Annotated in this window: 37 protein-coding genes and 8 pseudogenes; 13 read left to right on the top strand and 32 right to left on the bottom strand. The window is 59.3% G+C overall.

Annotated elements, in window-relative coordinates; genetic code table 11:
• Positions 1–8: 8 nt before the first annotated feature.
• From P0R31_RS36380 to P0R31_RS36355, 6 genes and pseudogenes are all read right to left on the bottom strand, one after another.
• Positions 9–545 (bottom strand): hypothetical protein, encoded by a 537-nt coding sequence (locus P0R31_RS36380; RefSeq protein WP_275519692.1) that lies wholly within the window; start codon positions 543–545, stop codon positions 9–11.
• Between the two features lie 156 nt (positions 546–701).
• Positions 702–2,015, bottom strand: a pseudogene (locus tag P0R31_RS36375) (DUF2130 domain-containing protein).
• Between the two features lie 183 nt (positions 2,016–2,198).
• On the bottom strand, positions 2,199–2,594 hold the full coding sequence (locus P0R31_RS36370) for a DUF3320 domain-containing protein (protein WP_275519690.1): 396 nt from the start codon (positions 2,592–2,594) through the stop codon (positions 2,199–2,201).
• The gene (locus P0R31_RS36365) at positions 2,579–3,208 is read right to left on the bottom strand and encodes a hypothetical protein (RefSeq protein ID WP_275519688.1); all 630 of its coding nucleotides are present in this window, start codon (positions 3,206–3,208) and stop codon (positions 2,579–2,581) included. Before P0R31_RS36365 ends, P0R31_RS36370 begins: the two co-directional genes overlap by 16 nt.
• A 242-nt stretch (positions 3,209–3,450) precedes the next feature.
• Positions 3,451–3,717: pseudogene (locus P0R31_RS36360) on the bottom strand (AAA domain-containing protein); the annotation flags it as partial.
• 126 nt (positions 3,718–3,843) lie between these two features.
• Positions 3,844–5,406 (bottom strand): ISL3 family transposase, encoded by a 1,563-nt coding sequence (locus tag P0R31_RS36355; RefSeq protein WP_275519700.1) that lies wholly within the window; start codon positions 5,404–5,406, stop codon positions 3,844–3,846.
• Between the two features lie 171 nt (positions 5,407–5,577).
• On the opposite strand from P0R31_RS36355, the gene P0R31_RS36350 reads away from it, so the two are divergent.
• From P0R31_RS36350 to rpmD, 4 genes and pseudogenes are all read left to right on the top strand, one after another.
• Positions 5,578–6,420 (top strand): Wadjet anti-phage system protein JetD domain-containing protein, encoded by an 843-nt coding sequence (locus tag P0R31_RS36350; protein WP_275519698.1) that lies wholly within the window; start codon positions 5,578–5,580, stop codon positions 6,418–6,420.
• Between the two features lie 814 nt (positions 6,421–7,234).
• On the top strand, positions 7,235–7,951 hold the full coding sequence (locus P0R31_RS36345) for a hypothetical protein (RefSeq protein WP_275519686.1): 717 nt from the start codon (positions 7,235–7,237) through the stop codon (positions 7,949–7,951).
• A 79-nt stretch (positions 7,952–8,030) separates the two neighbouring features.
• Entirely contained in the window at positions 8,031–8,294 is a 264-nt protein-coding gene (locus P0R31_RS36340) for a hypothetical protein (protein ID WP_275519684.1), read from the top strand.
• A gap of 402 nt (positions 8,295–8,696) precedes the next feature.
• Positions 8,697–8,873: pseudogene (gene rpmD / locus P0R31_RS36335) on the top strand (50S ribosomal protein L30); the annotation flags it as partial.
• A 628-nt stretch (positions 8,874–9,501) separates the two neighbouring features.
• Here the strand turns inward: rpmD and P0R31_RS36330 are convergent.
• From P0R31_RS36330 to P0R31_RS41180, 3 genes and pseudogenes are all read right to left on the bottom strand, one after another.
• Positions 9,502–11,409, bottom strand: a complete 1,908-nt coding sequence (locus P0R31_RS36330) for a hypothetical protein (protein WP_275519682.1) — start codon at positions 11,407–11,409, stop codon at positions 9,502–9,504.
• The gene (locus P0R31_RS36325; protein ID WP_275519680.1) at positions 11,366–12,163 is read right to left on the bottom strand and encodes a DEAD/DEAH box helicase; all 798 of its coding nucleotides are present in this window, start codon (positions 12,161–12,163) and stop codon (positions 11,366–11,368) included. Before P0R31_RS36325 ends, P0R31_RS36330 begins: the two co-directional genes overlap by 44 nt.
• An 89-nt stretch (positions 12,164–12,252) precedes the next feature.
• Positions 12,253–12,489, bottom strand: a pseudogene (locus P0R31_RS41180) (DEAD/DEAH box helicase family protein); the annotation flags it as partial.
• 1,056 nt (positions 12,490–13,545) lie between these two features.
• Between P0R31_RS41180 and P0R31_RS36320 the strand changes: the two are divergent.
• On the top strand, positions 13,546–15,024 hold the full coding sequence (locus tag P0R31_RS36320; protein WP_275519678.1) for a serine/threonine-protein kinase: 1,479 nt from the start codon (positions 13,546–13,548) through the stop codon (positions 15,022–15,024).
• A 60-nt stretch (positions 15,025–15,084) separates the two neighbouring features.
• On the opposite strand, the gene P0R31_RS36315 is transcribed toward P0R31_RS36320, so the two are convergent.
• The 10 genes from P0R31_RS36315 to P0R31_RS36270 form a co-directional block, all read right to left on the bottom strand.
• A complete protein-coding gene (locus P0R31_RS36315; RefSeq protein WP_275519676.1) occupies positions 15,085–15,984 on the bottom strand; it encodes a DUF4238 domain-containing protein in 900 nt (299 codons plus the stop codon).
• A 130-nt stretch (positions 15,985–16,114) separates the two neighbouring features.
• Positions 16,115–16,507 (bottom strand): hypothetical protein, encoded by a 393-nt coding sequence (locus P0R31_RS36310; protein WP_275519674.1) that lies wholly within the window; start codon positions 16,505–16,507, stop codon positions 16,115–16,117.
• A gap of 369 nt (positions 16,508–16,876) precedes the next feature.
• Positions 16,877–17,794, bottom strand: coding sequence for an AfsR/SARP family transcriptional regulator (locus P0R31_RS36305; protein WP_275519672.1), 918 nt, complete (start codon positions 17,792–17,794; stop codon positions 16,877–16,879).
• 4 nt (positions 17,795–17,798) lie between these two features.
• The gene (locus P0R31_RS36300) at positions 17,799–18,869 is read right to left on the bottom strand and encodes a TauD/TfdA family dioxygenase (protein ID WP_275519670.1); all 1,071 of its coding nucleotides are present in this window, start codon (positions 18,867–18,869) and stop codon (positions 17,799–17,801) included.
• Positions 18,850–20,043: a PLP-dependent aminotransferase family protein gene (locus tag P0R31_RS36295; protein ID WP_275519668.1), complete on the bottom strand. Its 1,194-nt coding sequence runs from the start codon at positions 20,041–20,043 to the stop codon at positions 18,850–18,852. Before P0R31_RS36295 ends, P0R31_RS36300 begins: the two co-directional genes overlap by 20 nt.
• A complete protein-coding gene (locus tag P0R31_RS36290) occupies positions 20,036–21,154 on the bottom strand; it encodes an alpha-hydroxy acid oxidase (protein ID WP_275519666.1) in 1,119 nt (372 codons plus the stop codon). The genes P0R31_RS36295 and P0R31_RS36290 overlap by 8 nt, the downstream gene beginning before the upstream one ends.
• Before the next feature lie 5 nt (positions 21,155–21,159).
• On the bottom strand, positions 21,160–22,170 hold the full coding sequence (locus P0R31_RS36285) for an amino acid--tRNA ligase-related protein (RefSeq protein WP_275519664.1): 1,011 nt from the start codon (positions 22,168–22,170) through the stop codon (positions 21,160–21,162).
• Between the two features lie 3 nt (positions 22,171–22,173).
• Positions 22,174–23,250 carry a hypothetical protein gene (locus tag P0R31_RS36280; protein ID WP_275519662.1) on the bottom strand — a complete coding sequence of 359 codons (1,077 nt, stop codon included), beginning with the start codon at positions 23,248–23,250 and terminating at the stop codon, positions 22,174–22,176.
• The gene (gene aspS / locus P0R31_RS36275; protein WP_275519660.1) at positions 23,247–24,578 is read right to left on the bottom strand and encodes an aspartate--tRNA(Asn) ligase; all 1,332 of its coding nucleotides are present in this window, start codon (positions 24,576–24,578) and stop codon (positions 23,247–23,249) included. The genes P0R31_RS36280 and aspS overlap by 4 nt, the downstream gene beginning before the upstream one ends.
• 483 nt (positions 24,579–25,061) lie before the next feature.
• On the bottom strand, positions 25,062–25,481 hold the full coding sequence (locus P0R31_RS36270) for a hypothetical protein (RefSeq protein ID WP_275519658.1): 420 nt from the start codon (positions 25,479–25,481) through the stop codon (positions 25,062–25,064).
• Between the two features lie 49 nt (positions 25,482–25,530).
• Here P0R31_RS36270 and P0R31_RS36265 point away from each other — a divergent pair, with 49 nt between their 5' ends.
• From P0R31_RS36265 to P0R31_RS36255, 3 genes are all read left to right on the top strand, one after another.
• Positions 25,531–25,899, top strand: coding sequence for a hypothetical protein (locus P0R31_RS36265; RefSeq protein WP_275519656.1), 369 nt, complete (start codon positions 25,531–25,533; stop codon positions 25,897–25,899).
• Positions 25,900–25,928: 29 nt separating this feature from the next.
• Complete coding sequence (locus P0R31_RS36260; protein WP_275519654.1) at positions 25,929–26,216, top strand: hypothetical protein; 288 nt, start codon at positions 25,929–25,931, stop codon at positions 26,214–26,216.
• Positions 26,217–26,327: 111 nt separating this feature from the next.
• Complete coding sequence (locus tag P0R31_RS36255; protein WP_275519652.1) at positions 26,328–26,717, top strand: hypothetical protein; 390 nt, start codon at positions 26,328–26,330, stop codon at positions 26,715–26,717.
• 555 nt (positions 26,718–27,272) lie between these two features.
• On the opposite strand, the gene P0R31_RS36250 is transcribed toward P0R31_RS36255, so the two are convergent.
• Complete coding sequence (locus P0R31_RS36250) at positions 27,273–27,443, bottom strand: hypothetical protein (protein WP_275519650.1); 171 nt, start codon at positions 27,441–27,443, stop codon at positions 27,273–27,275.
• Between the two features lie 1,001 nt (positions 27,444–28,444).
• Between P0R31_RS36250 and P0R31_RS36245 the strand changes: the two genes are divergently transcribed.
• Together P0R31_RS36245 and P0R31_RS36240 are read left to right on the top strand one after the other, a co-directional pair.
• The gene (locus tag P0R31_RS36245) at positions 28,445–29,380 is read left to right on the top strand and encodes a cyclase family protein (protein WP_275519648.1); all 936 of its coding nucleotides are present in this window, start codon (positions 28,445–28,447) and stop codon (positions 29,378–29,380) included.
• A 451-nt stretch (positions 29,381–29,831) separates the two neighbouring features.
• Positions 29,832–31,124: an MFS transporter gene (locus P0R31_RS36240; protein WP_275519646.1), complete on the top strand. Its 1,293-nt coding sequence runs from the start codon at positions 29,832–29,834 to the stop codon at positions 31,122–31,124.
• Positions 31,125–31,200: 76 nt separating this feature from the next.
• Here P0R31_RS36240 and P0R31_RS36235 read toward each other — a convergent pair.
• From P0R31_RS36235 to P0R31_RS36200, 7 genes and pseudogenes are all read right to left on the bottom strand, one after another.
• A pseudogene (locus P0R31_RS36235) lies at positions 31,201–31,425 on the bottom strand (IS3 family transposase); the annotation flags it as partial.
• Positions 31,426–32,790: pseudogene (locus P0R31_RS41175) on the bottom strand (IS110 family transposase).
• 234 nt (positions 32,791–33,024) lie between these two features.
• Positions 33,025–33,278: pseudogene (locus P0R31_RS36220) on the bottom strand (transposase); the annotation flags it as partial.
• A 102-nt stretch (positions 33,279–33,380) separates the two neighbouring features.
• On the bottom strand, positions 33,381–34,724 hold the full coding sequence (locus tag P0R31_RS36215; protein ID WP_275519641.1) for an LLM class flavin-dependent oxidoreductase: 1,344 nt from the start codon (positions 34,722–34,724) through the stop codon (positions 33,381–33,383).
• A gap of 707 nt (positions 34,725–35,431) precedes the next feature.
• Positions 35,432–37,897: a CaiB/BaiF CoA transferase family protein gene (locus P0R31_RS36210; RefSeq protein WP_275519639.1), complete on the bottom strand. Its 2,466-nt coding sequence runs from the start codon at positions 37,895–37,897 to the stop codon at positions 35,432–35,434.
• A 998-nt stretch (positions 37,898–38,895) separates the two neighbouring features.
• Positions 38,896–39,678: an SDR family oxidoreductase gene (locus P0R31_RS36205; protein ID WP_275519637.1), complete on the bottom strand. Its 783-nt coding sequence runs from the start codon at positions 39,676–39,678 to the stop codon at positions 38,896–38,898.
• A gap of 160 nt (positions 39,679–39,838) precedes the next feature.
• Complete coding sequence (locus tag P0R31_RS36200) at positions 39,839–41,125, bottom strand: aminotransferase class I/II-fold pyridoxal phosphate-dependent enzyme (protein WP_275519635.1); 1,287 nt, start codon at positions 41,123–41,125, stop codon at positions 39,839–39,841.
• A 771-nt stretch (positions 41,126–41,896) separates the two neighbouring features.
• Here P0R31_RS36200 and P0R31_RS36195 point away from each other — a divergent pair.
• The 3 genes and pseudogenes from P0R31_RS36195 to P0R31_RS36185 form a co-directional block, all read left to right on the top strand.
• Positions 41,897–42,424: an ATP-binding protein gene (locus tag P0R31_RS36195; protein ID WP_275519696.1), complete on the top strand. Its 528-nt coding sequence runs from the start codon at positions 41,897–41,899 to the stop codon at positions 42,422–42,424.
• 26 nt (positions 42,425–42,450) lie between these two features.
• A protein-coding gene (locus P0R31_RS36190; RefSeq protein ID WP_275519633.1) for an IS3 family transposase occupies positions 42,451–43,637 on the top strand; the annotation gives its coding sequence in 2 pieces (ribosomal slippage) (positions 42,451–42,703 and positions 42,703–43,637; 1,188 coding nt in all).
• Between the two features lie 27 nt (positions 43,638–43,664).
• Positions 43,665–43,760, top strand: a pseudogene (locus P0R31_RS36185) (ATP-binding protein); the annotation flags it as partial.
• A gap of 624 nt (positions 43,761–44,384) precedes the next feature.
• On the opposite strand, the gene P0R31_RS36180 reads toward P0R31_RS36185, so the two are convergent.
• The 5 genes from P0R31_RS36180 to P0R31_RS36160 all read right to left on the bottom strand — a co-directional run bounded on the left by P0R31_RS36180 (position 44,385) and on the right by P0R31_RS36160 (position 51,362).
• On the bottom strand, positions 44,385–44,633 hold the full coding sequence (locus P0R31_RS36180; protein ID WP_275519631.1) for an aminotransferase class III-fold pyridoxal phosphate-dependent enzyme: 249 nt from the start codon (positions 44,631–44,633) through the stop codon (positions 44,385–44,387).
• A 27-nt stretch (positions 44,634–44,660) separates the two neighbouring features.
• Positions 44,661–45,392 carry a hypothetical protein gene (locus tag P0R31_RS36175; RefSeq protein WP_275519629.1) on the bottom strand — a complete coding sequence of 244 codons (732 nt, stop codon included), beginning with the start codon at positions 45,390–45,392 and terminating at the stop codon, positions 44,661–44,663.
• A gap of 547 nt (positions 45,393–45,939) precedes the next feature.
• Positions 45,940–46,830 (bottom strand): crotonase/enoyl-CoA hydratase family protein, encoded by an 891-nt coding sequence (locus P0R31_RS36170; protein WP_275519628.1) that lies wholly within the window; start codon positions 46,828–46,830, stop codon positions 45,940–45,942.
• A gap of 41 nt (positions 46,831–46,871) precedes the next feature.
• Positions 46,872–48,134 carry a diaminobutyrate--2-oxoglutarate transaminase gene (gene ectB / locus P0R31_RS36165; RefSeq protein ID WP_275519694.1) on the bottom strand — a complete coding sequence of 421 codons (1,263 nt, stop codon included), beginning with the start codon at positions 48,132–48,134 and terminating at the stop codon, positions 46,872–46,874.
• 798 nt (positions 48,135–48,932) lie between these two features.
• Positions 48,933–51,362, bottom strand: a complete 2,430-nt coding sequence (locus tag P0R31_RS36160) for a CaiB/BaiF CoA-transferase family protein (protein WP_275519626.1) — start codon at positions 51,360–51,362, stop codon at positions 48,933–48,935.
• Positions 51,363–52,201 lie beyond the last annotated feature (839 nt).

Raw genomic sequence — 52,201 nt, 5'->3', positions numbered from 1 at the left:
CCCCGGCCTCATGCTCCTTCAACAGCGCGATAATCTGCTCTTCCGTGAACCTTGCTCGCTTCATCTGTCCGTCCTTCTTCGGGCCGGACTCTAACTCCTTCTGGAGGAAATACGCAGTGGCAGGTCACCTTGCCCAAAGCGGTCAATTGGGCATGCTGGCAGGAGTAAATGCGGTTGTTAAACTCAATTGAGAGTCGACCGAGCGCATTTTCAATCTCCTCCTCATGATTTGGATCGTCGGGCGAGACCAAGAGATGAATATTGATCGCGCGGCCATCGCGGGTCTTTGGGGTGATCCGAAACTCGATGTTCGGAAACATCAGCGCGATGTTGGAGATTCGGCCCTCAGCTCTGAACTTCCGCATCGCACGATAATTTGCGATGCTCATGTAGTCGGTGATGCCGATTGCCTGAACCTCGCTCTGGCCCTCAATCGCAGCCAAATATGGTTCCCACCCACCGACGAAGTTATCAGAGAGAATGCTGCCCGGAGTATGGATGTGTGGATCCCACCTTCTCCAGATCGAACCGGTCTCAAAGCCCAATTGGTCCCCCTATGCAATGTTGGGGGCGCAATAAACAAACGCCGGCAAAAATAGGACTCTTGATCCCCCGAGGACAACTTATCACTCAGCAGCGCAACTGCAAGTGGAGCCGGTCCGCGCCCTCGTGTTTGGTCCTCGGCAATTCGTATGACCAGCTCAACCGGCGCGGCGGTCCTCATCGATCGCGGTCTCTAGCAACGGCAAATCGAGACTCGGAATTTCGGGCATCGCCTTGCCGGCAATCGCCTGCAGATCGCCAACCATACCGACCGTGGATTCGATCACCGACAGGATCTGAGTTTCGCGCTTAGCCCATTGCCGCCCCATGAACTTGCGCTCCTTATCGAGGTCCTCGCGCATGTCATTGAACTTCTCTACGACAGCCTCGACACGCTGCCGAAATTTGATACCAGTCAAGTATTGATACACTTGCTCCATCTTCGACTGTTGCCCCTGCTGAGCCAAGCGCGACCAGCTGACCTCAATGAGCGTCTGACGAAGAGCAGCAGCAACCGGAAGAGCGTAGCGGGGATGGGCGACCCAAACGACCGTCGACCAAGTCAAAATGTTCGATGTGCTTCGGGAGCGCTTGCGAGATTATCAGCGCTACGTCGGCGCCACATCGCCGTTGATCGTCACGCAGCTTGGCTAGCCAGCCGTCGCTCCATGCTTTCGTCCTTTTGGACTCCCAAAGTATGATCCCTGCAGCGTGGCCGATTGAACCGTTGACCTGCTGGATAACGTCGGCACCGAGCTCGCCCTTGCCAACGGGCTCAACTTGGTCAGTCGGAAAACGCCCGCGCAATAGGACCTCAAGTTCAAGCTCGAGCACTTCTCCCCGGGACTGTTGGGAACCCTGTTCTGCTTTGCGTTTCAATTCCTCGATCGTGCGGGCCATCGACTCGATGGTCTGATCTTTCTCCGCGACGCGAAGCCGCGCGGCTTCATCGACATCTTGCCGGGCTTTGATCTGAATTTGGTCCACGGATGCTTGAACACGCTTCTCAATCGTTAGATCAAGTTCGCGCTTTTCTTCATCCAGCGCGCGCTGCTTGCGCATAAGTTCAGCTTGCTGTTGCTGGGCCCTCGCAAGCTTAGCGTTGTTCGCCGCGAGGCACTCCCGGAGCTCGTTCGCTTCCGTCTCCTTGGCTTGTAGCTCTGCCACCGAAGCCTCGCGAGCCTTCTTGGCTTCGCGGCGATCAGCAGCTGTTTTGCGGCTGATAAGCGCTTGGCGACTTGATCCTCGACTTCCCCGCGCGCCTTCGCCAGCTGTTCGCGCTCTTCGCGCAAAGCTTCGGTCTTGCGAGCCACCTCAGCATCCTTGCTGGCGAGCTGCTCCTGGAACCGCTTCCGCGTCTCTTCCAGCAGCGGCGCGGCAAGAGATTCGGTGAGCTTAATCTCGTTCCTGCAATGCGGACATTGAAGGGTTGGCTCATGCGTCGCGCCGGCCGCAGTTGCTGCGAAATTCATGGCCCCTCCAATATGGGATGCCCGCGCAAAGCTGACGCGCGACAGTTACAAGGCAGCTTTACCGCAACTTGCATATACGTCGAACAGGAGGCGAGCTCGCGCGACAGTTTTCCACGGAAACCACCGCTCTCGGCAGCGGACACTGTCGGTTAGAGGGCACGTCGAAATCGATAGATGATCCGCCTAACCCGCCGCCGCTACGGCCGATTCGAATCGTTCGCGCGTTGATGCCGCGAGGCGCCCTAGGCCGAAATGTTCCTGCATCCCCCGGATGATCTCCTCGGTTTCCTCGAGGCCTGCAGACCGCAACAATCCTACGAGACCTGCCAATTCGGGAATAGGTATGTCGCCGTGATCGCGGCCGCCAGCTCCCCGGTAGGGAGAAAGATTGGTTTCTGCCGCATCTTGCGGCCAGACGACTTCCCGCTCTCCTTCCTTTGTCGTCGGAAAACGGTTGCGTCCGAGCGACGAGGCGACAAACTTTTGTACTGTCTCGCCGGATCGCATAAAGCCGTGCGCGCGGGCAATACGATCAACCAGGACATCAAGGTAGATCGGACCTTCTATTCTCGACGACATGATCCCACCATGCTGCGGAGGTTACCGCGATAGCCAACATCATAGAAGCGCTCTCGGTCGGGTTGCGCCACGCTCGCGGGGTCAGCCTTCATATACGTCGTGGCCGGCGCGCTCTCTACTTCCGGTGTTTCTGTCGTTGGTCCGCGAGCGTAAACCTTTGCTTCTTGTATAGTTTCTCCATCGTCATTTGCCGGCTCCGGTGCAGGCTCGGTTTGCTCGCGTTCCGCTTGCGCCTCGGCAGCTTCGGACGTGATGTCGGCCGATCGGTCGAGCTGATCCGAACGGAGAGTGCCATCAACCGAAGGCGGGGCATCTTGACCCGTCGGGCGGGACGCCCGGTCCGCATCGAGGTCTGATACTAATCGGGTGTGAAGCTTATCCGTGGCAGTGGCGGCGTCCATCCACCATTCGGTGCTCCAGATTCGCCGGATCCGCCAGCCAAGGTCGGTAAGCACCATTTCACGCAAGCGATCGCGGTCGCGGGCAGTCGCGGATCGATGATAAGCAGCGCCGTCGCATTCGACGCCTGCGAGATAGCGTCCCGGGAAGTCTGGATGAACGACGCCGAGGTCGATCCGGAAGAATGAGACGCCGACCTGAGGATGGATGTCCAACCCTTCTGCTGCAAGGCTCGCATCACGACATCCTCGAAGGGCGATTCGGTCTCGCGTCCGGTTGGTGAAAATGCCTCCGCTATGGCACGCGCGCCGTGTTCAGCGAACTCAAGGAAATGCTTGAAATCAATCACTCCCTTTGCGCTGGTTCGTCCTAAATCGATTTTCTCATGTCGCAATGTTGCAAAGACCAAGAGTTCTCGGCGCGCACGTGTAACTGCGACATTCAGTCGACGGTGACCGCCTTCGCTATTCAGAGAAGAAATCTGAGCCGTGACGCGTCCGGTCTTATCCGGGCCGACTGCTACGGAGAAAATTATAATATCGCGCTCGTCGCCCTGCACATTCTCGATGTTCTTGACGAGGATTGGCTCTCTCGTCTGCGTTCGGTCAAAGTGGGGCTCAAGCGACGGATCTGCGCGACGGGCCTGATCCAGCAAGTTTTCGATCAACCGTTGTTGTTCGCCGTTGAATGTGACCACTCCGATCGAATGGGCAGAGGTTTTCATGCGCCGAACAACTTCGGCAACGACTGCCTCGGCCTCCTTGCGATTTACCTTAGCGCCGCCACGCTCGTAGATACCTGTCAATCGGCCTGCAAATTTGGCTCTGACGCAATCTTGGTGCAGCTCCGATTATTCTGCGCCGATTAGTCTCGCTTGAAGCAGATCGAGTTTGCCGCGGCCGTACATCTGACGTCTGACGAGCTTGAGGCGCGTGATCTGACCTTCGGTCTGGCCATTAGACCAGGGCAAAGTGATTGCTGCCCGGACCGCTGCTTCGTCCCTTGCGACGCCACTGGCGAACGAGGCGACGAGACTAGCGCGGGCGCGCTCTATCCACGTCATGAGACCCGCCTCCGTCTCGCGCCGGATCATCAGATGAAATTCGGCAATGATCTCGCCTGCCTCGACCAAGGTTGGCACGCCAGCTTCGATCGCCGCGACCGTCACGGTCTCTGCTTTCGTGAGCAAGTCCCGCCCGATTATCATGAGGCGCGCGATCGTTCTGGCCGACGGAATCCTCTGAAGGTTTTGTGTGTCGGCTCTTTCCGCCCGTCGTCTGCGGGTTGCCCGCTCGCTGATGACTCGGAGCGAGCCTCGGAAGCCCCTCCCTTTTAAACGACGCCAAAGTTCAGCCCCGTTACGGCAGCCGGAGGCCCACTGCTCGTCCAGCCATGGTAAGTGTAGATCCAACGAACTTTGTCGGGTTCGGAAGACGTCGTGACGTTCGCCGCGGACCACCTGTCGCACCAGCTTCCTGCTGTGGCCGGTCTGACGCACGATCTGCTTGATAGGTATGCCGTTCTTCGACAGAGCCAGGATGGCCGCGTTGGTCTCCTCGCGGCGCAGATAGCCCTCATACTGAAGGCGCTCGGCGGCGAGCAGCTTGGGGTCGATCGTGGTCGCACCGACCACGGTGCGGATCTGGCGCATCGACTTGCGCACGGCCTCGAGGAAAGCCCGACTGGCGTTCTCCATCAGATGCCAACGATCGGCGACCTGTACTGCATGCGGCAGGGCCTTGGCCGCGGCTTCGCCGTATCCGCCACCACGATCACGGGCGACGATTGCGATCGTGGGATGAGCAGCGAGCCACGCTTGTGCAGTTGCTGGTTCACGATCCGGCAGCAGGGTGACCACCCGACGCCTCTCGAGGTTGCAGACAATGCTGGCGTATCGGTGATTGCGCCGCCAGGCCCAGTCATCAATGCCGATAACCCTGAGCGGGTCAGTTGGGGGACGGCTTTGGCGCCGGACCACCCGAAGAAGCGTATCTTTGCTTACCGGCAGCATCAGCCGCTTTGCAAAGCCTGCTGCCGGTCGACCGCCAAGCGCCAGGCCGAGGTGATGGACGATGGAGTCCAGCCTTGCCGTCCGTCGCGCCGATGGCGCCAGTACGCCTTCGGCGAAGCGCTCGGTGAAGATTTGGCGCCCGCATAGGACGGCGTCACAGCGGAAGCGGCGGGCGATCACCAGGAGCTTGACGATTCGCCCCGAGAGCGGCAGATCGGTCACGCGGCGCCGATAGCGGCTATGGACACGTCGGGAAGCCGTTCCGCAAGATGGACACAGGCCGAAGCTTCCGGAAGCCCGAACCACAACGATCGCCTTGTCACCCTCGTAGTAAGCACTCTCTACAACAAACCCACGCGACACCAAACTGGAGCGGTGGAGTGCCTGCTGCTTGGCGCTGATTCTCCTCCAATCAAACCGCCAGACATCCCGCAAACTGCATCAAAAGTGAGTCAGAGCCAATATTGCAGGCCGAATGACAGTCATCTAGGTCGCGTTCCGGCCGGACAGCTCGCGCAAGACGCCGGTACGCGACTCGTGGATGGCCTCGCTTTGGACGGGCGCTTGCTGGAGGTGGCCCCCTCGATCATGGATGCCTGGGGAAGAGGGAAGAGCTGGCACGGATTCGGGGCGTCGGATGTCGACAAGCTGCGCAATGGATTCGCTCTCGCCCAGGCGATCCTGGACAACTGGCATCTCGACGTCGACTACAAGACGTTCTCACGAAGGACGGTGGGCAACAGCAAGACGCTCGAACGCATAGAAGGCGTCGTCGTGCGGCTTCTCAGCGGGATCCTCGAATTTCCGCCCGGCGCCCGCCCTCGAGAGGCGCTGCGGACCATCGGACTGGAGCGCTTCGCCCCGCCGCTCCTGATCGCGGGGCGGATCGATCTAGACGGGGCCGATCTGTCCCGTGCCTCCCCCCACTATCTCGGAATCACGCCCAAGGAGGCGGATCGCATCCGCTTCCGAGAGACGCCGACCTATGTCCTGACGATTGAGAACTTCGCAAGCTTCAACAGGCACATTGCCGAGGCGGACCCCGGTCGGCTTGGAACGACCATGTACGTGGGCGGCTATCCTTCGCTCGCCACCCAACAGGCGCTGCGGACGATCGCGGGCATGGTGTCCGAACGGACACCGCTCTTCCATTGGTCGGACATCGATCCGGACGGCACCTGGATCTTCCACACGATCGAGCGTGCCGTCGGTCGCCCGATACGACCTCATCTGATGAGCGTCGAAATCGCCGAACGATCTGGCGAGGTGCAGGCGAAAAAATCGGCCCCGGCGCGATGTCCGCCGGAATCCGGGATTGCAGCTCTGGCAGCGTACCTGGCGAAGGAAGATGCCAAGACGTTGGAGCAGGAGGAACTCGATCCCGCCTTGCCCCTGTTGCCTCGCACCAGCGACTAGAGGGAGTTGAGACTGCGCGGACTTCGACCATCTTCCGATGTCGAGCCGCGTTGTCAGTCGCTTACTCTTGGGCTCTCCTTCGCCAACCTTCAGTCCTAGCGAATCAGCAGGAGCTCCAAAGTTGAGCCGTGGTCCTCGACGTCCTCCCATAATTAGCAAGAAGCAGCAGCAGAAGCGACGGGCCATTGTGGTCAAGCTGGTGTCTAGAATTGATGACCTTCGCGAGGAACTGCAGAAATGCGCAAGTGAGGGACGTCGGAAGGAAATCGTGTCCGAGTTGAGACAGTTGCGGCGCGAACAGAGCCGATTATCGCTCTCAGCAAGAGAACCAAAAGTCACTCCGCTTCCGTCTTCCTATGTCGAAAGAGTAAAGGCAGATCGGAAAACCTGCGCGCGCCTATCAGGCCGCGACAAGATTAGGGTGCACTTCGTGCAGGGCGGGGCCCCCCCGGCAGCGCTAAGTGAACATCTTCCGGCTCACGTCTCGATCAGTTTCGTACACTCTCATGCAGGCCAGCACACGTTGGACGGATATGTCGTCGACGACTAGCGATGCCGGACCCCATGGGTACGTCGACCGCATGCATGAACGAGATCGAAGCACTTAGAAGGGTGCGATTAGAATCGACCGACTAATCTTCGGAAGGGGCGTTCTGAAACACAGGATCATTCAAATTGTAATCTCATCTGAAGCCATTCCGAAGCCCGAGAATGTTACGACGTGATCGGTCGGTCGGAATGTGGGAACGCTGTCGCGTTGCTAGGCGAAGTCGCGCATTCGAGTACCGACCGGCAACGTAGCGTCGAGATCTGAGTGTCAGTGACGAATTATACTTTGGTAGGCGTGACGCTGCCTTATGTCGTCGAATTCGTAAGACGGAAACACCGCAAGCCTGAGCACGGAGTTTTCTGGGAAAAAGCAAGCATTGCGTTTCGACAGGCGGGGGCGCATGAAGTTTGCACACTCTGCCGTGTCCAGTCGATGGGCGAGGCATCAGAATATTCGGTCTTGTCCTTTAACGGCGAGGTTTGGTGGCCGCTGCTCAATAGTGGCAAACCGGTCAGAGTTATAGACTACGTGGATGGTGCCCAAAATAGCTCTGGGATCTTCCTCACGATGATGAACTTGTCGCCAGCTACGGTGCATTCGCCCCGCCGCGACTTTGATGAGCTCTCGCGCCACCTGCTGCCGCGCAAAGTCGATGCCCCGCGGAAAGCGGAACGATGGCGGGCCGCCCAGGCGCTGGCGGATCGAACGCTGTTTTGCGATGGAGCAGTTTACCTAAGAGGGGGCTATCCGGTCTGGTTCGTAGTCGACGAAGGCGAGCCGTTTGATGAGCGCCTCGTGTTTGAAATCGGTAGTTCCGATCCGGAAATCGAGGCTGTGGCGCGCTACCTTCCGGGGCCAAGGTCGATACTTGGACGAGAGGCAGCATGTCGATCTTTAGTATTCGGGGTAGAAGAACTCGAAACCGGTGACGGAAAGTTATCGCCGACGTGGCGTCGCATTCACTCAAAAAACAACCCTTGATGCAGAAGTTCAACTGATTTCATCTCCGCACGCCGCCGAGCTCTGTGCAAGGACATTGGCGAATCGAGTCCTCAACACGATGACGCAGCGCGGTCGAAATGAGATTTCAGCTCTCTTGGGTGATCAGCAGCAGTGGAATCAAGCGATCTCGACAATATCAGTATCGCGCGCTCTTGAAATCATCGACGCGATGATGAGCACGGGCTCCACTCCCACTTTTGAGGCGCTCTACAACGCCCAGTACGAATGGGCATTGGAAACTCGCTCACGGTTCGACGCCGTTACAACTCCGGGGCAGATCTCTCAACTGGACCTGGATCGTCTAGCTGAGCTCGTTGATTAGTCGAGAAATGATCGGTCCCCAAGGATCGATCGAAACGTCTTCGCCGTCGTCATAGACATTGAAGTAGACGCTATAACTAGATCCAGGCAGTTCTTCCGACCCTTGGCCCGATTTGCTATCTCCTAGGCGGCAACTCGGCTTCCTTATATTCTTCGCTCGACTTCGATCGTACTTCCGCAAAGCCTTAGATGATTCATTCACGGCATGAGCCACCGTGTCCACCTTTGCCTACTCGGCAGGGTGGAGCGGGGTTGTGTCCTTCGGCTGCACTTTAATGGTGGTCGTGTTGGGCATCGCGGAGCGTCTCGGGCGTTAGTCGACGTAACCGTTCTGTCATGAGATCTCGCATACTTAGGGATCCGGATTTGATAACCTCGGCGGCGCAACGAGGAGCAACCCCTGATGCGATACGTCGAGATTGAGCAGATAGGCAGCCCGATTCGGCGCCGAGCCGATCAACGGCAGACGCTGGTTGGGCTCAAGCTCAACAAGATCGGCCGGGTGGCGTGGTTGCCCGACACTTCGGCGACGCGCGGGATGATTCACAAGGTTCGGCATCTGGTGAAGATTACTCATGATCCCGCGGCGCCGCGGGTGATCGCCGGCGCGCCGGCGCCGGACGAAGCAGCGGACGTCCGATTGCTTCGCAACTTGATCTGCAACGTGAACGGCATCGTGCTAGAGCCTTATGACAAGGCCGCGCTCAATCGTGGTAAGACCCCCGACTTTAAGCTGATGAAGGACGGTGAGCTGGTCGGCTATTGCGAGGTCAAATCGCTGTTCGATCCGGCTGAGCTGCAAGATCCGCCGGAGGGGGCCATGGTCGTCCGGAAGAACCTACCGTTCTACCGCAAGTTAGGTCAGAACGTGCGAGGCGCCGTCGAACAGCTCGACGCTGAGAACCCAAACCACGACAAGCCGAACGTGATCGTCTTCGTCAGCCACTCGCCAGAGATCGAAAGAAGGGATCTTATCGCGACCATTGCTGGTCTTCCAGTCTCCAACGAAGAACGGCTGTTCATGCTGGGTAGGAAGATGCAGGGTCAGGTCAGCGAGGCAGCGCGCAAAGTCGACCTGATCATATGGATCGACGCGACCAGCGGCACCTGCCAGCACCTTACGGTGGCCGACGCCAAGCATCGGGCGACTGCTCTTGGGCTGTTCGGCTTGCCCGAGTGAGATCGAGAATGCCGGATGGGGACGATGTTCAAGGACTGGCCAGAATACGAAGCGTCATTCCCCACGTATCCATGAGGAGCGATTGCGTCGCGGCGAACAACTCGAGATGGCTCTGCTCGGCCTTCGCCTTGGAAAATCCCGGCTGTACTATCACAGCGTGGAATTTGTAGTGAAGCTTCTGCCAGCGGTTCAGCCAACCGATGACGTTCGCACGGGCGCCCTTTTCGAATCGAGTGGGACGGCCGGCCTTTCTGCGGTCGCCTTCCCGCTTGAGCAGGTGATTGAGGAAGATGTCTGGCCTCTCGCGCCAGCGGATCGATTTCTGCGTCTGGCCGCAGACTTCGTAAAGGTCGTCCAGTCGGGCTCCGGCCTTGGGATCGACCGAATATTTGCAATGATAGAGTTCCACTACCAATTTGGATCCGGCCACCCGCATCGCAACGACGTCGGCGGACTCGCCGGTGCCATCGTCGTCGACGATCACATCGTAGCGATCCCCTTCGGCCAGCAGGCCTTCGATGACTCGGCGCTGGATGGAGTCCGGTCGCTTTTCGTCACGCTGCGACTCCTTCGTGATATCGACACCGTGCCAGTCGGGTGTCTCGATCCTGTTCGGATCGAATGACGACCGCTCCTCGTCGCGCGGCAGCATGAAGAGTTCGTCTAGCAGAAGCATGTCGCCGTCCGCGAAGTAGATGTGCGGCGGCTCCTCATGGAAGTATTCGGTCAGGGTTCGGGTCCTTTTGCCGACCGTGATCTGCACCGGCTCGCCGGTCGTCTGGGCGAATACGGCGCCCTTAGGCGCGATGGTCAGTTCGAAGTCGGCGCCGATTTCCGCGGACATCACGCGAAAACAGATTGGTCCATCGATTCGGTGATCCTTGAGATCCACTTCGCAATCGTAGAAGGCCTCGACGCGATCGCCGAAGACAATGTCGATGCGCTCCTCCGGCATAAGCAGAAGAGCGTCCGGCCAAGCTATGGCGGGCTTCGCCGGGCGGGTGGTCTGCTTCCTCGGGCGGACGAGGTTGCGTAGGATTCCGTCGGTCGTGATCGTATAGTCGAGCAGCTTCCGACCGACGTTCCGCGACCAATCGATCCATTCGCTGAAGTTGTTGGTAGTCTCGTATGACCAGAACTTGCCCTTGACGGAGCAGCCGATTGTGGAGCGGCCCTCGTCGGTGTACCCTTGGCCGAACAGGTTGGTCTTGGTCCTGTTCCTGTTGCCCGGCAGCGTATCGAGCTGCTCGGCGATATCCGAACCCATGAACTGGGAATAGCGCACCGGACGCCGCTGCGTCTCGCTAAGGCCTAGGTTCATGAGCACCATGCGGCGGTACCCGTCGAGGACTCGGAAGACCGAATCGCCCGATAGCCGGACGACGTCCTCGCCGCACAGCGCCCTGGCGACGTTGAGATGCAGGTCCGACATCTTCGAACTGTTGATGTAGAGCAGTCCGGCTTCGTCGTCCCAGTGGGCCAGATAGAGATTGAAGGAGACGTTCTGAGGCTCCTTCAACGTGGTCCAGCGTAGCCGCTCGTCGTCCCGCGTGACGAACAACACCAGGCGCGCTTCGTCGTTCACGACCGGGCCGTCGATGATCGACGAGGATTTGGCGACTGCGTCGGCGACCGACATGGGACGCCAAGCGGCGCACGCCGTGCGGTAAACAACCGTGCTCATTCGTGGAAACAGGGTGCTGACAGGAAAGCCTTCGAATTCTTCGGAAAAGCCCTGGAATATGGCTTCCCAACGTTCCTCGCGCTCCGTCAGCTTTGCGCCGACAAGACTGAGTAGGGCGTTCCAGTCAGCGTCCTCGGCGTAAAGGTCCTGCAACGCTTCAGCCACGTTGTCGTGAGCGATGTTCGCGATCACAGTCGCGTCGCCGAGGTCATTCCGAGTACGCGTGAAGCGTCCGACGAACTGAAGGGTCACGGCTTCGCTCTTCTGTTTGTCGTGGAGGCCCGCGATCTTCAGTTCCGAGATCGTATCCTTCGCCGAGCATGTCGACGCAGACTACGATTCGGCTTTTTCCCGACCTGAGCCTATTGAGCGCGTCGCGGCGGTCGGCGCGCGCAAGGCCGCTGTGAACCAGGACGGGATCGTAGCCAGGCATAGCGGTCCGATAGGCGCTATGCAGGGCAACCGCCCGGGATACCGTTTCGGCGCGGGCCATGGCTCTGTGGTCGAAACCAGCAGCGATGTCGCGATCCAAGGCTCCCTTTACGCCGGCTACGATCAGCCGGTCCGTGTCATTCTGATCGAGGCCGTTGACGGGGACGAAATCGATCCTCTTGAAGTATAGCTCCTCCTGGGCCTTCTTCAGGGGATAGACGTAGATGAATTTTCCGTCCACCCGGCGCCCATCGTTCCGGAATGGCGTGGCGGTGAACTGGACGACGCGCCGCCGCCCGACAAACTGTTCCTTGAAGGAATTCCACGTGCGCGCGCCGATGTGGTGTGCTTCATCGACGAAAAGTGCAGCGACGTTCTCGGCCATCCGCTCCTGGACTTCTGGTGAGCATCCACCGACGATCTGCATCGTCGAGATGATGACGTTCGCGCGGTGGAAGACGTCATCGACTTCTTCGACCGTCTTCGGACGGTGGCGCAGGACCGCGACGGCCGGCAGCCGTGCCCGGGAGCCGTGCCCGGGAGCCGAGGCAACCGCAGGTGCGCAGCACTCCAAGTTCCATGAACTTGGAGGATACCTGGCTTCTCAGGTTGTCGTTGGGCACGACGACCAAAAGACGACTCAAGTCGGGCCGCGACGAGCAGCGCCAGCATCGTCTCGGTCTTGCCGGTGCCGGTTGGCATGACGACGGTCGCCGGCTTCTCGGACGTGCTCCAGTGCGCGAGCGTAGCATAGACAGCCCCGATCTGCGGCGAACGCAGGCCGGGTAAGCCGGCTTCCGGATCTTCGGCCTTGAGGACAATCTGGTTGCGCCAGGTCTCGACGATCTCCTTGGGCAATAGCGAAGCATCCGCGAGCGGATCGTCCGTTGCCCGTCGCACTTTCGGGTGCAGCCATTCGCCCTTCTTGGCGGCCAAACCGTCCGTGATTTCCGGCAAGGTGCCCGCCGCCGGCACGTGCAGGACGCAGTCGCAGCCCAAAGCTGACGAAGTCTTTTCCGCGACGATAGCGATGCTTACCCCGTCCTGCGTGACGGCCTTGAATCCCCGGACGCCATTGTGTTCGAACTCGAGCACGCTTGCCGGCAGACGGTGCGCCGGACTGCGCAGGCAGAAGATGGGGTTGGCAAGCCGAGACGCCGACCAGCCAATCTGGCGCGGTAGGTCGAGGTCGACTTTCTGGGCAAAAAGGTCGTGCAAGGAGCGGCGCTCGAAGCTGAAAAGAATGAAAATCTGCCCCGATCACGACTCGCCTCTGAGGCAGTGATATCGGTCCACCACTATCGGAAAGTGTCAATCGCAATCGGAGTCCATTCCACCGGCCGTTCGCCGCTGTCGAAGGTTCGGCCGATGGGGCCGCAGCGCGCTTGTCCTGCGCGCCACTTCGACAGGGCCTTCGGGGGTTCCTGCAGCCCTGTGCAGGACACTACGTCGCCGGGGCGGAACCTTCCTTGACGCCTTGGCAACGACCTGAAGCGACCCGTTCGGCGGCCAGCAGCGGGCTATCTACCTGCGCTTCTTGCCGTCTGCAGAGCAATGCGGATGTCGCGATCATTCGTCCTCGCACCGGCTCGCTCTATTGACGCAGCGCCGCGCCTCCCGTCGCTACGGGCTTAAGCCGACACCGCCTCGTCGGAGAAAGCGAGGGATACACAGCGTTCCGCTGCAAAATCCAGGATTAGAGTCACGCCAAGTCATGGGAAACTGCTCGGTCAGGCGATTCCGCCGACGTCAGATGTCCCGGTCGTGACCGGGCTGATCCCGCTGAGCTGCGACGCCTGTGGCGCAGGGCCATTCCGCGGGTGCTCGCGCACGTTGGCGCCCCATCTCGCCTTTATGGCCGGGCTCGCTGCGGCACATCGTTTCGTCGGTCCTATAGCGCGGTGCCCCTCGAGACATTAGATCGCTTGCGAAGCCGGCGAGAGGTGGAGATTGCACATGGCGAAAGACGAATACGAGAAATGGGAGATAGTCGAGGGTATCTCCGAGGGCGGCCAAGCGCACGTCTACCGCGTAAGGGATCGGACCGGAGTCGAGCAGGGCATTTTCGCCCTCAAGCGCCTCAAGAACGGGGATCGGATCGATCGCTTCAGGAACGAAGTCGAGGCCGTCGCCGCGCTCAAGCACCCGAACGTCGTGCCCTTGATCGACAAGTCGGCCTTGCATGATCCGGTCGGCAAGAAGGACCGCAGGTATCTGGTCATGCCCCTTGCCGAGGGCGGAAGCCTGGACGACGCGGCGCGCTTCAAGGGCGATGTGAGACGCACGCTTGGCGTGGCACTGCGGATCGCGGCTGGACTCGCTGCGGCTCACACGCATACGCCGCGGATCATCCACCGCGACGTCAAACCGGGCAACGTGCTGTTTCCGAAAAAGGACACCGACGACGTCTGGGTCTCCGACTTCGGCATATGCCTGATCGACGACGACCGGCCTCGCCAGACAGAGGACGGCGAAAGAGCGGGTCCGGCAATGTTCATGGCTCCAGAGCTCGAAGGTGGCGGCCGGCTCGACGTTGGTCCGGAGGCGGACGTCTATTCGCTGGGTAAGGTCATATTCTTCATGCTGTCCGGCGGGACAATCCTGCCCAGGGAGCAGCTAAATGAATCACCTTATCGCGAAGTTTTGCAGGGGGATGGTCTCGGCCGCCTGAACGCTCTGCTCTCCCGAATGATTCGGCGCGACCCCAAGACGCGGATCCAGACGATGGCCGAAGTCATCGAACATCTCGACTCGATACTCGCAGGGATGGATGGAGCGGGCACGCATCCGGAGGCAGACGAGGCTTCCGAAAGGCTCATGAAGACCGAAGCCGAGCAAGACGCCCGGAACGCCGCGCTGCGGGCGGCAAACGACGAATGGGAAGTGGCGCACGCAAATGCTCGCCGCGTGCTGGTAGACACGATTAGGGATCAACTGCAGGACTTGGTTCGCAATCGTGGCGAACCGGGCAAGACCACGTTTCAAGTTGCAGCGGCGGCCGCTTCGGGAACGCAACGTTTCGCGCGATTTGCCGTCGGCCTTACCGATGCCATCGAAGTTCTCCGGAGCCGCAACGACGGCGACAAACGTACGTGGGTAATGACGTTTCATGTTTATTGGCGCACCCACTCGGACAAGAAAGGTCGGGTTGGATTCTTCGCGGGGATCGACGTGCGGGAATACGATGACCGACCGGCCGGCAGATGCCGCAGCCTACTCGGCCGGAAACCGTTGAGCAAAGGATTCAGGTTGACTTCAACGGAGCCGGTGCTGTTCGAGGAGCCGCCCGACGACTGGCTTTCTTCGGACGCGGGAATCAGGAATGCGGTCTCGGAACTCTTTGCTGCCTTCCTTGAGGCGATCGGTAAGGGAACTTCGATCTTCAACGATGCCGCGTTCTTGGAAAAATCAGGTCGTGGCCTACCGAGGCGATGAGGGGGCCGGTCCTCCCGACATCGCAGATTGCTGCAATACTCCGACCGTCAGAAGGTTGGCCTAGCCGCGGACGTACGGTTCGAGACACGCGGCCGACCGCGCGAAGATCTGCTTGTGTGCGGCGCGCACGACCATCAGGTTGAGCGCCCTCGCCTGCTCGCCGGTGAGACCGGTGGCCGGAAAGAGCGGGTCCTCGTCCACGTCCGCAATCAGCAGCGCCGCCGTCGGCGAGATCGGATAGTAGATCGACAGCCTGTCCGTCGGAACGGGACGCGTGCCCTTCAGATTGACGGCCGGTTGGTCGCTGGTGATGAACGGCACCTCTGAGCGGTTCTCGACGAGGACGAGCTTCCGCCTCTTGCGCTCGACGTACAGGCTTGCGCCGATGTTCGTCGCGGTGATGTGGATCACGATGTTCCAGACGCGTTCGAGGAGAGGACTCAATTCCAGGACGCGCTCCTTGATGCCGCGCGTTCGCATATACTGCGTGCAGAGGAAATTGAGGAACGTGATGCACTGCGCGTCGTCGGTGTAGAAGCCGAGGTCGCCGGCGAGCGCCCGTTCCAGCGCCGGCGCGAACGAGGACTCGATGCTCGCGTGATAGTCCTCGAGCACGTTCGACGCAAGGTCGTCGAGTTGCGCTTCGATCTTCGGCCAGTTCGGGCTTCCCCGAAACCGTTCCGCCAGTTCGAACGGCGCGACCAGCATGCCGACCAGACTGCCGTGTGTCCGGACCGCCGATGGCCGTCCTTGTCCAAAGAGCATCTTAAGAAGCGCCAGATCGTGAGGCTTGAGCCGCTGCAGCTTGTAGAAGTCGGTCTGCACGGCAAGGACGCGCGTTCCGCTCGGAAAGACGCGACCGTCCTGCAGACAGAACAAGCCCCCGCCCGTGGTCCAGGGACGGAGATAGTTCTGCCAGACGTGGTGGTGGCGGCGCTTGGGCCGTTGAGGCGCGTTCATGTCGGACCGGGAGCGTGAACACGGCCGGTCGTCTACCGACCGCACGCTCGGAGCTGCCCGAAAAAGCCGGCGAAACGGGGGCGAGACGACGGAATTCGGCTGGCCGTACTCTTTCGGGCCTGCGGCCACATCAATCCTTCGAAAGAACGTGCGCGCAGTAGTCGCACATCCGGTCGCTGTCGGGGGAGACGTTGAACGGCGTCAGAGGCTCTGAGCACATCTCGCACTCCGTCAGGCCGTCCTCGCAGAACGAGCACGCGTTCTCGTCCTCCGTCATGACGTATGTCCCGAACCCGCACGCGCGGCATGCCCCCAAGGGCGGGACGTCGCCATCGGCAGCCGCTGCGTAGAGATCGGCGCCGAAGTAGTCGTTGAGCGACGCCTCGAAGAGGCGGCCGGCAGCGATTTCCGCGCCGCACTGCCTGCATCTCGCTTCCAAAGCAGTCGGCTCCGTCGAGGAGTCTTCGATCAGGTAGACCAGATGGGATCGGCAGGAGGGACAGGTCTTGACGGCAGCGGCCATCGATGCGGTGCTCCACGGCACGTTCCCGAACGAGCCCTGACACTGCGCGTATTCCGCCGCCATTGCGTGCGTAAGGGCTGGCGATCAGAGCAAGGTCGACACGAGAAGAATCCAGTACAAGCATAGGAGCAGGCGCAGCTGTAAGTAATTGTTTTTGCTTTGATTTGACGGATAGAGTCCCAACCTTTCCCGGGCACCACGAAGCAGACCTCATATCGCGCAAAGGGGATACCGATTGGAGCACTGCGAATCGCACCGATCGATTTGTGAAAGCGAGCGAAGTAAGGAGCTCATGCCCCGCGGCGATGGGCGGCAGGCACCGGCATTGCATTGAACTCCGCTTCAGCGGCATCTATTGGACCCGACATCTCACCGTACCGGGCGCTTGGCGTACCCGAAGAAGCTGCGCTTTATCGCGCCGACGTCAATCTCGAAGCTGACAGGATTCGGCGGATCCGATGTGAGCCCCCGCAGCAGGTCGACCATTTCGGTAGAGGGTGCAATGCCAAATTCACGGCGCAGCACCAGTGCGAGCGCGCGGAAAGTCTTTACGGCGTGCGATCGGTTGCCCATTTGCGAAGCGATCTTCATAGCAAGCGCCGCAGTCTCCTCATCGCCAATGTCAACCTTCATCGCGCGCTCGCACCAATAGAGGGCGCTCCTGTGGTCGTTCTCGGTGAGGCAGGCGAGGATGAGGAACTTCAGCGCCGACAGATATTTCGAGCGCAGGCTTTCCCGCTCCTCAATAATCCAGCTTTCGCCGAGGTCGGGCAATAGATCTTCCCTGTAGAGCTCGACAGCTCGCTGCACTCTCAGCAAGTCGGCGGCGGATATCTCCGGGCGCGAACAGCAATCGTCGAAGACGGTTTCAAATTCGTTGGCATCGATATGCAGAAAGGAATGTCGGGGCAGGCTGACGAAATTGCCGAAGGATTGAATCAGTCGCGCAGGCACGGCCGGGTGTGCGGAATGCAGCAACTGGTTGATCCGGAACAGTGCTACGCGAACGTTGCGTCGCGCCTGCTCGCCGGGCATGCGTCCCCAATATAGTCCCGCGAGGCGATCACGCGGAATCTCGCTGCCCGACCGGCGCGCCAGATACGCCAGGATCGCCGCCAGCCGCGCCGAGATGTCGACGCGGTCGCCGCCGACGCCCAGGCTGAAGGTGCCGAATAGACGGATGTTGATGGCCGGGATCGCACTTTCGCCGGGGCATTCCTGGGGAGTGGTGACCTGAAGTCTTGAAACCGATGCTAGGCGTAGCTTCACGGGAGCTTCTGCACGCATGGCTTTACCTCCAACAATATGGGAAATGCTCTCGCGCACGAACGGCAGACGTACCGCCTTCGGCACCGTAGATGCGCAGGAGCCAGCGGTCGCGGCCGTCCCAGCGCGGTTGGAAATCGGGACGCATGTGCAAAGTCCGCCAGTTGTCCAGGATGACGATATCGCCGGTCTCGATCGGGACGTGGTGGACCAGCCTCCTGTCGGCCAACGCGCGTGCCATGACTTCCAGTGATGCACATGCGGCAGCCGTTGTCCCGCGACAAAGTGCCTGGTTGTAGCGGGAGTAGAAGCCGCCTTTGCCGTCCCGCACCAGGATTGGCACCGAGCGGGCCTCGGTTCGATCGCGGAATGAATCGGGCGGGCCCACCACGAACTGCGGCTGCAGTAGCGTCTCAACTGTCGCCGGATCGAGACTCGCGAGAACATCGACCAGCCTTACGATTGTAACCGGGATTGACGGCGAATCATGGATGACGGCCCAGCACAGCCACCGCGGCGCCGGCGACCTGACGGCGTTGCGCTCGTCGCCGATAGCGCGATAGGCGCCATCGGCATGCCACAGCAGTTCCTTTGCCCAACCTTGCGAACTTGCCTCTCCGGTCGCGGCAAGACGCGGGCAGACGTGACGAACGATGCGGCCGTCGTTCTCGCAATCGTAGGAGAATGCCTGCAGACCTAGCACGGCCATCACACCGACCAGATTCGCCAGCGTCAGGCGCAGCAACGACATGTCAGGATCGCCTTCATAAGGTGTCGGAGGCGATATCGGATCCCTCGGAAGCCCGCGCAGGTGGATCACATCATCGCGCTGCAAGGCGGTTGCAATCTCTCCGATCTGCGATTGCCCAAGCATTCGTTGCAACCTGGCCGCGGCGCCGCTTTCCCAGCGCCTGGGATCGCGATCGGGATCCGCCTCCATGAACGCTTCATGCGCCGTACCCTCGTTGCGGAGCGATGGGTGCAACAGCAGGGGCAGCGAGGCTGCGTTCGCGCGCGGCTCGCAGTAAACCGCCAAGTGACCGCCCAACGCCCCTACTGTGCGAGACTCGATTTCGCTACCCAGTGAACTGGCCATTGGAAGCCTCCAAGTCCGCGGCTCGCGAACGCTGCCGTCCGTTTACCAGGATGGTCTGCAGGATCTCGATGCCGGATCTGAAATCGCCCGGGTCGAGCGCGTGAAACGGCAGACGCAGGAACAGCGTCCCGCTTCCCGGCTGCCCCTCGGATGGGAAGAACGCGGAGCCTGGTGTCATGATCACACCGGCCGTCGATGCACTGGCGATGAAAGCGGGCTCCGAAAGATCGGAATTCACGGTAATGCCGAGGAAGTAGCCACCCTGTGGCAGGCACATGCAGTCGCGGCCGAAGATCTCGGAGGCACCGCCGATCGCCGCCGCCCATTTCGGCCGGATCAGGTCGCGCACCCGCACGATATTCCGTTCGACCAAGCCGGCGCGGAAGCACTCTGCTGCAATCGACTGGCAGATCGGGGCAGGCGACAGGTAGGTGTCGGTCGCCAGCTCGGCGAGTTGTCGCATGAGGGCCCCCGAGCCGATCGCGTAGCCGATCCGTAATCCGGGGCTCAGCGTCTTGCTCAGGGAGCCGATTGTGACGACACGGGCGCGTCCCGCAATATCCTTGAAGAGCGGCTGGGCAACACCTTCGAAGCGCAGTTCGCGATAGGGCGTGTCCTCGATGACGAGAACGTCGAACTCGGCGGCCAAGTCCAAGATCTGCCGACGTTTGGCAAGACTCGTGGTGATTCCGGCCGGATTCTGGAAGTCCGGGATCAGGTAGAGCGCTGCCGCTCGAAGGCGCTTCATCTGCTCAGCCAACATCGCAGTGTCGATGCCGTCGCCCTGCAGGGGAACGCCGACGACCCGTGCGCCGTGCCGGCCGAAGATGCGTATTGAACGGTCATAGGTCGGTTGCTCGACCAAGACCGTGCTACGCTCGGGCTTGACGAGTATTGCGGCGAGCAGGTCGAGCACCTGGAGCGAGCCGTTTCCAATGAAGACCTCGTCCGGGCTCACCCGGTTTGCCTCGCCGATGGCGGTGCGCAACACGCGGTCGCCGAGATATCCGTCCGAAGGCGCGTACTGGAAGAGCTGCTGCGTCGGCCGGTCGACGAGACTGCGCGCGATGACGCCGAGCTCCTCTGAAGGAATTGCCTCAGAAGGCGGCACGCCTCGCGTGAAATAGATGGGCGACGACGCGGGCTTTCGAAACAAACTGGCCGAACTACGCATAGCTATGTACCTCCATGGATCTGTAGCCGGACCAGAAGTGCGGCGAAGACGCGGGCCGCACGATCGACGCGTCGATGGCGTCAATACCCGGCAGATTCAACTGTTGAAGGGTGCCCCTGAGCTCGGCCGCAAGCAGCGCCAGCACAGCTGCCACACCCTGTTCGCCGGCCAGATGAAGGCCCCAGAGATAGGGGCGGCCGATGCACACGGCGCGCGCGCCTAGCGCAAGCGCCTTGACTACGTCGCTTCCGCAGCGGACGCCTCCGTCGAGTAGGAGCAGAAACTGGCTGGGTACCGCAGGCGCGATGTCGGCGAGGGCATTCAGCGTCCCGCTCGCCGACTCGAGCTGACGTCCTCCATGATTGGAGATGACGATTCCGTCAACGCCGGTTTCAACGGCCCGCCGTGCATCGTCCGGATGCAGAACGCCCTTGAGCAGGACCGGGATCCGCGTCAGGCCGCGCAGCCACTCGACGTCCTTCCAGGTCAGCGGCAATCGGGCTATCCTCGCATGGCCCGCGCCCGGTTTGCCTTCGACTCCGATGCTGCGCATGATGCTGAAGTCGACGAATGCCGGCGTCACGAATCCTGCGCGTTCGGTGCCGAAGCGGCGCGCGGCAAAATGTGCATCCATGGTGACGACGAGAGCTTCTGCACCATGCTGCTCCGCCATCCTGACGAGGCGTTCGACATGTTCGCGCGATTGGTAGGCGTAAAGCTGGAGCCACCAGGCGCCGCCGGCAGCCGCGGCAATCTGGTCCATCCCGAAATGGCTGTCGGTGCTGACAACCATGAGTGTTCCTGTGGCTCTGGCAGCGCGCGCGCAGGCGAGCTCGGCGTCTTCATGAAAGAGGCGTTGCGGACTGGTCGGCGCCAGCAACACGGGCATCGTTAGGATGCGGCCGAAAAGCCTGCGGCTGGTTGCCGGCGAGGAGCAATCCTCCATCGCGATGCGCGGCACGAGGCTGACCTGGCCGAAAGCATCGCTATTGGCGCGGACCGCGCCACCGTTGCCCGCGCCGCCGGCCAGGTACGCCCAGTACTGCGGCGCCATTGATGCCTCCGCCGCTCGTTCGAAATCCGCCACTTCGAGCGCCCGCGCGATATCCATGGCCGTTACTCCGCAGCGGCTGCAAACCGGGGGACGATCTTGGCGTTCGGCCCCTGGTCGTGCGCCACCCGCAAATCGAGAATGCTTTCGGCCCCGGCGCAGTAACGAACGAGGCGTTCGAGGCCGAAGCCGAGGCCGCCGGTCTGAATGGCAGTGCGACGTTTCCAGTCGGCGTAATGCGGATGCGGTTCCTCACCGAGAGTGCGCGCCTGTGCGAGAATCGCGTCCGCCGAGTCCGGACGCAGACCACCGGTTGCGACCTCACCATATCCGTGCGGCAGGATCAGGTCGTAGGTGGCAAACAGCCCGTTCGGAGCCCGGAGATACAATGAGTCCCGAACACCCTCCGGATACTCGGTGAGCCAGAACGGTGCATCGGCCGCATTGGACAATGCGGTCTCCTCGGAATGGGTGAGATCGCCGGCCGCATGGGGATTGCTTGCACCTCCGACATGTTGGACCCGCTGCCGCGCCGCGGCGAATGGCAGTCGCTCATATGGCACCCGGCCGAGCTGGGCGATCCGGCGCTCGGCTTCCTCCGGCAATTCGCCGCGGGCGCGGCGTCGTGCCAACAGATCCGCGGAGAAATCCCGCAGCAGGGTCTCGATGGCGGTGTAGACCTCATCGGCATCAGCCGTCTTCCACTCGATCTCGACCTGGAAGAAGCTGTAAAGGTGGCGGCGGGAAATGTCCTCACCGGCCATCAACAGGCGAACGCAAGGCGCCACGCAGTACACGCGATCAAGGTATTCCAGCGACAGCTGCTTCTCGACGCAATGGCTAACCGGGAGATAGTAGAACTCCGCGCCTCGGACGACGACGCCGTCAGGACCCTTGGACACCTGCGGCCGTGTTCGGTCGCCAAGGACCGCGATGCTGTGCCTCGCTCCGGGTTCGTAACGGTCGGACAGGATGGCGGGAAGGATCTCGTCGAACTTGCCGCGACTGAGCGAGTGACGCAGCGAAGCGAGCACGTCCGCGGTCCACGTGTAGGCAGCGTCAAATTCGGTCGACATGATCTAGCTCCATGGTTGGGATGTTGCGGAAAGAGCGGAGGCATCGGCCTCGAGGCAACCGGCATGGCTCAGGGCTGCATGCAGCGTTGCGCGAGCCGCTGAAGCGACGTCGCGGCGGAGAAACGGGCTGGAATCAAGCATGCGCCGCGACAGCGCATGGGCATATCGAAGCAAGGGCGCAGGATCGAGCCGCTCGGCCGCTTGATGCAGAGCAATCCCGAACAGGTCGAGTTCGATCGCGAGTTCGGCAGGATCGTCGCCGCCAGCCTTCTTGTGGATTTGAATCCCTGGCGGCCCGTCCGCCCGTCCGGTCAAGGCGCCTACGATCGACATGCAGGCCGCGACGTCGCTCTGAATGCGCTGCAGGCTGATACGCACGTGATCCAGACGCGGCACGCGACCAACAACGAAGGCGAGCGCGAGATCCGCCTCGCGCTCAAGCGTGCGGTCGGCCGCATCGTCGGCGCGACGTGCGATGGATCGAATGGCAAGCAGCACGTCATCCGGCGTGACCACGCCCGCGTTGCTTGCCTTCATGGCGCCATTTTCGACATCGACAGGTGCAACCGCAATGAGCCCAGCGTCGTCGCGCCGGCCTGCCACCACGGTGAGAGGTCTGGAAGGAGAGTTGCCGCTCGAGCCTACGTCGAGCGGGACCAGGCGTCGCACCGCGCGGCCGACATGCAGAACGCGCCAATCCTGCAACGTCGTGACGTCGCTCCATGCTGGAGGGACGGTGTGCACCGCAGACGAGGTGACCGCGAAGGCGTCGGCGTCGCTCGGTAGAACTGACGCGCTCAGCAACCATTCATCGTCCGGTCGGACATAGATACAGGTCGGCGCTGCAATCGCGCCGGCGATCCAGTGCTGCTGGGTCAGCCAGCCATGCATTTCGCGGCACAATTGTCTCGACCGCTCAGGGGGGGTGGCGACAGGCTGTATGCGGATCGCGCGGCAGCCAAGGGGTGATCGCGCAGCAACACCGACGGCCAACGGGAAATCGAAGCGCGCCGCCACGTGCGCGGCCAGTGCCCTTTGGATCGGACCTCTCCTGTTCGCGAGCGGAGTTTGAGCCGTCATGGCATCAAGCCCTCCGGTCCGCGGAAGACGAACGAGACATCGGCGATAGAGGAACAGCCGAGGAGCATGAACAGGAAACGATCGATGCCCAGGCCAAAGCCGCCATGTGGCGGGCAGCCGTGCCGGAACATCGTCAGGTAGAACGGCGCCAGATAGCGGGCTCGCGTTTCCTCGTCGATGCCAGCAGCCTCGATTTGCGTCGCTAGATTGCTGAAGCGATGCTCGCGCTGACATCCCGAGGTGATCTCCACGCCGCGCCAGAGCAGATCGAAGCTGCGGCTCGCCTTGCTCGAGCCATCGTCGCGCATCGTGTAGAAAGGCCGGTCGTCCGCCGGATAATCGGTGATAAACACGAAGTCGGAGCCGGTGCGCTGGCTCAGCTTCTTGCAAATGATTTGCTCGTCCTGAGGCGACAGTCGATCGGTGCGGAGCGCGAGTGAACCATTGCGCGCTATCGACAGCGCCTCTTCGAACGAGATGCGCGGAATCGGTGCATCGATGCGTCCCACCGGTATTTCGAACTGGCGCTCGATATCCTGACCATGGAGGCGCGCGAGTTCCTCCAGTAGTCGGCAAAGCAGGCTCTCCTCGACCTCCATCAGGTCGTGATGCGAGGAGATCCAGGACAGTTCGACGTCGAGACAGGAAAATTCGGCCGCGTGCCGGTTTGTCTTCGACGGCTCTGCGCGAAAGACCGGACCGATCTCGAACACGCGGCCAAACCCGGCAGCCATCGCCATTTGCATGTAGAACTGAGGGGACTGCACGAGGCAGGCGGGTTCTCCGAAAAAACTGAGATTGAACACAGCCGCTCCGGACTCGCATCCAGCGGCGGTGATCTTCGGTGTTTGGATCTCGCGATACCCCTGCTCTAGCAGCGTCCCGCGCAGCAGATTGAGCAGCGTGGTTCGGACCGCGCAAATAAGTTGCTCACGCGGTTCACGCATCGTCAGGAACCGCATTGCGGGAGACCTAGCTGATGCTTCGCGGAGCGCGCATGGCTCGGCTACGTTAAGCACCGCAATACCTAGCGCCTCGAGTTCGATCTCCTCGCCGCGCCCGGCCTTAATGATGCCGTTGACGCGAATCGCGCTGTTGCGGGTCAGTGAGCGGACTTCTTCCAGCAAATCGTGTCGCTTGCATACGATCTGGATCGCGCCGGTATGGTCGCGGAGCGACAGGAAGGTGACCTTCGGGTATCGCCTAATATCCGCGAGAAAGCCGTGGAGGGTAACAGTCTCTCCAACGAGTGCCCGGCAGCCCGCAATCTCGAGCGGGTGAGGCGCTTCTACATATGGCGTCCTCGACTTTACTCTCGGGACAGACATCCTCGTCGACTCCACAGCCAGTGGCGAACTGCGTCGATGTTGGCACGCCCAGCGGGACTCGAACCCGCATCTACGGTTTACAAGACCGTGGCTCTTAGAGACTTGGCTCGAAATAGGCTTCGAGTCTTCCAGCATTGCGCCGCGCCAGCTGCGAGTTCCCTCAACGATGACTTCGATACCCAGCTAGCATGGGTGGGGCCCAGTCATCGAAAGCTGGCCAAAATTGTTGAAGCGACCCGAATGTTCTTGCCTCGTCTCGTTTCCATTGAGCTATGGGCGTATAGTTCCAGAGCATTGATCTTCGCGGCGAGACTTCCGCAACTGGGTGGAGCTCGCCTTTGTTAAGCGATAACGGTGCAACCTTGGCGCGGTGATGCACCGTTCGACTTGTTCTTGAGTCGATCCATCGGCACTCGGATCGATCTCGTCTGTTGCGCCTTGGCCTGTCGATAACGGCTGATCGATCGGCCGCGGCTAAGATGACTAGCGACGAATCGCAGCTGTCACAGCTTCCGATGTCAGGGCTTCGGACACGCGGGTCGGCAACATGCCCGCCAGTGTGTTTGACATCTCTGTAGCGAGTGTCAGAGCCAGCTCAGGCAGCTTGGCCATTGTGGCCAACGCCTGTGTCAGCGCCTGTGTCAACGCCTGTGTGAAGCCCTGTGTCATGGATTGTGTAACGCTGGCTGTAACGCTCTGTGTCACGGACGCTGTCTGCAAGACGGATGTCAAAGCCAGTGTCGCGCTCTTTGTCGCCGAGGCTGTCACGTCTCGTGTGACGGCTTCTGTCATCACTTGTGTGACGGACTTGGCGGAAAGAATATCAATCGCACTCTTGATCGCTTCTGCCATCTTATTCACCTCCTTTCGATACAAAGTCTTGCAACGGGCAAATACCGGCATTCCGATATCTCATTCGCAAGCGTGGGCAAGATATCGTGGACTTGATTCGATGCCGTTTCAGATATGTTTCTGGCGCGCTGAAAATCGAACATTCATCGTCTCGCGATTCATTTGTGCACGACGCCGCGTATCGCGCGGCGAAATTCGCCGGCTCACCACCTACGCTTTCTCAATAGATCGAGCCGGCGCTCGCGACCCGGATGATGATGCCGGATCAATTAAAACCGAGGGCGTTCACTCGAACACGATTGGCTATCCGGACTCTTCAATCACCTCAGCTCAAAAACGTAACTGCAATCCTCAAACAATTCCTGCGTCATTCGAAAGACAGCTAGTACGAAATGAAGGCTACCAAGATACACGCAAAATGCGTGATGCTCAATCTAAAATTGCCACTCCTCGCTTAGGTGAGGTGTAGCCTAGCCAAATGTCTGAAAGCGAAGCAGGTTGTCCGCATTGTCGGCGGGGTACGACGACGACATCGACCTTGCCTACCTGCCGGCGGCGTTCTGGTCATTGGGACTCGGCAATCTCGGACAGGCCGCGCTGTGGACGATCGGACTTCTCCCGTACTCCGATGCCGGCCTGGTCTCGCTGTATCTTGAGGACGTGGATGCGTCGGAGCTCGGCAATCTCGCCATTCAGGTCCTGACCAAGCCGGGTTGGGTCGGCCGCAAGAAGGCCTGCAGCGCAGCGGTGTGGGGAGGAGCGCCGTTTCCGAACAACGATAATTGAAAGCAAATTCGTCGAGGGCACGAAACGTTCGACCGAAGAGCCGGGCTTGGCACTCGTTGGAGTGGTCAACTGGCGGCGGGGCACGCCGCGGCGGGTTCGAACTTCGACCTCGTGCTCGATGCCGGCCTCGGCGCCACACCTTCGGAGATTTTCGACATTCGCATCCACGGCCTTCCGGGGACGCGCTCGCCGAAGCAGGCGTGGCCCGAACCCGACTTCCGACCGGAAATGCCTCTCGACCCGACCCTTCAGGAGCTCGTCGATGCCGGTCGCATCGATCGATGCGGCGCCGTCACCATCGCCGGCCGCAGCCTTGGAGTGCCTTCGACGCGGCCGCCGCGGCCGCGATCCAGGTGGCACAGACTTGCTAGGCTGCGCGACGGCGGCTTCTTCGATCTGGCCGATGTCACGCTAGCCAATTGTCGTCGTGCGACACGCCGTCGGCACGCGTTGGCCAGGCCGGGAATCCTGCCTTTCCTGCTGGCCAGGAATGAATACTGATCGCATCGCCGGTGACGGAAATACATCGATGCAGCGCCAGGCTTCGAATGCGTCGTCGAGGAGCGCGGCGTGCTGCGAAGCGACGTTTTCGTTCAGCCCGCCGGCGGCACGAACTCGGCCGGGACGCGTCCTGCAGGCACCGAGGCCAAAACCGCGCCGGAGCCGGAGGAACTTGAGAACTCGGAGGGTTCGCTCAGGGTCTCGATCAACTTCCTTGACGAGGCTTCCAAAAGGATCGCCGAGAACCTGAAGGGGCCGGCGCGAAGGGCGCTCGGCCGAAGTGAGCCGAGCCATGCCAGACTGTCCCAAGCCGCTCTTCCAGGCGTAGTCTCGCCGCCCTTGCCACGCGTGCCGCTTGCGGACTTGAGCAGGGTCGACACGAGCACAGTCCAGTGGTACAAGGGTCGGACTTGGCGCAGAGGTAAGTGACTGTTTTTGCTGCAGTTTGACGGATCGAGCCCCAATCCTTTCCTGGGCACCACCGCCCGCACCTCTGCAGAACCCCCGAAAGGGCGGAGTCTAACCCGTAGCGGTAACGGGACCTTCTTGCCCAACTTAACCGACAATCTCGCTCAGGAGTGTTTCGACGAGCAGGGCATGCTCGGCCATGTGCAGAATGTACAGCGCGCCGAGACCTGCCGTCGGCTGCGTGAACGGCCAGAACATCGCCGTCGGGATGTTGCCATCCGCGTGTTGCGGTCGCAGCCACCGGTGGCTTAGCCGCATTGGTTTCTCCAGCGCGCAGTGAACTTAAGCAAGATCAGCTACTTACAGAAAACGACTCGGACTAAAAGTCCGGCACGGCCAAATGACTCGTTCCTAAAATCAAAGCTGACTCGTTCTTTCAGCGCAGGAGCGCGAGTTTTCAATGCGTTAGTCGACTCGTTCTTAATGTGTCAGCATAGATCTCTATCGGCGGTTGAGCCCGAGCCTTGCGATGTCCCTATTTGGCTTTGGGGGTAACAGTTCCTGACCGCCTCCTAAAACTCCGATTTCCCGGAAGCCTTACCTACTTCCGCCTGGTGAACGGGTCCGCTTTGTCGGCCATACTACCTATGATCTTGGCGTGGTCTCTCCGAGTTTCTCCGCCTCACCCCGCTGTCAGTGATATCGTCAGAACCAATCATCGGGAACGAGCGAGGATGTCACGCTGGTAGCGGTGGTATGATATCGTCGACCAGCCAAGTTGAGCCGGCTAATCAGCCACGCAAAGTGCCGCCGCAATCCGCAAAGGGCTTTCACAGGTTCAAGGTTCGCGCAGTTGAGCGGGTCCAGGTACTCTAAACGATCGACGGCTGCCAAATGCTGCTTTTGCGATCGGGAGCAACTGGCCTACATCTCGCTTTCCTGAGTGACACACCGTTAAGCTGCGGCGAATGGGCACCGACTGACGGTGATAGCCCGCCGACGCTGTTGCGTTTTCATTTCCTAAACGGCGCTCACCCAATCGATCAGTTGCTGAGCACGTCACGAGGCCGGGTACACTCGTGGAAAGCTGCGCGTCGACGCGAACGGGCGCAGAAATTCGTCAGGACGCCGGTCGAATTAAGCGGCCAGAATTGCTCGCGAATCGGTAACTTTCTCACGGAGAAGAAGCGCTTCGGGAGGACACAATCGTTTGCGATGGGCCGCGCTTGGCCAGCCAAGAATGCCAAGCCAGCCAAGAGGCATTCCATCGAACGGTCCCGAGGCGGCCCAACATTTCGCGACCAAACAAGGAGCCGGCCATGCGGCCCGCCGATTTCGACTATCTTGCCGAGAAGCTGCGCAACTGGGGGCGATGGGGCGAAGCCGATCAGCGCGGCACGCTTAACCACATCGGGCCAGAAACACTGAAGAACGCAGCCGCCGAGGTGCGCGAAGGCAAGCTCTTTAACCTCGGTTTGCGGTTCGACCGGAACGGGCCTCAGGTCGGACGCAAGCGATTCAATCCGATGGTCTACGCCACCGACCTTTTCACCCCGATGAGTCCCGCCGCGCCGGACGTCTGCTACTCCGATGACGTCATCCACATGCCCTTGCAATGTTCAACGCAATGGGACGCGCTCGGCCATGTTCACTATGACGGCCATCTTTACAATGGCTGCAACGCGCGCGAATGCCTTACCGAAAACGGCGCGCTCAAGATGGGCGTCAACCATCTCGCCACGCCCGGCATTGTTTCGCGCGGGGCGCTCCTCGACATCGCACGGCTAAAGGGGGTCGAACGGCTGCCGCTCGACTACGCGATCACGGTCGACGATCTGAACACCGCATGCCAGAAGCAAGGTATAAGCATCGGCAAGGGCGACATTCTTTTGGTGCGCACCGGCCATATGCTGTGGTTCACCGCGGACGGAGACCGCGACCGCTTTATGGGGATACAGCCGGGCCTCAGCTACACCTGCGCCGAATGGGCTCACGACAAATCGCTGGCGGCCGTGGCCGCGGACAACATGGCTGTCGAGATCCTGGATCCAGAGGGGCTCGCATCGGAGATGCCCCTAGCCTTCCACATGCTGGCGCTGCGAGACATGGGCATGCCACTTGGCGAGATGTTCAACCTGGAGGCGCTGGCGGCGGACTGCGCCGCCGACGGACGGTACAGCTTCCTGCTTGCAGCTCCGCCTCTCGAGGTTACTGGCGGCTTTGGCTCGCCCGTGAACCCGCACGCGCTGAAATAGGCTGGCCTTGAGAGTGGTGGCTACGCCCCGGCTTTCGAAGATGCAGCGCTTAAGTCCTTCGCGTTCGAAACACGACTTTAATCGAGGCTGTTAGCAGCACCTCATGCTCGTCGTTTCGCGCGCGCCCTGTTGCAAATTTCGCAGGGCCACAATGCAGAACAAAGAAGTAATCAAGTGAGGATTCTTGAAAAAAATAGCACTGATTAGAAGGTAAGCATGGGCAATGGGCACCGTTACCGTGGAATTTAGCGTTGCCGATCTGCGGCAAGAAGACTTTCACCTGGATTTACGTCCAAGACGCCGAAGTTCGGCAAGCAAGGACGATCAACACGAAAATTCGGCCGCGGAACTCGCATAAGCTGCGTTTCGATGACTGTTTCCCTTTTGACAGACGTGGGACGCCGGTCGGACAAATACTTTCGCAACAAGCGGGGGATAGCAAGAACTCCACATGTCTGATATGCCCAGGCTTTCGCGCCGCGCCTTTGCTATCCTCTTCTGCCTTTCAATAACTACCGCAATTGGCAACACTGGGTTGCAGTCAGTGCTTCCGTCGATCGGCCGCTCGATTGGCATCGCGGACTGGATGGTGGCGGCCATTTTCTCGCTCTCCTCCCTATTGTGGGCTGTGACCTCGCCGTTCTGGGCTCGTCAATCTGACCTGCGTGGCCGTAAGCCCCTCATGATCATCGGCCTTGCTGGGTTTGCGGTTTCCATGGTGCTCTGCGGCCTGGTGGTGAGCGCCGGCCTGGCCCACTTGACAACTCCCACGATCATCTTCGGATTTTTCCTCGTCTGTCGTGCCATCTATGGGCTCTTCGGCTCGGCCACCAGCCCAGCGAATCAAACCTATATCGCGGAGCGCACCTGCCCTGCCGACCGCACGCGCTGGATGTCCAGCATCGCTGGTGCTTCTAGCCTTGGCACCGTGGTTGGCCCAGTGCTGGCCCCACTTTTCATCATCGAAAGCTTCGGATACGCAGGGCCGCTGTACGCGTTTGCCCTGATCGCCACAACAATGCTGATTTTTGTCGCCCGCTATCTAGATGAGGCGCCGATCTTGCCGACGGAGCCACCGCTCCGGAGCGATAAGACGGCGCCTGGACCGCCGTGGCTCCGCTCTAACTTTGTCCCCTTCATCGCTTACGGCTTCCTGCTTTTCGTTTGCCAGAATGCGCTGGCACAGACGCTGGGTTTTCTTATCATCGACAAAACGAGCAAAGAGTTACCTCAGCTCCCATCCCCGGACTTGTTGCGCATAGCGCAAGGCCGTATCGCGATTGCGATGGTCTGCGGGGCTCTCGCCAGTTTGCTTGCGCTCTGGGCCCTCATCCCCATTCTCCGCATGACACCGAAAGCCCTACTGCGATGGGGTGCCGGGCTGGCCTCTCTCGGCAGCGTTTCGATCGCCCTCTCACCAGATTATGCCATCGCTATCCTGGGCTATGCCCTGGCGAGCCTCGGCTTCTCCTTGGCCCGACCGGGCTTCATGGTCGGCGCGTCACTTTCCGTTCCGATGAAAGAGCAGGCGCGCGTGGCCGGAGCTATTGGGGCGATCAGTGGTGTTAATGTGCTTTTCGCGCCGTTTGCGGTGAGCCTTTACGAGGTTTTCCCTGCCGGTCCGTTTCTCCTGGAGTCCGTTGTGCTCGCCGGCTTGCTTGCCTATGCTTGTCTCAGTCCAATGCTACGCAACGTGGGGAGCCGCGTCAGGGGCGAGGAGGTCAACGACGAACCTGCGCTATAGCCCCGCACCTGCGTGGCAAAGGCACTTGAGCTTTCACCGACACCGTAGGGTACCTTGCAACGGCGCTGCTGCAGTGCGCACCATAGGTGCGGTCGCTCGCCATGAAGCTTGCCTTCATCTTGCCGCCGAGCTCTTCGTCGCTGCGAGATCTAGCACTGGGCGAGCGATTCAGCCGGGCATGAAAGCCCGACCGCGACACCCCCAGCGCATCGCACAGCCATGCCACCGGCCAGGTCGCCCGGTGCTTCGCGATGACGACGAACTTCATGTCGCTTCCTTCGCGAAGAAGGCTGCGGCCTTCCTAAGAAACAGCCGGATTGGCGTCGCCCGGAATGGCCTGCAACACGAAGCCTAGCGATTTCGCCCGGCACTGTAGGTTTTCGAGGACACATCTACGATATTGCTGCTCATATTGGTCGGCGCCAGGATCCCTGTAGCTCATGCCGTGCCGGAGTGTGCTGTAGAATAAAACCGCAATCTTGCGAGCGCTCGCCGTCACGGCCTTAGATTTACCTGCACGTGAGGACAGCCGACGATAGAATGCTCCCAGCGCTGTCTCGCTCTTCCCCACGGTTGTGGCTGCCAACCGCAACAGCGCAGCTGCGCGACTTGAGGATCTCCGTGTGCGCGAGGACAGCATCTTGCCGCCGGAGATCTTGTTGCCGGGTGCGAGGCAGAGCCACGAAGTGAAGCGTTTGGCGCTCGGCCATGCCCTTAGATCCTTGCCGCACTCGCCGACGAGCTTCAATGCGAGCGACGGACCCAACCCATGGATCTCAGTCAAATCGGCGCCGAGCACGCCGTACAGTGCGGCCCTGACATCGAAGGTGGGGGTGTTGACCTGCTTGGTCGTTACGCGTGGCTTGGCTAGCTTTCCGACCGGTCTTGCTCCTTTGGTGTTCAATGCACTAATCAGGACTTCGAGCGTGCGATCACAGTCGAGCATCTTTGCCTGATAGACGTCGTAGAGCTCCAGCGATTGAGTCAACGCGAAGACATGTTCGTGGCGGTCATTGCCTACGAGTGCTGCGCGGATCGTCTCAATCGATGAATGGCAGCGCACGTCCCGATAGGTTGCCAGGACGTCCGGATTGCGTTCGCCTCCACAATGGCTCGGATGATCTGCATGCCGGTCGCGCCGGTGATATCGAGACAACATGATGGAGCTGCAGGTTCATTTCCATCAGGGCCTTCTGCATATGCTGGATATGGGCAGCGGCATATCCCACCAGCCGCTCCCGCTGGCGCAGATAGGCGCGCAGGGTTGCAATCTCGGCATCAGGTCGGAAGCTGCCGCGTAACAGACCGTAGGAATGAAGCTGGCGCAACATGCGGCATCGCTGACATCGCTTTTGCGCCCGGGCACGTTCTTGGCGTAGCGAGCATTGACCAGAATGACCTCAAACCCGCGCTGCTCCAGGATCTCGTAGACCGGAATCCAATGGACCCCGGTGGATTCCATCGCGACACTCGTCACGCCGCTCGCCTTAAACCAATCCGCCAGATGATGAAGGTCTTCTGTGAATGTGCCGAACGTGCGCACTGGTGTATCAGTGCAGGTTGGGTTCACCGCAGCCATGTGCATCTTTGATCCGATGTCAATAGCGGCGGCCCCGACGTTGACCAGTTTAAGTTCCGGGCGGTGGCCGGTCGTCCTCTTGGGCATTGGCAATCCTCCAAACAATGAGAGCGGGAGGGTCTGGGTTATGCCAATCGTCATCTTCCTAATCGGGATCGCCGCCGGAGCAGCGTCACCACTCCCAAGTCCGCATGCACCCATAGGCCACGTTTTTTAACGGGGATTCTGCCTCCAATAAGCTGACGGCCGCTACCCTCCCAGCCAAAAAGATAGCACAAGGCTGTTTCTACCCCGCGCGGCGCGCCACAACGCTGGACAGTTTTTTAGAATATCCCGCTCGGCCTTCAATTTGGCGACCTCGCGGCGCAACCGCTCGATCTCCTGTTGCTCAGGCTTCATCTGCCTGTGGCCGGGAAAGGCCTGCACCGGGTCAGAGCCGAACTCCTTGACCCACTTGCGCACCACATTCTCATGAACGTCCAGGTCGCGGCCGGCCTGCGCCACCAACCCCCGCGTTCCCTGACCAGCTTGACCGCCTCGATCTTGAACTCGCGACTGAACTTCCGTCTCTTCATCCCACCTCCGGCTCAATGAACACCTAATCTTGGTGTCCATCAAACCGGCAGCAGCTCAGACAGCGCTCAGCGCGCTCTGCCTCCAAGTAGCCAAAGCACGGCTTACGCCGCTCGTGTAAACTGATTGGGTGGCCTCTTGAGCCCCAGGTTTTCTCTAAGAGTCCGCCCGGAGCTTTCCGACCTAAACTTACCCCGTCGGCGCAGTTCAGGAACGACGAGCTCCACAAAATCCTTGAGCCCGCTCGGAACGATGGCGGGAATGAGGTTGAATCCATCGGCCGCATATTGATCGAAGGCATTGATCATGATGTCGGTTATCTCATCGGGCGTCCCGACCACCATTAGATGTCCGCGCGAATCCGATACTGAGCGGATCAGCTGTCTCCAGGTCATTCCTTGGCGCGCAGCTAGCTCGAGGAGCACCTTCTGGCGGCTCTGAATGAAATTCGTCTCTGGCAAAGTAGCGGGCACTAACGAGTCCAAATCGATCGCACGCAGGTCGGTAACGAACCCCAGCCACCGATCTGCCGTCTCCGTCATGACGCCTGCATGTGTATAGGACTGCAGTTTCTTAAGCTTATCGGAGGCCTCCTGCTTGGTCCTTCCGACAATCGGGACAATGCCCGGCATCACCAATATCTGGTCGTCTTTACGCCCCAGCCCACGAGCTTTCTGCTTTAGATCTGCGTAGTACTGCTTACTGCTTTCAAGCAAAGGCTGGGCTGTGAACACAACTTCGGCAAATTCGGCAGCGAATCTGACTCCGGCCTCGGATGAGCCAGCCTGCACGAGTACAGGATAGCCTTGGGGCGGCCGTGCGATATTCAGTGGGCCTCTGACCGAGAAATAGGCTCCCCGGTGATTGAGGAAGTGCAGCTTCGTCGTATCGGCGAAGATCCCGCTTTGCTTGTCACGAACGAAGGCGTCGTCTTCCCATGTATCCCAAAGCCCCTTCATGACACCTACGAACTCTCTAGCTCGCTCATATCTCTCGTCATGCTCTGGAATTTCCGCATCGCCAAAATTGGCCCCTTCGAACTTATTTCCGGAGGTAACGATATTCCAAGCAGCGCGTCCTTGTGAGAGGTGGTCAAGGGACGCAATCATACGTGCGAGATGATAAGGCTGGTGATACGTCGTGGTCGCCGTTGCAACAATGCCGATATTCTTTGTTCTTGATGAAAGAGCCGACAAAAGGGTGATGGGCTCAAACGCATCGTTTCGGCCTGCACGTGCTATGTTTTCATTATCTCGTTCGACGACACTTGGGCTATCTGGAAGAAACACGAAGTGAAATGCCGCGCCTTCGGCAAGTGCCGCAAGATGTGCATAATGCTCGATATCGACTCCGCCCGTCTTCGGCACGCTCGGATCGCGCCAAGCTCCCTCGATATATCCCGCCTGTAAGACGTATAGTCCGAGCGCCATTTGACCCTTACGCGCCATGCCGTACTCCTCTCTCAAACGCTTCTCATGTCAGAGCGACCGGCCCATCGGTCGACAATCTACATTCCACCTAAACACCGCACATGTTCTTTCAGAGCAGCAGGAGGCAACAAAGCAATCGAAGGAACGCTTCGCTCCGTACTGATTACGAGTCGCTGCTGTGCAAGCGCTGTTTATTCAGCTCTTGCAAAGCTATTCTGGAGGCGGTCTCACTCTTTTGCAGCAGACGTCGAAAGTATAGGTGACACGGGTACATATCGGGAGCAACAGCGAGCACTGGTAGTTGACTTCGGCGCCACTTTCATCTCGTCATGGCCTTGCCTCCGAATAGCAGCCGACCTCCAGACGTTCGACCTTACCAGTGTCGAGCGTGCAGAGGGTCGACCGCTCGGTGCGGTTCGAACCCACGGACGAGAACGATGTGTTTGTACTGTAGACCAGCCAGCAGATCAGTAAGTACGACCGGCGATCTTTGAGCCCGCTCCTCAGGCCAAGGTGGCAGTCGTTTCGCGCCAAGGCATGCGGATCTCCACATACTCTATCTAGCGCACGGCGCGCCAACCGACGCGAATAAATGCAAGTGCAACTGCGCTGTTATCAGACAATCCAGTCCGCCCTTGACCTGGAAAATTCTGTTACATCTGCAACTGCCTAACCATACACTTTTTCCTCAAACCTTCGGTGAGAGCCACACGTAAAACGCGAGGCTATATCGTCGATGTTTCTTGAGATCTTCGTCTTTCGCTCAGCTCCACCTCCGAGAGCATTCTCGTCCCGATGATGCCCTTCCTCTCGAGATCAGCGATTTCCGGCTCGCGGAGGCCTAAAAGGCCGGTCAGAATCTCCGTGTTATGTTCTCCCAGAACGGGTGCTGCTCGGCGGATCGAATGAGGCCGTGTGCGCTCACGAATCGGGATCGACGATTGCGCGTGCAGACCGATGAAAGCCCGTTCAAGGTCCTGAAAGAATGAACGATATCTAAGTTGCGGATCCTTTAGCAGGTCGATTGGCAGGCGCACGACGCCGGCTGCGATGCTCGCGGCCTGCAGCTGGAACATCGCCTGATCTGCATCACGTGTGCGCGTCCAGGCTTCGATTGCTCTATCGATCGTATCCTCCATCGAACGGCGGCGGTCCGCAACTTTCAACGAGGGGTCAGCAGCCCAGTCTTCTCGGCCGATCACGCTCGCAAGCCTCTGCCACATACCCGCGTCGGTCGCAGCCACTGCGATCCAGCCGTCTTCTCCGGCGCAGCGGAAGCAGCCGTGCGGCACAAACTGAGGATGCCGATTGCCGTACCTTGTCGACGTACCGCAAAGGGATTGGATAATGATCCATGGAGCAGCAAGCGGCATCATGCATTCGATCTGCGCGAGGTCAATAAACTGCCCCTGCCCAGTCTCGCGTGCGTGGATCAGTGCAACAAGAACTGCAGCGCAACCATTCAGACCGCCTATAGCATCCCCGAAAGCAACGTGGCTCATGACCGGCGGCCCATTGGCACTTCCGACCACGCTCGGCAATCCCGAGCCCTGCTCCAGCGTCGAGCCGTATGCCCGGCAATCGCGAAAAGCGCTGTTCTTGCCAAAGGCCGACATCGACATCACTACGAGGCGGGGGTTGAGCCTTCTCAGCACCTCGTAACCGAGCCCTAGCTTTGGCAGCACATCCACCGAATAATTGTCGACAACGATGTCGGCGCCCGCTATCAGCCGCTTAGCAAGGGTGAGGCCCTCGGGTCTGGTCAGATCGAGTGTGATGCCGCGCTTGTTTCGGTTCATCATGCAGAAACGCAGCGTCTTCTCGTACATCTGACGGTTTACGTAATCGGGCCGGCGATCGACACCGCGCCACCAGTCCGGGTATTGGATCGCCTCGATCTTGATCACGTCCGCGCCGAGGTCAGCAAGGGTCCGCGTACACAACGGGCCAGCCCAGCCCATGGAAAAGTCAATGACACGCGTCTTCAGCAAAGGTTGTTCGGGTGGACCACTGCAGCCGACGAACGTCGGCCCGCCTGTTGCGGAGTTCGATCGGCTATTCGTCAGAGCCTGCCGCTCGCCCGGACACGGAACCTTTCCGCCCCGGCGCGGCGGTGTCAGTGTAAGCCGCTGCATTGAGCCAGCCGTCAGCGCTCTTTCCTTGCCGAGCAGAATTGGAACGATTGCACTCCGCTCGATCTTCTCCTTATCCTGGAGAAGATCGGACATCGCTGGCACCGGTACAATCGGGATCTTGCGCTTTAGTCCCTGGGCGAACCACTGTAGCGCGGTCCGCTTCTTAAGCCTTGGGATGAGAAGTCGCTCGATCTGCTCCACATGGTTCAGACGGTCGGCACCTAGCACTAGAGCTGGATCGTCACGCAATTGAGCAAGACCGAGCATGTCGCAGAACGCACGCCACTGGGGCGGGGTTATTGTTGTGACGCCGAGCCACCCCTTTTTAGTTTCATAGATGCCTACTGGAAAATTAGGCCAGAAGCGATTGATGCCGATCCGGCGCATCACATCGCCGTGCTGAAATGCTTCAAATAGCTGATACTCGCTGAGCGAGATACATGCTTCGAAGATACTGAGCGAGTAAGACCGGCCTGCTCTAGTCTGCATTCGCTCAAACACTGACGAAGCCGATGCGATAAAGCCCCATAGACCCGCCAGGATACCGGCCTGGAAATCCGGCGCGTGCAAAGGAGGTCCTTCAACTGGCCCAACCAGCTTAATGAGACCAGCAAGGGCGCGAACGATCGAGTCGCTCGCATTGAACTCAGCATAAGGCCCGTCCTGCCCGAACCAGCTCACATCCAGGTAGATCAATGCGGGTCGCCGTTGTCGGATTGCGTTGACATCAACTGGGGCACAGTTGGCGCCATCGACATCACGGCCATCGACCAGAATGTCGCAATCCTCAATCAACAGCGTCAGTCGCTCGACCGCTCCTGGGTCGGCAGCATCGATGACGATACTTGACTTGTTGAAATTGAGGAACGCGAACCACGCGCTCTGGCCACCTGGGGTCAGCGGAGCACTGGAACGAAGTGGATCGCCGGTCGGCGGCTCGACCTTCCAAACCTCGGCGCCGAAGTCGGCAAACAGCCGCGCACAGTAGCTTGTCGCAGCTGAGCTACCAATTTCGACCACTCGCAGCTGCGACAACGCCTCTTTAGTTGCCTTCATTCTCTTCAGCCATAGTTATGCTTTGGAAGTTATCCGCCTGCGGATGCGGTGCCCGTAAGCATCGTTCCGGAGAGCCCGGTGCCGGACGCTTTCGAGTTATGAGAGCTAACAGACGACTTTCCCTATGCAAGTCTTTTGACCACCTGCTCGCCCTCTGATTCTCTGCCGACCTGCTGAACAGAAGCTCCGTCGAGCCAGCAAGGACTGTGCCGCCGCGCAATGTCTCCAACAATTTCGCTTCGACACGACAGGGGATGCTTTCGGCGTGACCTATCTCAAGCGGCGCGAAAGCGCAGCTAAAGGGTATGCGGGCTGATTAGTAAGGCGTGAAATGCACTCTCCGTTTCCCCCTGCGCCATCAGAACGCGTCGCTGTAGGAGATTGGGACGTAGGCCGCGCTACCGAGAGGAGATTCCCCCGGCGCGTTCCGCGCATTGAGCGGGCGAACGCTCTTCATCAGCAGTTCGAGAGTGCTAGGAAGGCAATGACCCCTGCTCCTCGCTCGATCACAGCCGGCTTGGGCCATCGGGATCCCGCCGCTGGTATGCCGAACCATAACATAGCAGTATCCTCGCCAATCCAATGCTGGACTTCAGCGTCTGAGGACACCAGGAAGTTCCTGCATGCTCAACGCGACATTCCTGTCCGGTAGAGCGCATAATATGCAGGAGCTCCGACACAAGCCTCGCGCCGCTCCTCCGGAGAGTACCGCGCCGGTCGCAAAATTGGAAGATGTTACACAAGTGGGATGCAGCAGCGCGTCATCGCTAATGCATTTCCGCGCTCGGAAAGCGATCAAGTCATCGTCGCTCGAAAGTATTCGCCCCGATTCCAAGTACGACTCTTTCTTCTGGAACGCATGGCACGGCGAAGTCGACGACGTCAGCGGCCGGAGAAGTTTGGTGCTTGCATCTTCGTAGACTGTTTTCGTGGCTGATCCCATGCGAACTCAATTTAGCGCATGAAGAACGCTATTGCGCCATAACAACGCTTACCAGCTACGCAGCGAACTCGCCACCCGTTATATCGATCGTCGCACCTGTAATAAAGCCCGCCCCCGGTGATGCCAGAAAGGCAGCGAGCTCCGCCACCTCTTCGGCTCTCCCAAAACGACCAACAGGAATACGGCTGAGGGCGGAACGGTTCACCGCGGCTTCCGCCGGCCCAGTTAGATCACTGAGAACCCGACCCGGGGCGATACAATTGACCGTAACACCGTATGGCGCGAGATCACGGGCAGCAGCGCGGGTTAACCCGACCAATCCCGCTTTCGATGCAGCATAATGCGGACCCGCGATCAACGGCATGGCGCGACCCGCCAGAGAGCCGACGTTGATGATGCGTCCATAGCCGTTTGAAATCATCGATGGTGCTAACAGACGCATTAGAAAGAACGGGCCGCTTAGATTGACATCGATGACTCTTGCCCATTCCTGAGATGACATTTGCGAAAGCCAAGGGACGTTCTGGTCCACGCGCTTTGGAGAAATTCCGGCATTGTTTACCAAAGCCGTGATTAGCCCCCACCGTCGCCGGATCTGGTCAACAAATCGGGTCACCTCAGTTTCCTGGGTGACGTCGACCACCCCCGCACATAGGCGCTCCTCCGAATAGCCAAGGCTTTCGAGCGCATGCTGCACGTGCTTGGGCTGTGTCGCCACGAAGGCTACTCGATAGCGATCCGCCAAGAACCGTCGCACGATCTCAAGTCCGATGCCGCGTGCTCCTCCAGTCACGAGGACAACGCCCGGATCACCTTCTCTCAGCTCTCCTGCTACCATGGTTCCGAATGTCGAAAGGAGCGCCTTTCGTTGCGCTCAGGAGGATGGCCTTCGAAAAGGAGCACCGTGTCCACCGCTAAATGAACGCTCATGTCCTCGTTGCAGGTGTACCTTATTGCAGCTGTTCTGCCTGGGGCCTCCCTGCTGGCGAGTGGTGTTATCATTGCGCTCCGGTCTTTGCTGCTTCGTCGAGCCTGGCCTGGGGTACTCTGTCTAAAATGCAGTTACACAGCCGTTCTATGTCGCCAATCTGATGATCTGCCGTAACACACACTCGAATGCCTGCCTTCCCTTGGGCAACGGTAGGGAAGAAGATCACGGAGGTGTAAAAGCCGGCGTCGAGAAGCTCTCGTGCCACTGCAATCGCCTTGGCTTCCGATCCGATAGAAAGCATTCTGATTGGAAGTGAACTGCCTTGCTCGACTGTCGTTACACGAGCGTCAAAAACCTTAATCCGTTGCCCTAACTGCTTCTGACGATCGCCAAGTTCTGCCGAGCGGTGGATTTTACAAGACGCCAGCGCCGCACCAACTGCCGCCAAATTGGGGGCCACCGAAAATGCATAGGGAATAGAGTAACGTCGAAACAGATCTTCCTGCTCGACCGTTCCTAGCATCAACATGCCGCCCGATGCTCCGAATCCCTTGGCCAGCGAGGCTGCTATGATTGTGCGATCGCCTAAAGCTTCCGGGAACTGAGTACGAGCAAATCCTTCCCCATGAGGTCCGAATAGCGATATTCCGTGAGCATCGTCGATATACAAAAAGAGCCCATAACGTTCCTGGAGTTCGCGCAGCTCCTTGATGGGCGCGTTTCCGCCCATCGAATAGACACCATCGCAAACATAGGCAACTACCGGATGTTTACGGCACAAGTCTTCAAGAGCGTCAATATCGTTGTGCGCAATGGTTTCCACGCGCGTTTCGTCCGCAACGACCGGCTTGTGATAGGCGAGCGAGAGGTGCGCGTTGCGATCAAATACGACGACCGGCTTCGTGCCGTCTGTCAACATGCCAGAAGCAAGAATGGGCATGGCTCCAAGATTAGCGAGCATGACGGTCGAAAAGGCGATCATACGCGCGCGGAACATTTCCGACAAATTGGCCTCGAGCTCTGCCAGGAAATCGAAATTAAGTCGGGTTCGTGCGCAAGACCAGTGCAGTGATCGGTGCGCCTCGATCGCGTCGATCGCGCCAGCTAGGATCGTAGGATGATTGTCCAGCCCCAAATAGGAACACCGTACAAAATCAATTATCTCCCGCCGACCATCAAGTGGACCGGTTCCTAGCGCAAATGCGCGTCCGGTCGTAGAACGTCCTTGAACAGCCATGAGACCAGCGTTGTGAGCCGCGTCAAAAAATGGCCTGCTCTTTTCGATGACGTACGCGGTGTTCCGAAAGTGCCCTTTCGGACGACCACCTTCGGAAGGCACGATCCGTTGCTTCATGTCGTTCTCCATTCCCTCAGCAGGCGTGCGCTCCAGGGCAGTGAAATCGAGTACAGTACGCGGTTTGGCAAAATCCGGCAGGCTCTCTACATATCCCGAGGAACGGCCTTCTCGCATCTTAAGAGATGCGAACTTACCCGTGGCAGGTCAATCTCGCAGCTACTAGACCAAATAGGACGGTGCAGTGCTCAACAGGCGTCGACTGAGCGCCGTCTTTAGAAATGAGCTGTCAAAGTCGCTGCTCGCGCGTTTTTGAAGCGCGCTGCATCGTTTTATCGGCACCTAACAGCCAGCGGCTCGGTCGGCGGCACTTTGAGAGGGAGTTTTCGCGCTGCCGTCCTTGATGCAGAATTATCACGACAGACTGTCGCATCTACGAGCGCACGCTACAGTGCCGCCCAAAATTCGAAGAGTCCAGAGATCGCTCGCACTAATAACGATCGCTACACTCTGTCTATACGCTTGCCCCGCTTGTAGTGACAGGATTCGCGCGAAGCCATTCTGATCTGCAAATACGCAAGCAACTAGATGCAAGGAAAAGTGTCGTAAAACGGCAGATTGCAACCGGCGAGATCCGCGCCAACACTTGTTGCGCCACGGCATCATCTGCGGCCGCGACTACTTCACTGGAGCAAAAGAGGCCATGCATACTCAACCGCCAAACCCGCGCACGGCTGATCGGAACTCGGCCTCAGCGGAATGGCCACAGCCTTCGAGTAGCAGCGCCGATTACCCGATCTCGAAGCCGTGCCGTTCGAAGATCGGATCGGCATGTTGGTCGACGGCGAAGCCGCCGAACGCGATACCAGGCGGCCCACCAGGCGCCTCAAGATCGCCGCATTGCCTCAGAATGCTTGCGTCGAAGACGTTGATCTGCGTACCCCGCGTGGCACCGATCCCGTCTTTTTCGCCAAGCTCGTCGAAGGCCGCTGCATCGATCGCCACGAGAAGTTGCTCGTCACGGCGCCACCGGCCTGGCAAAAGTTGTTAGCCTGTGCCCTCGGCCACAAGGCCTGCCGCGACAATCGCTCCGTCCTCTATCATCGCGTCCCAAGACTGTTCGAAGCCCTCGCGCTCGCTCGCGGGGACGGGCGCTACCCCCGGCTCCTCAAAAGTCTCGGCCTCGCTCAGCTTTTGATCTTGGACGATTGGGGCTTGCCCGTGCTCACTGCCGCCGAACGCCGCGACCTGCTCGAGGACCGCCATGGCCGCGCATCTATAATCGTCACAACTCAGCTCCCCGTGGACACCTGGAATGGAGCTGACCTGCCACTGAGTATTTCCTCCAGAAAGAGTTAGAGTCCGGCCCGAAGAAGGACGGACAGATGAAGCGTGCACGGTTCACGGAAGAGCAGATTATTGCGGTGCTGAAGGAGCATGAGGCGGGGGCGAAGACGGCCGATCTTGCTCGCAAGCACGGGATCTCCGAGGCGACGATCTACAATTGGAAGGCCAAATTCGGCAGCATGGACGTTTCTGAGGCGAAGCGGTTGAGGGCCCTGGAGGAGGAGAACGGGAAGCTGAAGAAGCTTCTGGCCGAGCAGATGCTCGATGCAGCCGCGCTTCGCGAGCTCCTTTCAAAAAAATGGTAGGGCCCGCCGCCAAGCGCGCTGCGGTCGCGCATCTGCAGGCCGTCATGAGCCTGTCAGAACGGCGGGCCTGCTCGATCGTGGATGCGGATCGGAAGATGATCCGCTATCGCTCCAGCCGCCCGCCGGACGCAGTTCTGCGTGACCGATTGCGGGATCTCGCCAACGAGCGGCGGCGCTTCGGCTATCGCCGCCTGTTCGTCCTGCTGCGGCGGGAGGGCGAGCCATCGGGAATCAACCGGATCTACCGGCTTTATCGCGAGGAAGGGCTCTCCGTCCGCAAGCGGCGTGCTCGCCGCAAGGCCGTGGGGACCCGGGCCCCGATCCTGGTCGAGGCCAAGCCAAATGCCCGCTGGTCGCTGGACTTCGTCCACGACCAGTTCGCCAATGGCCGACGCTTCCGCATCCTCAACATCGTCGACGACGTCACCAAGGAATGCCTGGGCGCCATTCCGGAGACGTCGATCTCGGGGCGGCGCGTGGCCCGCGAACTCACGGCGGTCGTCGAGCGACGCGGCAAGCCAGGAATGATCGTGTCCGACCATGGCACCGAGTTTACCTGCAACGCCATGCTGGCTTGGTGCAAGGACGCGGCCATCGACTGGCACTTCATCGCACCGGGAAAGCCGATGCAGAACGGCTTCGTCGAGAGTTTCAACGGCCGGATGCGCGATGAGCTACTCAACGAGACCCTGTTCTTCGATCTCGACGACGCCCGCGCCAAGATCGCCAATTGGGTCGCCGACTACAATCTCCAGCGGCCCCACTCGTCGCTGAAATACCTGACCCCCGCGGCCTACGCCGCCCACCTCACCGCAACGGACGATCGGCTACGCAACCCCGACCAGCTCCGCCGATCGTCCGTTGCTCCACCCGCGCCACTTGGCGTACAAAACCCCGAGACTCTAACTGCCGCTGGATGAAAATCCAGTGGCAGGTCAGAGCCATAGGACCCCACGGTCGCTGACGCGATTCTCGATCGCCTCGTCCATAACGCCCATCGCCTCGAGCGCTCCGGTGAAACCATGCGGAACCGCAGCGCCAAAACCATCGCCCTTGACGGGCAGCCGCTGACCCCTGGCTCTATTCCCCATCGGCCGAAGCGGGGTGCTTACGATCGTCTGAATTTGGCGCTCACCATCGTCCCGAATCGATCCTCACAATTTGTGAAATTCGCAATAGCTCGAGCAATCTCGTCTCGAACAACACCGCCAGCTCGCCAAGGTTTGCCAAAGCCGCATGATCTGGATGCTTCATCGCGGTAAGAGCAGCTATTATAGACAGAGCATTGGCCGAAAACCTTCCGCCTTGGGGAAGTGGAGGTCGCCCGCTGAGGTCTCGATCGCCTCGTCCATCACGCCACCGCCTCCAGCTCTCCGGTGAAAGCATGCGAAAACACAGCGCCAAAACCATCGCCATTGACGGGCAGCCGCTGACTCCTGGCTCTATTCCCCATCGGCCGAAGCGGGGTGCTTACGATCGTCTGAATTTGGCGCTCACCATCGCCCCGAATCGATCCTCACAATCCGTGAAATTCGCAATAGCTCGAGCAATCCGGTCTCGAACAACACCGCAAGCTCGTCAAGGTTAGCGACAGCCGCATGATCTAGATGCTTCATCGCGGCAAGAGCAGCTGTTATAGACAGACGATTAGCCAAAAACCTCCGGCCTTAGGGAAGTGGATGTCTGCTCGCTGAGGCGTCGAATACTCTCATCACCCTTTCCCGGCCTCCGATTGCTCCAATTGGCAAACCGCCGGCGATGATCTTGCCCTTTGCGAGGAGGTCCGGAACAAGGCCATACAAGGCGGAAGCCCCCAGGAGACTCTGCCGGCGATTCATAACCTCATCAGCAATGACTAGAATGCCGTTCTTGCGGGCTGTATCCCGAACCGCTGCAACCTCAGCGTTAATAGCCACACGGCAGCGGTGACTTATTGCCTTTCTTTAGAAATGTAGTGCCGAGACTCCCCAGCACAATGGCACCTCGCTCTTCTCCTGGCGATTGACAAGACCTTCCAACTCTTCACCAGTTAACCAGGCAAGTAGGTCATCGGCCACAATATCCTCTTTTACTAGATGCAGCACCGACCCGCCCGGCTCGCAATGCAAATGTCCGTACTGCGCAAGAACGCCCTTAGACAGTAGCCAGCGCTCTGGAAGTCCAACGAGGAAGTCGGGAGCCCACATTGAGAACGACACGCCACGCAATACCGCAGCCATGATCTCAGGCATGCGCTGTCCTCGAAAGTCTTTGCGTAACCAGAAGTCCCCGTGGTACGCTACTTTTCCATTGATCTTCTTCGCACTTGGGGCAGTGCAACTACAGCGATCCTCAGGGTGCGCCTGTGTCGCAGGATCAGCATAGAATGCCTTCAGCGATTCAAGATGCTCTGCAAAATTGCTGTGCGAAAGGTCAAACAGCCGCGCAGCCTGCACGAGCGCGACTTCATCGTTCTTGTCGAGGCCGATCATCCAGTATCCCTCACCTGGTCTAATCGGCGAGCGATCCGGACGGAAAGTTGGATATGTCGGCGCTTTAGTCGGAAGCGCTTTTGTAATCGATACATATTTGTGAAAATCGAACCCGATTGAAAGCTTGATACCTTTCTGGGCAGCGGCTTCATCATATCCTCGAAGGAAGCGCGAGACGTTCAAAGGGTTAACTAGGCGTTTCATCTGCAAACTATCCTGTTGTGATCAGCCGCGCCACAGACTGAACGGCAAGTTCACCGTATAGGCTGGCCATAGATCCAGGCCACTACCAACTCCGGTAAGGACGACGGAGAACGAGGAAATGGAGTTGTACTAGCATCAGGCGAGCTACGACATGACTCGCCGGTGCACATGTCAATTCGGGCAATCGGCTACGCCGATGATGTGTCAGAGCCCACCTCAAATATGCGGCTTTGACCACCGGCATACGCGAGAACAACGGCATTCCAGCGTTAGACTGCTACAGCACTATCCTTCCGAGCATAGAAGCTTTGTGAAAGCGCTTTGTTTTGCGACGGCGGCGCATGAGATCCGGCTGAATTCAAAGACAATCAATCGCGGGCCCGCAGCTCATCTGTTTTGGAAGCCGAGCGCGCTGTTCCGTTGATCGAAAGGCCTGCTTAAGCTTCAGTCCAAGGGGTGTGTCACTCTTTTCCTGACCGTTTTATTCAAGCGTCACGTGTAGAAGGCGGTCGAGCAGTCACGAGGCCTAACAACGAAAGACCAATGGTCATCGGTACTCGCGCTCAGTCCACCATGGAAAGAAGTCCGGCAAATCGGCCGGTACCCTGTCTTTGAACACCGCCGGCCGCTTTTCCAGGAACGCCATGACGCCTTCCTTGGCGTCGGCGGAGCGGCCGCGCGAATACATGCTGCGGCTTTCGATTTTATGGGCTTCCATCGGATCATCGGCGCCCAACATGCGCCACATCAGCTGCCGAATCATCGTGATCGAGACTGGCGAGGTCTTATCGGTGATTTCGTGGGCGAGGGCACGCGCGGTCGGCAATAGTCGATCGGCACGCACGATCTTGCTAACCAGGCGGCCGGCAAGCGCTTCCTTCGCCGTAAATATCCGCCCAGTGTAAGACCACTCGAGAGCCTGCGCTATGCCGACGACGCGAGGCAAAAACCAGCTAGAGGCCCCTTCTGAGACCAAGCCACGCTGGGAGAATACAAATCCGAAGCGTGCAGCGTCTGACGCGATCCGAATGTCCATCGCAAGCTGCATGGTTACGCCCATGCCGACGGCAGGTCCGTTCACAGCAGCGATCACAGGCTTGAGAGACCTGAAGATTCGCATAGCGATCTTGCCGCCTCCATCGCTGACTGAGGGATCGCTGTAATCCACCCTGCCATCGGGCAGCCGCTTCACTGGCCCGCGCCGCACGTCACGATCGAACGTATCGGCTCCAAGGGAAAGGTCGGCGCCAGCGCAGAAGCCGCGGCCTTCGCCGGTCACAATTATCGCGAGGACGTCACTGTCTGCGTCGGCACGGTCGAAGGCGTCTACAATTTCGCGCTCCATAAGGAAATTGCACGCGTTTAGCTTCTCCGGCCGATTCAACGTAAGCGTGAGGATTCGCTCGGCAATCTCATACTTGATCGTCTCGTACGCCATAGAATTCTTTCACCTATTGGAGACCCAGGTCTTGACCCAGGTCACGATGGCTTAGTCTGTTTCAGCGCTTCGTCCAATGAATGCTCGAATATCTCGAGACCATCATTCAGTGTTTCAGAGTCGATCGTGAGTGCAGGCAGGAATTTAATAACCTGATCGACAGGTCCGCATCGCTCAACAATCAATCCTTTTTCGAAGGCCTTGCATGCGGTAGTTTTCGCAAGTTCTGGCACTTCACAATCAAACCCCAAGGCCATTCCGCGTCCTCGAACAGAAAATCTGTTTCCATACTGGTTAGCTATGGCCTCAAGCCGATGTCGCATAACTTCTCCCGTTCGCTGAACTCCGTGTGAGAAGATATCGTCCCGCCAATATAGATCTAGTGCCGCCGTTGCAGATACGAGCGCGAGGTTGTTTCCTCGAAATGTGCCTGTGTGCTCGCCCGGCTGCCATGCGTCACACTCCTCCTTGATCAACAACATGGATAGCGGCAGACCGTAGCCACTCAGCGATTTCGACAGAACGACGATGTCTGGCGACAAATCTGCGAACTCGAAGCTAAAAAACTCGCCTGTGCGACCACAGCCCATCTGAATGTCGTCAACTATGAACAGCGCGCCCGCGTTCGTCGCAATAGTTTGGATCGACTGCAGCCACTCTTTGCGCGCTACGTTTATGCCGCCTTCACCCTGAACGGTTTCGAGAAGAATGGCGGCTGGACGATCAAGGCCACTGCTCTCGTCTCTTAGCAATTTTTGCAAATATTCCGCTGCATCGACGTCCGGCCCAAGGTAACCATCGTAAGGCATGAAAGTTACGCCTGACAAGGAGACGCCGCTGGCTGTGCGATAATAACGATTACCGCTCGCGGCAATCGCTCCTAAGCTCATTCCATGGTAGCCATTCGTGAAAGAGATTATATTCTGGCGTCCTGTTACTTTGCGCGCGAGCTTTATTGCTGCCTCGATAGCATTGGCGCCGGTCGGCCCTGTAAATTGCAAGCGGTATTGCAGATCACGTCTTCGAAGTATGAGAGAGTTGAAAGTCTCCATGAACTCGAGCTTCGCAGGAGTGGCCATGTCCAGGCCGTGGATTACGGCATCCGATGCTAGGTAGTCGGCAATAGCAGCTTTGATCCGGCGATTGTTATGGCCGTAGTTGAGAGTTCCAGCACCGCAGAGGAAGTCGACGACCTTTCGGCCATCCTCCGTTAGCATGATTGAGCCGCACGCTCGGGAGAAAATGGCTGGAAACGAACGTGAATACGCGCGCACGCGAGATTCCAGCGCTTCCAACGTTTCCATGTTGCGTGCGACGCTTGTCGCTCCAGCCATGTGCCTCCCTCCAACAAGCGAGTGGTTAAACGAATGGCCAGGCCTAACTAGCATCATCACGCTCTTCGGAGGCCTTCCTCGCAGGCTAACTACCTGAGAGGGGGCAACAAAGAAGCTACCAGGGCTTGTAGGGGCGCTGTGGGCCAGAGCCTGGCATGACTTGTCATTTAACCGATGCTTTCAACTTCGGACAATTGGACCATCTTCATGAAAAGTCGCCCTACAAGCACGAGGTCGCCATGCGTGGTTACATCGTTTTACGGCCGGCCTAGTCATCCCCTGAAGCGGCGAGATTGCGACTGCAAGCCCCGGCTGTTTATATGAACAAAGCCCTGAGTTTCTGAAGTCGCTGCAAGCTCAGTTGCTCAACCAGACAAAGGTCCACGCCGCAAGGCGCCTCATCCGTACGCATGCGCTTCCGCAACAGCGTGCATTGGCGGAGATAAGATCGATGTCTTGTGACCGCCGATGTTGTGGCGCGAGCGGCCGCTCGTGTCCTTTCTTCGCCCGTTTCGTCAAGGCGCGGGCGGTTGATCAAAAGCGCTTCGGCAATCGAGCAAAACGGCACATGGCATCGGCCGCCTCAAGGCTCCGCCGCGGACCTCTTCCAAGTGGGTTGTGACATCCATCGCCGGCACATGTGCGAGCAGCATACGAAACGGGCTTTGCAGAAGACGTGTATGACGGACGGCCGCTCCAGCAAGCGTCAGTGTTCGTGATTCGTGGTATCGCGTGCAGTCCTCTCAATACAAAGTGGGTCCAGCACGATCATGTATTTGTGAGTTCCGCCTCGGAAAGCATCGACGTACCAATAATTCGATCCCTGGCCAATTGCTCGATCTCGGTATCGGAGAGCCCGAGAAGCCCCGATAGGATTTCTACGTTATGTTCTCCGAGGGTTGGTGCCGCCGAACGGATCGGATAGGGGGTCGCGCCCTGACGAATTGGCATCGACGGCTGCGGGTGCACTCCTAGGAAGGCGCGGTTCACTTCCTGCAGAAATGAGCGCGAGCCGAGATGCGGGTCCTTGAGCATATCAATTGGCAGGCGGGCTGTACCCGCCGCAACCCTTACCGCCTGCAGCTCAAACATGGCCTGATCCGCATCGCGGGCGCCGGTCCAGATTTCGATACTTCTGTCGATATCATCCTGGATGGCACGGCGGGCTTCGGGTGACTTCAGAGCTGGGTCCTTGGCCCAGTCCGGTCGGCCGATAAGGGTGGCAAGTCTCTGCCACATGGCGGCGTCCGTAACCGCTACCATGATCCAGTTGTCCTCACCCGCACATCGGAAACAGCCGTGTGGAACGTGCTGTGGATGCCGATTTCCATACTTGGTCGGCGGCATACCACTGATCGAGTGAACCGTCATCCATGGGGATAGGAACGGCATCATGCATTCGATTTGCGCCAGATCGATGAATTGGCCTTGCCCGGTCTTGCGGGCGTGAAACAACGCGACCAGAACTGCAGCGCAGCCATTCAACCCGCCAACGGGATCGCCAAAAGCGATGTGGCTCATGACCGGCAGGCCACCGGCGCTCCCGATCACGCCAGGAAGTCCTGAGCCCTGCTCAAGAGTCGAACCGTACGCCCGGCCCTCGCGATGGACGCTGTCCGTGCCAAAAGCCGACATCGACATCATGACCAGCCGAGGGTTGAGGGTCTTGAGCACCTCGTAGCCAAGCCCCAGTTTCGGCAGCACGTTGACTGAATAATTGGCGATGGCAATATCGGCTCCTTCCAACAACCGCTTCGCAAGGGCAAGGCCCTCCGGACGCTTCAGATCGAGCGTCATGCCGCGCTTGTTGCGGTTCATAATGCAGAAGCACAGCGCCTTTTCGTACATCTGATCTTCCAGGTAGCCAGGGGGCCTATCAACGCCACGCCACCAATCCGGATATTGGATCGCCTCGATCTTGATGACATCCGCACCAAGGTCAGCCAGTGTGCGCGTACATAATGGTCCTGCCCAACCCATCGTGAAGTCCACCACGCGGACCCCTTGCAAAGGGAGCGAGTAGGTATCGGCAAAACCTGGCAATGATCGCGGAATGCTCGGCTCGGCTGGTCGTACATCACCACGACGCTGTTGTTCGCCCACCTCTGCAACCTGTCCTCCCGGACGTGGCGGTGTCAACGTCAGCCGCTGCATCGAGCCCACGGTCCTTCCCACCTCTTCGCCAAGGCGAACCCGCACGACTGCACCGCTGGCTATCTTTTCTGCATCCTTGAGCAAATCCGACACTTGCGGCACTGGAACGATTGGCAATTTGCGTTTCAGTGCTTCTGCAAACCACTGTTGGGCCGTCCGCATCTTCAGCCTCGGGATCAACTGTCGATCGATATGATCCATGTGCTGCAGACGACCTTCATTAGAGGCAAGATCTGAACGATCCCGTAGGTCAAGGAGGCCAAGCATGTCGCAGAAGTCGCGCCACTGTTTTGGAGTTACGGTTGAAACGCCGAGCCAGCCTTCTTTTGTGTCATAAATGCCGACCGGGAAGTTCGGCCAGAAGCGATTTACCCCGATTCGACGCATCACATCGCCGCGGGCAAAGGCCTCGAACATCAGATACTCGGTCGGAGCGAGAAGCGCTTCGAAAATGCTGAGTGACCACGACCGAGCCCCCCTGCCCTGCATTCGCGCAACCGCCGAAGAAGCCGCCGCGATGAAGCCCCATAGACCAGCTAGGATACCCGCCTGAAAATCAGGGGCGTGCGACGGCGGGCCTTCGGGCGGTCCGACCAGCTTTACGAAACCGGCTAGTGCGCGCACCGTAGAATCAGTCGCGGCAAATCTCGCATACGGCCCCTTGTCGCCGAACCAGCTAGCTTGGAGATAGATCAAGCCGGAGTATTGTTGCCGGATGGCAGCAATATCAATGGCCGGGCAGTCAGCGGCATCAACATCGCGTCCATCGATCAGAATGTCGCACTCTTCAATCAATGCCGTCAGCCGTCTGATCGCATCTGGGGCAGTGGGATCAATGATAACGCTGGACTTGTTGAAATTCAGGAATGCGAACCATGCGCTCTGCCCCCCGGGCGTAAGTGGCGCGGTTTGGCGAAGTGGATCACCTGCCGGCGGCTCGACCTTTTGAACATCGGCGCCGAAATCGGCGAACAACCGCGCGCAATAGCTGGTCGCGGCTGAGCTACCAATTTCGACGACCCGCAGATCGGATAAGGCTTCCATCGAGAACTCTAATTTCGGGCGATGGTGACGCTTCGAACGTGATCGGCCGCCGCCTACCGTGAGCGCGGCCTCCCCTATTGTTTACGGATGTGAGAGTGAACCACTAGCCGACGCCCGACATAACTCCATGTGGATCAATGACGTTCCAGATCCTGAGCAGTTTGTCGCTGCGTCTTTGGCCGATGGATCTAAGCCGCCTTTATTCCAGTAGAAACCTTTGCTCTTTCATCAGCCACGGGCTCCATTTCATCAAAGCCGCAATGCCAACTCGATATTTAACAATCTCACGCATACTCAATGGTTTGCGAAAATGACTAAACCATTGATTTCAGCGCTCGGACAGCTACCAAATCAGATAGAGATGAGGCCCGCAGCAAGCGCCTGGTAATCAGGCCAACTACATCGCGATGCAGTTAGAAATACGGGCGAGGCAACCTTGAGCTTTTCAAGATCGGCCGGGCGTACTTCACGACGCGGCGGCATGTCGAAGCGATGATGGAAAAGTGTCGGCTTCGAATCTCAGGCTCCCACCGAAATGCGGGGTTGACGGTTTAGGCGATCAGATGAGACATCGGGCAGCGCTTGCGGCAGTGAGACTCAGCATTGAGAAATTAAAGGCAGCCCGAAGGAAGAGATAAGAAATTGGCGCGCATCCCCCTCCAAGCCCGGCTGAAGAACGTGCCGCGTTCAAAGGACGACCGCGCTCGTCGAAAGTCGTTCGTGAAGAACCGCCGCGGCGCCGGGCTTAGGCGATATTTAGCGCCGGGATGATCTCGAGGAAGGCTCGGATGATGGCACGAAAGAGCTCTGCGAGCCATCGCAGGAGCAAGCCGAAGTTG

Origin of the sequence: Bradyrhizobium yuanmingense (genome assembly GCF_029167105.1) — a bacterium.
GTDB classification, from domain to species: Bacteria; Pseudomonadota; Alphaproteobacteria; order Rhizobiales; family Xanthobacteraceae; genus Bradyrhizobium; species Bradyrhizobium yuanmingense_A.
The sequence above is the reverse complement of the archived record's forward strand: the minus strand, read 5'-3'. Positions and strand labels throughout refer to the sequence as shown.

Excerpts from the sequence above, each read along its gene's own strand:
- P0R31_RS36370 (WP_275519690.1), bottom strand. The coding sequence starts at position 2,594 with ATGTCGTCGAGAATAGAAGGTCCGATCTACCTTGATGTCCTGGTTGAT.
- P0R31_RS36340 (WP_275519684.1), top strand. The coding sequence starts at position 8,031 with ATGACGCAGCGCGGTCGAAATGAGATTTCAGCTCTCTTGGGTGATCAG.
- P0R31_RS36320 (WP_275519678.1), top strand. The coding sequence starts at position 13,546 with ATGGCGAAAGACGAATACGAGAAATGGGAGATAGTCGAGGGTATCTCC.
- P0R31_RS36315 (WP_275519676.1), bottom strand. The coding sequence starts at position 15,984 with ATGAACGCGCCTCAACGGCCCAAGCGCCGCCACCACCACGTCTGGCAG.
- P0R31_RS36310 (WP_275519674.1), bottom strand. The coding sequence starts at position 16,507 with ATGGCCGCTGCCGTCAAGACCTGTCCCTCCTGCCGATCCCATCTGGTC.
- P0R31_RS36305 (WP_275519672.1), bottom strand. The coding sequence starts at position 17,794 with ATGCGTGCAGAAGCTCCCGTGAAGCTACGCCTAGCATCGGTTTCAAGA.
- P0R31_RS36300 (WP_275519670.1), bottom strand. The coding sequence starts at position 18,869 with ATGGCCAGTTCACTGGGTAGCGAAATCGAGTCTCGCACAGTAGGGGCG.
- P0R31_RS36295 (WP_275519668.1), bottom strand. The coding sequence starts at position 20,043 with ATGCGTAGTTCGGCCAGTTTGTTTCGAAAGCCCGCGTCGTCGCCCATC.
- P0R31_RS36290 (WP_275519666.1), bottom strand. The coding sequence starts at position 21,154 with ATGGATATCGCGCGGGCGCTCGAAGTGGCGGATTTCGAACGAGCGGCG.
- P0R31_RS36285 (WP_275519664.1), bottom strand. The coding sequence starts at position 22,170 with ATGTCGACCGAATTTGACGCTGCCTACACGTGGACCGCGGACGTGCTC.
- P0R31_RS36280 (WP_275519662.1), bottom strand. The coding sequence starts at position 23,250 with ATGACGGCTCAAACTCCGCTCGCGAACAGGAGAGGTCCGATCCAAAGG.
- aspS (WP_275519660.1), bottom strand. The coding sequence starts at position 24,578 with ATGTCTGTCCCGAGAGTAAAGTCGAGGACGCCATATGTAGAAGCGCCT.
- P0R31_RS36270 (WP_275519658.1), bottom strand. The coding sequence starts at position 25,481 with ATGCCGGTATTTGCCCGTTGCAAGACTTTGTATCGAAAGGAGGTGAAT.
- P0R31_RS36265 (WP_275519656.1), top strand. The coding sequence starts at position 25,531 with ATGCCGTTTCAGATATGTTTCTGGCGCGCTGAAAATCGAACATTCATC.
- P0R31_RS36250 (WP_275519650.1), bottom strand. The coding sequence starts at position 27,443 with ATGCGGCTAAGCCACCGGTGGCTGCGACCGCAACACGCGGATGGCAAC.
- P0R31_RS36245 (WP_275519648.1), top strand. The coding sequence starts at position 28,445 with ATGCGGCCCGCCGATTTCGACTATCTTGCCGAGAAGCTGCGCAACTGG.
- P0R31_RS36240 (WP_275519646.1), top strand. The coding sequence starts at position 29,832 with ATGTCTGATATGCCCAGGCTTTCGCGCCGCGCCTTTGCTATCCTCTTC.
- P0R31_RS36215 (WP_275519641.1), bottom strand. The coding sequence starts at position 34,724 with ATGGCGCGTAAGGGTCAAATGGCGCTCGGACTATACGTCTTACAGGCG.
- P0R31_RS36210 (WP_275519639.1), bottom strand. The coding sequence starts at position 37,897 with ATGAAGGCAACTAAAGAGGCGTTGTCGCAGCTGCGAGTGGTCGAAATT.
- P0R31_RS36205 (WP_275519637.1), bottom strand. The coding sequence starts at position 39,678 with ATGGTAGCAGGAGAGCTGAGAGAAGGTGATCCGGGCGTTGTCCTCGTG.
- P0R31_RS36200 (WP_275519635.1), bottom strand. The coding sequence starts at position 41,125 with ATGAAGCAACGGATCGTGCCTTCCGAAGGTGGTCGTCCGAAAGGGCAC.
- P0R31_RS36195 (WP_275519696.1), top strand. The coding sequence starts at position 41,897 with ATGTTGGTCGACGGCGAAGCCGCCGAACGCGATACCAGGCGGCCCACC.
- P0R31_RS36175 (WP_275519629.1), bottom strand. The coding sequence starts at position 45,392 with ATGAAACGCCTAGTTAACCCTTTGAACGTCTCGCGCTTCCTTCGAGGA.
- P0R31_RS36170 (WP_275519628.1), bottom strand. The coding sequence starts at position 46,830 with ATGGCGTACGAGACGATCAAGTATGAGATTGCCGAGCGAATCCTCACG.
- ectB (WP_275519694.1), bottom strand. The coding sequence starts at position 48,134 with ATGGAAACGTTGGAAGCGCTGGAATCTCGCGTGCGCGCGTATTCACGT.
- P0R31_RS36160 (WP_275519626.1), bottom strand. The coding sequence starts at position 51,362 with ATGGAAGCCTTATCCGATCTGCGGGTCGTCGAAATTGGTAGCTCAGCC.